Here is a 57,671-nt window from a genome sequence, read left to right as displayed (position 1 = left end):
ATCGACGTTCTCCTTCGTCCGACAGAAAATCATACAGCTGTCCGGGTTCTCGACGACCGTGATGTCTTGAAGCACAGCCAGTTTCTCATTCCGGTGAACCGGGAGGAGGCGGTGCTCGATTGTCGAAGCGGTCATGCCAGTCGATTCGATCGCGACACGTGCCGGAGCATTCATATGCTTCTGGCAGAGACGTTCGATATCTTGTGGGAATGTCGCTGAGAAGACCATCGTGACGCGGTCTTTCGGCAACTGTTGAAGAATCTTCTCGACGTCAGCGAGGAAGCCGCGGTTGAGCATCTCGTCCGCTTCATCAATGATCAAGTATTCGACGCGGTCGAGTGAGAGGGTCTCACGCTCGATATGGTCCATGACGCGACCTGGCGTACCGACGACGATATGTGTCTTTTGCTTCAACTCTTCACGCTGTTTCGAGAACGGTTCTTTCCCGTAGACGGCAGTCGCTTTGATTCGTTTGAAACGTCCGATGTTCGTCATGTCTTCCCGTACTTGAACGGCGAGTTCGCGTGTCGGCGTCAAGACGAGCACTTGTGGTTTGTTTTCGGCCCAGTCGATGAGCTCGATGACCGGAATTCCGAAAGCAGCTGTCTTTCCGCTTCCGGTCTGTGCTTTGACGATTAAGTCTTCACGCTCGAGCGCACGCGGGATGACCTGCTGCTGTACCTCAGTCGGTGATTCGTATTTCATAATGCCTAGCGCGCGCGTAATCTCGTCGCTCAGGCGATAATCAGTAAATTGTTGTTTGTTCATGGGTAACCTCATTCTTTCGTGAAAACTTCTGCTTCAGAAAATTTCAATGTCTATTTGCAATACAGTCCATTATAGACCGAAAGGCATTAGGAAAGCCAATTTCATATAAGAATAAGTACTGGTGAAAGGGGTCTACATATTGAAACACAGTTATGAAAATCTCATGGATTATTTGAATCAGCATCAGCAACTTACGAGAACAAACCACCTCGAAACCATCATCAAACTCATTCCAGGTTCAGACCGTACCGGTGACCTTGATCCACGCGTCTTTGCGACGTTGACCGCAAATCATTCTTCGCACAATGAACCGGATACAACATTTGACCTGGAGGCGGCACGCGCCAGCATGGGGTGGCCGAACCGGGATCAGACGACGACTGATATCAAAACCGAGTATCTCATGATTCCTAGTGAGGACGGTGACATCCCGGTTCGTCTGTATCGTCCGCATCATACTGAAGCCATCCCAGCCATTCTCTTCTTCCATGGTGGCGGCTTCTTCGGAGGCACGCTCGAGACGGTTGAGAATCCTTGTAAGTTGCTCGCGGAACGAGCGAACGCGGTTGTCCTCTCCGTCGATTATCGTCTCGCCCCAGAGCATCCGTTCCCGGCCGGATTGAATGACTGTTACCGCGCTTTTGAATGGGTATATGCCAACGCGACGGAGTTGAACGTCCTTCGTGATCAAATTGCTGTCGCAGGGGATAGTGCCGGAGGCAACTTGGCGACCGCTTGCTGTCTGATGGAGCAAGAACGGGGGGAAGGACGCATTTGTTATCAAGCGCTCGTCTATCCCGTCGTCAATCTGGGTTCGATTCCGACAGATGATTTTAAATGGGCGCTCGATGCTTATGATATCTCGCATCATCACGACCTAATTCGAGGTGTCGTGCTCGCCCTCGCCGACTCGGATTCGCTCTTAAATGACCTCTATCTTCAAGGGGAGGTGGATGTCACGCATCCGCTCGTCTCACCATTATTCGCAGACGATGTCTCAGGCCTACCACCGACTTTGATTGTGACGGCGGAGTACGATTACTTACGACTCGAAGGGGAGGCGTATGCGCGGAAACTGGCACGAGCGGGTGTCCCGACACGCCTCATTCAATATCGGGGGATGGACCATGCCTTCATGGACAAGTTGGGAGACTATCCACAGGCAGACGATTGTATGAATGTAATCGCAAAAGGACTTAAGGAGCTGACGAAATGAAACAGTATACATTGGATTGGACTCGTTATGAGGAATTGGCACGTCAAGCGGTCGCGGAAGGTGTCGTGTTAGTCAAAAACGAACAGAAGACCCTCCCATTACAGTCAGGGACGAAGCTCGCCGTATTTGGTCGTAGCCAGTTCCATTACTACAAGAGCGGTACGGGCTCAGGCGGGATGGTGAACGTCGGACATGTCACGACGCCGCTCGAGGCATTGCGCGAGCGTCCAGATATTCATATCAATGAATCGCTCTATGCGACGTATGAGGAATGGGTGAAGGAGAATCCGTTCGACCAAGGTGTCGGTTGGGCCGGTGAACCGTGGTCGCAACAGGAGATGGACGTAACGGACGAACTCGTCGAACAGGCGACACAAGAATCAGATGTCGCCCTCATCATGATTGGACGTACGGCAGGAGAAGACCGTGACAACACGGCCGATCCGGGTAGTTACTTATTGACGGATATCGAACATACGATGATCGAGCGCGTCACGAAACGCTTCGACAAGACGGTCGTCGTGTTGAACGTTGGGAACATCATCGACATGAAGTGGGCGAAGGAGCCGAGTGCCATCCTCTATGCATGGCAAGGTGGGATGGAAGGTGGAAAAGGACTCGTCGACGTGCTCGTCGGAGATGTGAGTCCTTCCGGGAAACTGACGGATACGATTGCTCAATCGATTGAAGATTATCCGTCGACGAAGAACTTTGGTCATGCAGATAAAGGCATTTATCAAGAAGACATCTATGTCGGTTATCGCTACTTCGAAACGTTCGCGAAGGAGGATGTCTTATATCCATTCGGATTCGGACTGTCTTACACGACGTTCAAAACGGAGGTAAAGCATACCGCAGAAACTGATGGTGTCCTGACGGTCGAGGTGGAAGTGACGAACGCGGGTGAGTGCGATGGGAAAGAAGTCGTCCAACTCTACGTCGAGAAACCGCAAGGGAAGCTCGGGAATCCGTTCCGGTCATTGGTGGCGTTCGAGAAAACCTTGCTTCTTGAACCGGGCGAGCGCCAAATCCTTTCTTTCAACGTCCACATGACTGACTTTGCGAGCTATGACGACTCTGGCGTGACGGGTTATGAATCGAGCTTCGTTTTAGAGGCAGGAACGTATCGGTTGTACGTCGGAACGGATGTGCGTTCGGCTACACTCGCTCTCGAAGTCGAGCAACAGGAGCAACGTGTCCTCGAGACGTTAAGCGAAAATATGGCGCCTGTCCTCCCGTTCGAACGGATGAAACCAATTCAAGGCGAACAGGGATTTGAAGTGGGCTACGAGTCGACGCCGCTTCGCGCCGTTGACGTTGAGACACGTTATTTGGAAGAACGCCCTGAGACTAGAGTGTTCACGGGTGACCAAGGTATCAAATTAAGCGATGTGTATCATGGAAAGGCGTCACTTGAAACATTCTTAGATCAATTGACAGATGAGGATTTGGCGACAATCGTTCGCGGACAAGGGATGAACTCACCGCGTGTCACGCCGGGGACGGCAGCGGCGTTCGGTGGTGTGTCCGATCGATTGAACGAGCTTGAGATTCCAGCGGCATGTTGTGCCGATGGTCCATCAGGCATTCGCATGGATATCGGAACGAAGGCGTTCGCGCTTCCGAACGGCACACTCTTGGCTTCTACGTTCAACGTTGACCTCGTTGAAGACTTGTTCGAGATGACAGGGCTCGAGATGCGGAAAAACCGCATCGATACGTTGCTCGGACCAGGAATGAACATTCACCGTAACCCGTTGAATGGTCGAAACTTCGAGTATTTCTCGGAAGATCCGCATTTGACTGGGAAGATGGCGGTCGCTCAATTGAACGGCATGCATCGTGTCGGGGTGACGGGAACGCTCAAACACTTCAGCGCCAATAACCAAGAAGCGCATCGTCACGATATCGACTCGGTCGTCTCGGAGCGGGCGTTACGCGAGATTTATTTGAAAGGGTTCGAGATGGCGGTGAAAGAAGGACGCGCATCGTCCATCATGACGACATACGGCGCGGTCAACGGGATCTGGACGGCTGGTCTATACGATCAAAATACGCGTATCTTACGTGATGAGTGGGGCTTTGAAGGCATCGTCATGACAGACTGGTGGGCAAAAGTGAACTTCCGTGAGGATGAGTCGGCCAATCGTCAAAATACGGCAGCGATGGTTCGCTCACAAAACGACTTGTACATGGTCGTCGACCGACCGGACCTAAACTCGTTCGAGGATAACACGATGGCATCACTCGAAGAAGGGATTGTCACACGGGGCGAGTTGTTGCGGAGCGCGCGCAATATTTGTACGTTCATCTTGAAATCACCGGCGATGGAGCGTCTTCTCGGGATTCATGACGGTTCAGTCGAGGTGCTCGGCTTTGAGGATGAGATGAATCAACAGGATACATTTGAGTTGGACTACCAACATCTCGAAAACGGGGAACATGTGGATTTGTCAGGAATCGATACCTCGACCGGAAACACACACGTCTTCGCTATTTCGGTCGACCAAACGGGGACGTATGACATCACGTTGACTGCCCGTTCGAACGCGGGAGAGTTGGCACAGATGCCGGTGACATTATTTGCGAACAATATCCCGGGTGCGACGTTCACGTTTAATGGGACGAACGGAGAATGGGTGACGCAGACGAAGCAGGTCTTCTTCTTGAACCAGCATAATTATCTCCAGCTCTATTTCGCGTTAAGCGGATTAGAAGTGAAGGACGTGTCCTTCAAGCTCGCAGATGAATTCAGTATGAAGAACGGCTGAGCCGCCCTTTTGCCGATTCATTGAATCCGGTATAATCGAAAGAACGACACATCGTAAAGGAGGCGCATACCCGTGGAAAATCGGCTTCGATTTTCTAGGTCTTCACGCACTCATGCAAAGCCATTTGGACGAAAGGCGATCACTTGCATGGGGCGAAACGAATACCTTGATCGCTTGATTTTAACGTAAACCACTTGGCTTTGCTCCCTTATCGGATTGGATTCATTCAATAAGGAGCGAGGTATGATGAAGTACGTCAATGCGCAACACATCCTGCCAGAACGATTGTTGCAAGAGGTGCAACAATACGTACAAGGTGAGACGCTATATGTGCCGACCCCGACCGACACGAAACGGAAATGGGGGACGGTCAACGGTGGGAAACAATTACTTGAGGAACGAAACGAAGCCATACGCGCAGCGTTTCGAAATGGAGAGCGAATCGAAAATCTGGCCAAGTCCTATCATTTGGCGACGCACACGATTCGAAAGATTGTATACCGCTCGACATGAAGGAGGTACGACTAGTTCGCTAGTCGTACCTTTTTAGGTCGACTATGTTTCTTAATCAAAGTGTACACAGTAAGGAAGCATCGTTTCCTGTAAACTGAAGATGGAGGAAGGGGGCGACAAAATGTCAGATCCATTTATTCAAAACGAACAGTATAATCTCATCAAAGAACAAGTGACGCTCGTCAAAGAGAGTCGAACGCAAAGCCTGCCGCCTTCTGTCTTGCGAGCAGTCATCGACTTGGCACAATCGAAAGTGATGTATGCATTTCCTGAAGCGACGACTGAACAACTGAAGCTGTTACAGTTCGCGGCGCTACAGACGAACGAAGCGTTCGACGAATACATGCAACAATTACGAGAATGGGTTCAACCGTTTCCCGTTATTTCTGCCGAGCAGCTGAAGGAATTGTTCCCGAAACAGAAGAAGCTTCGCTTACCGGAGTTATCCGATGTTGATTTTGGACGACTCACGTATCTAGGTTGGAACGATGGACGTTCCAATCAAAAGTTGATGATTTGCCAATACGAAGGTCAATTGATTGGCATCGCATGTAAACCGAGCACGAATACGAAGAAAAACATATGTGCCTTTTGTAATCAGTTCACGGATGTGACGTACTGCGTTACGATCACCAAAGCGAAACAAGCGAAAAATCCGGACTATTACAAAGCCATCGGCACATATATATGTGTCGACAGTAAGACGTGCAACGAACACATCACGAGCCAAGAGGCGTTGCATACTTTTGTTCATACAGCGTTACAGGCCTGACGAGAGAGTCAGGCTTTTTATGTTGTTGAAATGGCGGCATTTACAAAAACCATACAGGGCTGTATTCAATCTGAAAATGTATCTTTACAAATGTCCGTTAGGCTACAGGAGTAGTACATATTCGGGAGGGTTTACTAGATGAAAAAGACAATGAAGAAGTTCGTTCCACTCGCAGTGGTGTCGACGCTCGCGCTCGGAGGCATCGTCGGGGTGCAACAACATAACGAAGCAGAAGCAGCAAAGGATTCAAAGAATCATAAGGCGAAAAACGTCATCTTTATGATCGGGGACGGGATGGGCGTGCCGTATACGACAGCACTTCGTTACATGAACGATAATGAAGAGACGGTGGAGATGGAGCCGACTGCCTTCGATCCACATTTGGTGGGCATGCAGTCGACGTATCCTGAAGACGATGCGGAGAACGTGACCGACTCGGCGGCGGCCGCAACGGCGATGAGTTCGGGTGTGAAGACATATAACAACGCGATTGCCGTTGATAACGACAAGACAGACGTGAAAACGGTACTCGAACAAGCGAAAGAGAACGGTATGTCGACAGGACTTGTCGCGACATCAGAAATCACGCATGCGACACCGGCATCTTACGGCGCGCACGAGGAGCAACGGAAGAGTGAGAATGCGATCGCCAATGATTATTATGATGACTTGATTGATGGGGAGCATAAAGTGGATGTCATGCTCGGAGGCGGAACGAAATTCTTCGAACGCTCGGACCGTAATATCGCCAAGCAGTTCCAAGAAGACGGCTACAGTTACGTCACGTCAGCAGAAGAGATGAAACAGGACGATAACAAGCAGGTACTCGGTCTATTCGCGGAAGTCGGATTGGACAAGATGATCGACCGTGACGAGAAACAACCGAGCCTCGCGGACATGACGACATCCGCTCTCGATCGACTGAAAGGGGACAAAGATGGATTCTTCCTCATGGTAGAAGGAAGTCAAATCGACTGGGCCGGACATGACAACGATGTTGTCGGCGCGATGAGCGAGATGAAGGATTTTGAGCAAGCGTTTGAGGTCGTTCGTGACTTCGCCAAAGAGAATGGTGAGACGTTAGTTGTCGTGACGGCGGATCACTCGACAGGCGGCATTTCAATCGGGGCGGACGGGAACTATAACTGGGATCCGACTCCGATTCAAGCAGCGAAACGCACTCCAGACTTCATGGCGAAAGAAATCGAAGCTGGAGCGGACGTAGAAGCTGTCTTACGTGAAAACATTGATTTGGAATTGACGTCTGAAGAGATTGCTTCTGTGAAGAAAGCGGCTGAGACGAATGACGTCACGAAAATCGACAACGCCATCGAGAAAATCTTCGATCAGCGTTCGGGAACGGGCTGGACGACGGACGGTCATACGGGTGACGACGTGCCGGTATATGCGTTCGGACCACAACAAGAGAAGTTCCTCGGCATGAGTGATAACACCGATCAAGCAAAACGGATCTTCAACTTGTTGAAGAATAAAGGGAAAATCAAATAAGTAAGTAGATATGCTAAGACTACGCGGAATTCCTGCGTAGTCTTTTTATTGTTAATACATTTCTAGTGATTTGATTGTATGTCTGAGTACATCCACGTCTTCATTTTCCCAGCCCAATCGATTTACTGCATTAATAAACTGTCGTGTTGCTTTAATAAGAGTAACCTTCAGTTCTTTAATTAAAACGATACCGATTTCCGTCTTCATTTGACCATCTTTAATAAATGATAATTCGAGTTCAGACAAAGATATCTTTTTGGCGGATATAGAAAGGGGACCATCCATAAATGGAAACGAATGAACGGATGTCACTGGAGCGAACAAAAGTGCTCGACAGCTGTCACTCCACCATTTTAAAAGGACAGCAACGAAATCAGACCATCCTACTCCCGGGAAATAATCGTATGTATCAATGACAAAGTTGATTTCGCCAATAATTTGACCAGAGTATGTTAACGAATCAAGATTAATCTCGATGGAAATTTGATGACACATCATTGCTCACCTCATCCGTTTTTGAAAGATTACTACTAAGACCATCTTACTCGAGCTATACGAAGTACGAAACGATGAGTTGAATTGACAGAAGTTGTCGTATGATAGACAGACAACCATGATTCGATTAACGAGGGGGAAGCGGATGAAACACGCAGTGATTTTTGACATGGACGGAACATTGTTTCGGACAGATTTGATTTTGGAACGGGCGCTAGATGAAACGTTTGATCATTTACGAAGTGAAGAAAAATGGAAAGGTCCGACACCGATTGATCAATATCGGAACATCATGGGGGTACCGTTGCCAGTTGTTTGGAACACATTGCTCCCACAATACGATGAGCAAACTAGAGAAGAGGTCGATACCTATTTCTTAACACGACTCATCAAAAACATTGAAAACGGGAATGGAGCATTATATGCAGGGGTACTCGAACTGTTTGAACAATTGTATCAAATGGGGCATTCCATCTTCGTCGCAAGCAATGGTTTGGTGGACTATTTACAAGCCATCGTCACGCACTATGAATTAGATCGTTGGATCACAGAAACTTATAGCATTCAACAAATCGACACGTTGGATAAGGGCGATTTGGTGGCTGAAATCGTGAAGAAGTATGAACTGCAGGAGGGCTTCGTGGTAGGTGACCGATTATCGGATATCTCGGCTGCACGAGCGAACGGACTCATTTCAATCGGCTGTCGTTTTGACTTCGCACAAGAAGTAGAGTTACAAGAAGCGAATTACGTTGTGAATCACTTGGCAGAAGTTCTCGATATCGTTTCAAAGGAGACGGCTTCGCTATAAGTGAATCGATTTCTGGATTGGACTCGTAAGTAAAGGACTACAACAAATCGGAGGGATCATCATGCACACGCTCTACATGAAACAAAAAGTGTTAAGCTTACGCGGACGTTTCACCATCAAGGATGCGGACGGACATGACAAATATTTCATCGAAGGTAGCTTTATGAAGTTTCCAAAATCATTCGAAATCAAAGATACGAACGATCAGACGGTCACGACAATCACGAAAAAGACGTTCAGTTTTTTACCGAAATTTTTTGTGGAAGTGGACGGCACAGATATGATGACCATCTCGAAAGAGTTCTCGTTTTTCAAACCGAAATATTCAATCGATGCAGCCGGGATCGATGTCCAAGGAGATTGGTGGGACATGGATTTTGATGTGACGAAGAACGGACATTCGATCGGAAGTGTACAAAAGAAATGGTTCTCATGGGGCGATAGTTACGAGATTCGTGTCGAAGAACCGGAGATGGAGCACCTTCTTATCTCTATCGTCGTAGCAATCGATTGCGCGAAAGCAGATCAAGCAGCGGCATCTAGCGCAGCAACATAAAGGGGAGTATCTAATGGAATTTTGGGACGTCTATACGGTCGACCGAGAAAAGACCGGTCGCAAGTGGCAACGCGGAAGTCGATTGCCGAAAGGGGAATACCATCTTGTCATCCACGTATGTATCTTTAACGAGAAGGGTGAGATGTTGATTCAACAGCGCCAACCGTTCAAGGATGGTTGGGCAAACATGTGGGATATCACAGTCGGTGGAAGTGCCACGGTAGGAGATACAAGCCAGCAAGCCGCGATGCGGGAACTCGAAGAGGAGATTGGGCTCAAGCTTGATCTATCTCAGACACGACCGCACCTGACAGTCAATTTTGACGAAGGGTTTGACGATATTTATTTGGTGGAAATAGAAGTGGATTTGAACGAGCTGACGCTTCAAGAATCTGAAGTGCAGGCCGTGAAGTGGGCGGATGAGGCGACGATTCTACAGATGATTCAACAGCATGAATTCATACCGTATCATACGCCGATGATACCGTTACTGTTTGCCATGCGAGGACAATGGGGAGGGATAAATCATCATGCATACGTACAAGTGGATAAATGAACCAAAAAGCGTGAACGGATTTGAACCGCTCACTTTCCGCACTTTGCCAGATACGGACTTTTGGCGAAACACACATTACGGATTCAATCGGATGACGGCACATGCGTTATTGACAGACGTCAAAGCCAAACGATTTACATGTCGGGCGACAATCCAGATGGAACCGAGCCATACATATGATCAGGCCGGAATCGTCTTATATGTGAACGATGACCATTGGATCAAGACGTCTGTCGAGTACATTCCGGATGGACCGTCCCATCTTGGCGCAGTCGTCACTTCGTTTGGCTATTCAGATTGGTCGACACGTGATTTTTCAAATGACATGGTTCGCAATCCGTTGACGTTTGAAATCGTGTATACAGATGGAGATGTGGAGATTTTCTTTGAATATAGTGACGGTATGCGTGAACAGCTTCGCATTGCCCATCTCCATGACGTATCGACATTACGCATCGGTCCATATGCCTGTAGTCCAGATGTGAATGCGACAGGTTTTGACGTGACAATTTCGAATTGGGAACTACGGGAAGCATCGACGTGAGTCGGTGCTTTTTTATGTGTCAGTTTGATTTCACTTCCGAAAAGTGGTTGAAGTTTTAGCAAAGAAAAATCTATAATGGATTTATCGAAAGCGCTTTCGGAAATCGCTTTCAAAAGTACAGGCTGACATATGACAATCATTTATCCTAAAGGAGGACGCACGATGAAGAAATGGGTTGCACTCGCACTCGGGACAGGCCTTGCCCTATCCTTGCCACAAGAGGTGCCGGCTGAAAAGAGTTCAAAAGCCGATGACGCTAAGTGGAAACTTGTCTGGTCAGATGAGTTTAGCAAGTCTGAAATCGATCACTCGAAATGGAATTTTGAAACGGGGAACTGGATTGTCGACAAAGACGGAAATCCAGTCGCTGCCGGTTGGGGAAACAATGAGAAGCAATTTTACACGGACAAAAACGAAAACGCTTTCGTGAAAGACGGGAAGCTCGTCATCCGTGCAAAGAAAGAACAAGCATCGGATCAATTCGGTACCTATGATTACACATCGGCGAAGTTGACGACGAAGGGGACGTTCAGTAAGACATATGGTCGTTATGAAATGCGAGCCAAACTTCCAACCGGTAAAGGACTGTGGCCGGCGTTTTGGATGCTGCCAGAAGAAGACCGCTACGGTGGTTGGGCCGCATCAGGTGAAATCGACATCATGGAATCGTGGGGCAGTCAGCCAGATAAAGTCGCTGGCACGATTCACTACGGAGAAACGTGGCCGAACAACAAATATACGGGGAAAGATTATCACTTCGCAGAAGATGACGGCATCGACAAGTGGCATACATATGCGGTCGAGTGGGAACCAGGTGAGATTCGTTGGTATGTAGACGGTCAGCTCTATCAAACGCAAAATGACTGGTATGCGAAAGAAGCGAACAAGGCATCGAAATATAGTTACCCTGCACCATTTGACCAAGATTTTTACTTGATTATGAACTTGGCGGTCGGTGGATGGTTCGATGGGGACGTGGACGAGACGACACCATTCCCGGCAGAGATGGAAGTCGATTACGTCCGTGTGTTTGACTTGAAGAACGGGAAGTATCGTGATGCTGTCGAACCGACGTACTCGGATGAAGAAATCGTGTTACCGGAAGGTGCGAAACAACCTCTAGATGATGGAAACCTTGTCTATGACGAAGACTACACTGAACCAATTACGACGGTAACGAACGGTGCGCAGGCGCTCAACCCGACGTATTGGAACTACGTGGCGCTTCCTGACTTTGGTGGTGTCGGCTCTATCGATGTGATCGACTTGGCGGGGGCACGATTCGCCGACATTTCGATTGATCAGGCAGGAAGCCAACCATACTCGCATCAATTGATTCAAAACGTATCGCTCGGAAAAGGTGGACACTATAAAGTGACGTTTGATGCTAAAGCGGATGCGGCGCGTTCAATCGCCGTTAAAGTCGGTGGTGGTCCGGAACGAGGCTATGCGAAATATTCAGATGAAGGGTCATTCGATTTGACGACAGACGTCCAAACGTACTCGATGACATTCGATATGACCGAAGAGACTGACCTTGCGGCACGTCTCGAGTTCAACGTTGGACTCAGCACGTCGGGTGTCCAAATCGGGAACGTCCGTGTCGAGCAGACGCCTCGTGAGGCATTCGATCCGAATGCGACGAAGCCGATGCTCGGAGACGGGAACCATGTATATAACGGTACGTTCGACCAAGGTGCGATGGATCGTATGACGTATTGGACGTTCGACCCAGGTGTCACGAAAGGGACAGGAACGGTCGATTCAGTAGAGCGTCTCTTCCGTTTTGAAACGAACAAGAAAAAAGGAGCACCGGCAACGTTGGTGCAACAAGGCATTCAATTGCAAGAGGGACATGAATATGTTCTTCGCTTCAAAGCCCGTGCAGAGCGTGTAGACGGTCTTCAAGTCGGATTGAACGGATCGGATGGGGATGCCTACCTTCCGCTAGAGCGTATCGCGCTATCTAAAGCATTCGATACGTATGAAGTTCCGTTCACGATGGAAGCCGGAACGGACCTCATGAGTCAGCTTCAGTTCATTCTCGGTTCTGAAAAAGGTGTGATTGAAATCGATGACGTCGAGTTGCGCGATGTCACACCGGTTTATATCGACCCGTCTCCACTTAAAAACGGTGCATTCACAGAAGGTCTCACCAACTGGGGCTCCTATGTCCACTTTGACGCACAGGCTGCTGTCGAAGCGGTGAATGAGGCGGCACGTATCTCAATTACGCAAGAAGGGAACGAAGCGTGGAGTGTCCTCATAGAACAAGGCGGTCTCGAGTTACAACAAGATCAAACGTACGTCGTCCAATTCGATGCATCTTCTACAGTCGCTCGTTCATTCGAAGTGACGTTAGAGAATGTCGGGTACTATCGCTATTTGAGCGAAGTCGTAGCGGTCACACCAGAAACGAACACGTACACGTTTGAAGTGACGATGCCGGTGACAGATGTCACAGGATTGAAGTTCTTGATGGGACGCACAGAAGGTTCGCCACTCGGGGCTCATGACATCACGATTGACAATGTGAGTGTGACGTTGAAATAAGAGGATACACAAAACAGGAATTTCTCATCGTGAGAAATTCCTGTTTTTTAGCGTTTCCGACTAATCAATCGCGCTGTTCGTAAAATTGATGGCAACAATTTACGACGCTGGCGGAACGCGAGATAGCGTCCTTCCCACGACGGTTTGAACTTCTGTTTGAACTGTCGTAAGCCACTGAACGGATAAATGTAACTGATGTTTTCAAAAATGTCGGCGGCGACGCGCTCCGGCCAATGGGAGAATGTCTGCTCTCCGACGGCGGCAAGTGGTGCCACGCCGAGTCCGACATGATCATAACCTTCTGCGCGAGCCCATTCGATGATGTGAAGGATCAACACTTCAATCGATCCGGTCGGCGCATCATTTTTCGAACGCATCAAATCGATGGAGATGGCCTCGTCTCCTCGGAGTAGCGAAATGAAAGCCACGACGACACCGTCCGCATCTCGCAACAAGGCAATCGGATAACGTGTCAACGTTTCATAATCGAAGAATCCGAGAGAGAAGCCTTTCTCATTTCGATTCCCAATCCACTCGTCTGAGATGTCTTTTAACTCTTGTAACAGCAAGAGGCTGGGTTCAGAGACGATGTCGAACGTGATCCCTTTCTTCTCAAACTGATTGTAGAGAGAGCGCATGTTTGCACGCTTCTTCCCGGATAAGGAGAAGGCCGAGACGTCAATCGTCGCCTCTTCCCCTAATTTGAAGAACGTGAATCCGGCATCATGAAGGCGAGGCATCCAATTCGGTGTAATTTGATAAAATAAAGGAATATACCCGATTCGATCCGCATCTTCAATGAATTGCGTCAAAAGAGAAGTCGCAGCCTGTTTCTCTCCTTGGATATCACTAAGGACGATGGCATGGTTCCGAGTCGTCGCAAACAACAGACACGCATCTCCTGCCTCGTTCATGTAAAAACGCTTATCTGCCATATGGACCAAATCAAAACTGCTCGATGTGGGCTGTGTTGCCTGAAACTGTCGGATGCGATGTTCATCATAGGCCTCTCCAAGCGCTGGACGTTTCCAACGATCGAACAAGAGCAGGAGTACACTTGCTACGATTGAAGTTAACAATAAGACGAACGTCGTCAACCAACCAGCTTGATGCGATGTGAAGAATAAGTTGTCTGTACCTGCGAATGACTGCAATAAGAGGGCGTGGGTGCCGACATAGAGCAGGACGTAAATCAAGCTTCGGATGAGACGTCCTGTCGTTAAAATCGAACGGTATCGGACGTGTCGTTTACGTGTCAACCAGACGAACATCGCAAACCCGATGACGACGAAGGTCTCAAACAGGTTTAACCCACGAGCGATGACTCCGATGGTCGCCAAGATGAAGGCAGTGTTGAGTAACCAGAGTGTTCGTTTTGTCCGAACATACATGCCATAGACGGATAAAAACATGAGAAGTCCGGCACTCAATAAGAAAAGGGTCCCAATCCATTCAAACCAGCGATTCACTTCATAGAGCGGCGTCACGCTCGGAAGAAGCGTCTGGAACCAAATCAACAGACTGCTCATGAGTGCGATGAGACTCCCGGTCAGGCGTCCAATCCTCGCAAGCGTCCGCGAAACGATGCGCCAGACGACAGTCCCGATCTCATAAGAGGACCCGATGATTGGTCGATACTCGATTTGTTTGACGACCTGGTCTCCGAACGCGATGGCTGCGAGAAAGAGTCCAATTAAAAAGGGAACGACAAAATAAACGAATCGATAGATGATTAGTGAAGACAGGACGATGTCTTGATGAATCCCAAGTTGAGTCATCCCGACGAGATACAGTAAGTCAAATGTTCCGGCACCCCCAGGGACGAGGGAAACGACACCGACGACCGTCGCGACGATGAATACCCCGAAGAGTTGCACGAACGAAGCCGAACCGTCTAGTAACGTCAAAGCATAAATGGCGACGAACCCAGCGGTGACCCATTCTGCGAGTGAAGTCATCGTATACCCGAGCAGAGTAGACCATCCGACGTTTGATCGGCGTGATGTGACGAATAAATAAAATGGGAGCATCGAACTCACGGCGAGTAACACCGGCCAAATCCACGGTTTCGTACCGACGAGCCCACCAGCCGGAAAGATTCCGAGGAGCACACCGATGGAAAGAATGGACAGACCACTGATCAGTGTCGGGGTCATCCATCCGATGGCACGGAGCAATCGTTTCGTATCCGTATAGGGACGATAAAGGGAGGTGCGAAGCGCGATCCCGATTACGCCGCCGAAACCGAGCATCCCGTTCATCGAATTCGTGATCCATGCCGTTTGAACGATTTTTCGTTTCGGTAGCTCGATATGTAAAGAGCGTAGCAGGAAATAGTCATAGCCCGTCATCGTCAAGACAGCGAATCCACCGAGCAGGATGAGTGTGAACTGTTCCCAACCGGTCAATTGTTTCAATGTCGTGAAGGCGGTCGCGAGCGAGAGATCTTTCAACTCTTGTCCGCTCTGAATCAAAATCAAACCGATTAACGCTATAGGAATTAGCCATTTTAATTGTTTCCATGAAAAACGAGTACGCATTGCGATCTTCTCCTTATCTGCCATAGGACTGACAGCAGCTTCTGTCTAAATCGTACTATAGGATACGATTGAAATCTGTAAAACGTTTCAAAAAGAGGGGATTGTAAGCGCAAGAAAGAGGACGAAATGTTGATTTTAGATTTGCTACAGTGAGAGAAGAAAGGGGTGTGGAGATGTTGACGTTTGACGAAAAGTGGGCGAAAGTGCTCGCCTGCGATGCAACTTATGACGGATTGTTCTATACAGCCGTAAAAACGACAGGGATCTATTGTCGACCATCGTGCCGATCCCGCAAACCGAAGAAAGAGAACGTTGATTTTTACGTAACGAGAGAAGAAGCGGAGACAAATGGATTTCGACCGTGCAAGCGATGTCAGCCAGAAGTCGAACACGCCCCACACCGTGCGCTCGTTCAACAAGTGACGGCGTATCTCGTGAACCATTATAAACAACCCATTCGCCTTGAACAGATTGCCGAACACGCCCAACTGAGTCCCTTTCATTTGGAGCGGACATTCACCCAGGCGACAGGAGAGACTCCGAGGCAACTACTTGAACGGATTCGAATCGACAAGGCGGCTTATTTATTGCGAACGACCGACATGAGTAATCTGACGGTCTGCTATGAGGTTGGGTTTCAAACACCATCGAACTTTTACCGCGTGTTCCGGCAAGTAAAAGGCTGTACACCGAACACGTATCGAAAAGGAGAGGACCTATGACAGAGATGCTACTTGCTGTACAGCAGCCGTTTGATTTTCAAGAGTGTCTCGTCTTTTTGAGTCGGTCAGAACAAGAAGTGCTCCATGTGACAACGCCTGACACGGTTCGAAAGCTGATGCGAATCGGGGAAAGGCTCATTCTGATCGAGCTTCAAGAAGCGGAGAATCACATTTGTGTACGGTTCCCAGTCGATGAAGTTTCAAACACAGAAAAGGAACGTGTCGCACGTGAGGTACGAGACTGGTTAGACCTTGAGCGCGATTTGAAGCCGTTTGAAACGATGGGGGCGAAAGATGAATTGCTGGTTTCTTTGATTGAAGCGCATCGCGGGTTACGGATGATTGGTTTCCCAGATTTGTTCGAGGCCCTCACATGGGCCATCATCGGACAACAAATCACGTTATCCTTCGCCTATACGATCAAGCGGCGATTCGTCGAACGATATGGAGACCATCGAGTCATCGAAGGAAGAGCATACTGGACGTTCCCGCGGGCGGAACGAATCGCCTTGCTCGAACCGGAAGAATTACGTGAGCTTCAATTCAGTCGCAGGAAAGCGGAGTATGTCATTGATATTGCACGGGAAATAACGAATGGAGACCTGTCAAAAACGGCTTTACAATCACACTCTTCAGCTGATATCCGTCAACGGTTACTCGCGATAAGAGGTGTCGGAGCATGGACGGCAGACTATGTGTTGATGAAGTGTTTTCAGGACGCATCAGCCTTTCCGATTGCGGATGTCGGATTGCATCAAGCGATTCAGCATCAGTTAGGGACAGCGAAGAAACCAACGATTGAAGAAGTGAAGCGTTACGGTGAATCGTGGCAAGGTTGGGAAGGATACGCGACATTCTATCTGTGGAGGTCATTATATGGGAACGTATAGATTAGACGTGGAGACACCGATTGGCGTCCTAGAAATCATCGGGACGGAGCAGGTCGTTCAATCGATCTTATTCGTCGAACGTGAAGGGACGCAATCACCTGAATCAGATATTCCAAATGTATTGCGACAGTGCCGGGAGGAACTAGACTCCTATTTTCGCGGTGAGCGTATGACGTTTACGTTTCCGACTGAGCAAATCGGGACAACGTTTCAGCATGACGTGTGGGATGCGTTACAAACCATCCCGTATGCGGAGACGGCTTCTTACCGCGAACTTGCCGAACGCGTGAAGCGACCTACGGCTGTTCGCGCAGTCGGAGCAACGAACGGACGCAACAAACTGAGCATCGTCGTGCCTTGTCATCGCGTCATCGGATCGACTGGGAAATTGACGGGCTATGCCGGTGGACTTTGGCGAAAAGAATGGCTCTTGCAACATGAAAAACAAGTCGCACATCAACCCCAGTAAAAAAACATTTCCCCCTCCAAATCTGCTACACTAGAAGAGGTCCTATCGTGACGTCGGAATCGACGAAGTTATAGGATGATTCCCGTCACTTATGGAGAAAGTTTTGGAGGAATGCATGATTAAATTATTAGCAGATTCGACGTGTGACTTATCAGATGCAGTGCTTGAACAGTACAACATCGGGGTCGCGCCGTTGATCATCACCATGAATAATATGTCTTACCAGGACCGGGTGGATATCCAGCCGGATGATTTTTACGGAATGTTGGAAGCGCTCCCGGAATTCCCAACGACGGCGATGCCGAGCCCAGCGACGTTCTTACGATTGATGGAAGATGCGGTCGCTGCCGGCCATGAGGAGATTTTATGTATCTGCATGTCGAGTGGGACGAGCGGATCGTATCAATCGGCGGTCATTGGAAAAGAATACTTTGAAGAGGCGCATCCTGACTCACCTGTCAAAATCCATGTCGTCGACTCTCGTTCGATGAGTCATGGTAGCGGCTGGCTGTTGTTGAAGAGCGCACAGATGCGTGAAGCCGGTGCGACGTTCGAAGAGCTCGTTGACTTCAATGAGACGTACAAGACGAAAGTGAAGCACTTCTTATCCGTAGATGACCTCGACCACTTGATCAAGAGCGGACGAATCTCAAACGCGAGTGCTATCATCGGGAAACTACTGATGGTAAAGCCCATCATGAGTATGAAGAACGGGAAAGGTGCCATTGTTGCCAAGGAACGAGGCACCCGTAAAGTGCTGAAGCATTATACGGACGAGTTCGTGAAACGCGTCAACCCGGACATCACGAATTTCGTGATCATCGGGTACACATCGGACCAACGGATTGCGGAGAACTTAAAAGTGAAGCTCGAAACCGAAACCGATTTTGCCGGCGAGATTTACCTCATGCAGATGGGTGTCTCGGTCGGGACACATGTCGGGCTTGGTGCCATCTCGATGTTTTTCGTAGAGAAGTGACAAAAGCCGTCTCATCGCGAGACGGCTTATTTGTTTGGCCAAATATGCTCGATGACCGGTGTGCTGTCGTGATAATCGAGACGATAGACATCTGGGTTACGCATCTTACGCCATGTCTCAAAGTCATATTGCGGGTCGAGATGTTGCAATAAGAGTGCGAGCAGATTGCCGTGTGTCACTAAGAATGTTGAGGCATGCGGAGCTTTGGCGTGCTCGACGACTTGTAGGATGCGCTGCGTCGCCTCCTCAGCCGATTCGGCACCAGGCAACTTGAACGTCGGGTCGCTGAACGACTGACGTAATGGGGTCAGCCAGTCTTCGAGCGGTTCGTGAGATAGGATGCGTTCTCTCAGTAACGGTTCACGTTCAATCGAGAGGTGATGAGCATCGGCGAGTGGCGTGACCGAAGCGACTGCACGGGTATAATCGCTTGAGATGATCCGGTCGATTGTGAGTTCAGAAAAGAAATCGCGAAGCCATAAAGACTGGGCGGAACCGTCTTCTGTGAGCGGTGCGTCAGGTTCTTGGCCCGCGGCTGAGCAGTGGCGAATCAAATAGAGTGTGGGCATATGGATTCTCCTCTTCAAAATGTATGGTTACCAGCAGGATAAGCGTGTCCTCGAGTCATTATGACTTGTGATGTATGTGACGTCTTCAAATCCATGCCAAGAAGCATTTTCGTAAAGGGAATTGAGCATCTCTTGGTCTTTACAGTAGATTGGTGACGTCTTGACTGTCCGTCACCAATAGAGCGAATTCACACGTACTATGTAAAAAGTCTTCATACGTTGCGATTTCCGAGGACATATTCGGTTGGAACGCCTTGATATCAACGAAAATCAAATAGTGTTCATGATACGTGAGCAGTTCAGCGAATTGATGACCATCGATTACGGTCGATTCCGGAAACAACAGGCGATCCAGTTGCCCTTCGTTCACAATGTACGATTCCTCATCAACCACGTTCCATTGGTATGAATCAAGAGGGATTGGACTTAAGATTGCTTTTAGAAATTGCCCATATTGATTGGGAATTGTAAAACGTAAACCACGCCTCAAAAGAACACCTCCTTCATTTGATGGGATCATCCCATTTTCATAAAAAGTTTCAGCACAAAAAATCATACATAACCCTTATCATTCATCACAAAAGAGTTATAATCGGTATAACGATTATAAAATATATGATTGAAGAATGGGGATTCTTCAATCGTATGACAAAAAATTCAGGGGATAAGGATGGGGTTTTCATGAGCAGTACGCAAACGAGAACAGACGTCATTTTGATTGGGGCAGGGATTATGAGCGCAACGCTCGGTTCACTCTTTAAAGAGCTCGTACCGGAGTGGAACATCAAAGTGTTCGAAAAGCTCGATGCAGCAGGGGAAGAAAGTTCAAACGAGTGGAATAACGCAGGTACGGGACATGCCGCACTTTGCGAATTAAACTATACAACAGAGAACGCAGACGGGACGATTGACATCTCCAAAGCGGTCAACGTCAACGAGCAGTTCCAAATCTCGCGTCAGTTTTGGGCGCACCTCGTCAAGCAAGGACTGATTGAAAATCCAGGAGCCTTTATTCGTTCAATCCCACATATGAGCATGGTCCAAGGGGAGAAGAACGTCGATTTCTTGAAACGCCGTTTGGAAGCGCTCACAACGAATCCGCTGTTTGAAGGCATGGTCTTATCGGACGATCCGAATGAATTACGGGAATGGTTCCCGCTCATCATGGACGGACGGACACCGGATGAACCGATTGCCGCGACGAAAATCGATTCAGGGACGGATGTGAACTTTGGCGCATTGACACGTATGTTGTTTGACCATCTCACATCGAACGGGGTCGAAGTCAACTATGGCCATAGCGTCGAGGACGTGAAGCGCCTCGAGAACGGTCATTGGGAAGTGAAAATAAAAGACATGTCTCAGAACACGATTGAGACGCATACGGCACCGTTTCTCTTTATCGGAGGCGGTGGTGGCAGTTTGCCGCTCTTACAAAAGACAGGGATTCCGGAATCGAAACAAATCGGTGGATTCCCGGTCAGCGGCCTCTTCCTCGTTTGCAAAAATCGTGAGGTCATCGAGCAACATCATGCGAAGGTCTACGGAAAGGCGAAAGTCGGGGCACCACCGATGTCGGTCCCTCACCTCGACACCCGCTTTATCGATGGACGCAAAGAGTTGCTGTTTGGACCGTTCGCCGGCTTCACACCGAAATTCTTAAAAACAGGATCGAACTTGGATTTGATTCGTTCGGTCAAGCCGAACAACGTCATCACGATGCTTGCCGCAGGGGCGAAAGAGATGCCACTTACGAAGTATTTGATCGAGCAGGTACTCTTGTCTCACGACAAACGGATGGATGAACTCCGTGAATTCATCCCGAATGCCAAGAATGAAGATTGGGAAATCGTCGTGGCGGGGCAACGTGTGCAGGTCATCAAAGATACACCGCAAGGAAAAGGAACACTTCAATTCGGAACGGAAGTCGTCAGTTCTGAAGATGGGTCGGTCGCGGCACTTCTCGGTGCTTCTCCAGGCGCATCGACGGCCGTGCACGTCATGTTGAAAGTGCTCGAGCAGTGCTTCCCGCAATACTTACCGGAGTGGGAACCGAAAATCAAAGAGATGGTCCCGTCGTATGGCTTGAAGCTGTCGGAACATCCGGATTTATTCAAGACGATTCACGAATCGACGGCGGTCACGCTCGGTTTAGAGGAAAAGGACATGGTCCACAATTAATAGATTCAAGACGAGTATACAATCGTATGCTCGTTTTTTGTATAGAAAAAAGCGACCTCCTATAGGGTCGCTCATACCATTTTGAGAAACGTCTTTGCCTGCTGTTCGAGTGTAGCGGCTGAATCTGCTAATTTTTCGAACTCTCGGACCGTATGCTCGAGTTGTCCCGAGCTATCTTTGACTTTATGAGAAATTCGACCGATGCTCATCGACACGTCATCGATGCGTTTCACAATGCCTTCAATGTTGTTGTTCACTTCTGTAATGGAGAGTGAGACCTTGTTTGAAAGATTGCGCACCTCTGTCGCGACGACATTGAAGCCGCGTCCATGTTCACCTGCGCGTGCCGCCTCGATTGCGGCATTGAGTGCGAGAAGGTTGGTTTGGGCAGCGATTTCACGAATCGTTCGGACAATATCCGTAATCGTTTTCGCCTCTTGTTGGAGAGCATGTAAATGCTCTAGGTTTTGAGTCGACTCTTGTTCAATCAGTTTGACGTTTTCGAGTACGTGTTCTCCGTCTTGTTTCCCGATTTGGGACTGGGCAGATAAGTATTCAGACGTCTCTTGAAGATTATTCGCCATGTGGAGTACGTCTTGTTGCCGTGACGTGATATTGGCTGCAATCTTTGAGACGCCGATGACGTTCTGGTGGGCATCATCGAAGATCGGCATGTAGGTCGCCTCTAGCCAGACACTATGACCATCTGCGGCACGTCGTTCAATCTTGTCGTGATAACTCAACCCTTGCATGAGCTTACGCCAAAACAGGTCGTATTGGGGACTGTTCGCGAACTCGGGCAAGCAAAGATCACGATGGGGGCGTCCCATCAGTTCCTTGACTTCGTACCCCATCGTTTTGGCAAAAATCTCATTGACGTAGGCGACACGGCGATTTTCATCAAAGCGAATGATGGCCAGATTGTTTTCGATTGCCCGAACGACGTGCGTGTCGGTGACATGGGTCGTACTAGAGTGCAGTTGCATCCTAACATCCTCCCTATATCAGTTGATTTGTTTGTATTAGGATACCCGATAACTGTCAAAATAAGTATATGATTGTAGCAAAAATAAAAAGACCACTTCCAAATGGAAGGGTCAAGGTGTGAGTGTCGCCATGCTTTCATGTAAGTACTCGCCAATCGTGCGCTCGATGTCGCTCTCTGAACGCTCGAGGGCAAGGGAGAGCTCTTTCACCAAAATCGTTTTGGCGTTCTCTAAAATCTTACGATCTTGCTCGTATAGTTTTTTGTTCGCTTGAAGTGCCTCGATTTGTCTACGGCTCAATGTATTCACCACTTGGGCAATCTCATGACGATTTCCTGAATGCACGACATTCAAGAATTCACGATTGCGGTTGTTGGAATGCGGATTCCATTCCACGCCAGGTGAGCGGAACGACTCTAAAATCTCTGATGCCTCATCTGCTTCGAGTAACGTCAACATCATCACGTTGTCATTGTCGACGGGAATGCTGATCTGCAACTTTTGTGAGTTGTTGATGGGGTGAAGCGTATAGTACGATTTCGTCTCTCCTGCGACCGTTTTGTCCGAAATGTCGTCGATGCGACATACGCCATGGGTCGAGTAGATGATTAAGTCTCCAGTTTTAAACAAGTCGATCACCTCTTCCTTACCTATAAGCATAGTCATTCAGAAGATGAAATGTCAACTCGGTTGACGTTTTTGTCCATGTATGCATATGAAAAACCGTGTCGCCTTCAAGCCGACACGGTCATAGTTTCCAATCCACGCGCAGAATGGTTTTCAGTTGTTCGAATGCTTCTTGACCGATACTTTCTTGTATCCGTTGCTCAAGCTGCGCTTTGAGCGTCTCGTTTTGCTCATAACAAGTATGACCGAGGGAGGTCAACTCGATACATTTGTCTTTTCGATTTTGCGGATGGTCTGTCACAAGAACGAGCGATTTACTCTCTAGGTTCTTGATCAGTTTATGAGTCGCTTGTCGAGAAATATGGACACTGTGCGTGACTTCGGCAATTGTTGTTTTCGACTGATAAAGTGTCGCGAGAATATACCACTCCGAGTTCGAGAGTTGGATATCACTTTGTTCATTCCAAGATTGTTCACTCATGCGTCGAACTTGATCATTTCGCTCTGACAATAAATCAAGTAGACGGGTTGACGTTGATGGAGTCAAATCAAGTCACTCCTCTTTCATTTCCGGCTTTTAGACGTTCCTAACTATACAAAAGCAACTATACCCCGTCAACGTCAATCTAGATCAAAACGAGGCACGAGGCCCCGTTTCGATTAGCAGTCTTTATTTTTGAAGTCGATGACCATGCGTCCTTGAATTTTCCCTTGCTCCATCTCTTCGAACACGTCTTGCACCTCGTGTAGACAGCGTTTATGAACGACCGGCACGACGAGTCCTTCTGCCCCGAACTGGAAGGCTTCTTCTAAGTCTTTCCGTGTCCCAACAAGTGAACCGACGACTTCGATTCCATCGAGGACGAGACGAGGGATGTTCAAGTCCATCGTTTCAGAAGGCAGACCGACTGCGACCACTTTCCCACAAGCTCGGACTGCATTGACTGCCGAATTGAAGGCGACTTTTGAGACGGCTGTTACGACAGCAGCGTGGGCCCCACCGAACTTCTCTTGTACGATGTCAGCTGCATCTCCATCAGTCGATGGGTTGATCGTCAAATCAGCTCCACTCTCTTTTGCGAGTTCGAGCTTCTCATCGTTCAAATCCACGGCGATGACGTGTGCGTTGAAGACGTGTTTCGCATATTGGATGGCCAGGTTGCCGAGTCCACCGCAACCGTAGATGACGACCGTCTCCCCAGGTTTCACGTCGGCAACTTTGATGGCTTTATACGTCGTGACGCCGGCACATTTGATGCTCGAAGCTTGCGCAGGGTCCAATCCGTCAGGTACTTTGACGGCATAGTCGGCCACGACGATACTTTGTTCAGCCATCCCGCCGTCCACGCTATATCCGGCATTTTGAACGTTTCGACAGAAAGTCTCTCGGCCTGTCGTACAATATTCACAGCGACCACATGCATGATACATCTAAGCGATACTGACGCGATCGCCAACTTTCAAACTCGTGACATCGTCGGCGATTTCAGATACGATCCCAATCCCTTCATGACCGAGCACGCGTCCTTGAACATCTCCGAAATCACCAGCTGCGACGTGAAGGTCCGTGTGACACACGCCACAGTACTCGACATCGACGAGTGCTTCGCCTGCTTGTAATGGACGTAATTCCTTTTCAACGACTTCGATGTTGGCTTTGCTTGCTGAATTGACAACGACTGCTTTCATGTTTGAACACACTCCTTGTGAGAATTTAGCGAACCTGATGGAAAACCCTTCTCAATCACATCGTCAGAATAGCACAAAAAATGGAATGAAAGCGCTTTATTTTTTGGATAGCATTTGTCTGAAAGATGAACTTTTCTCACACAAAGATTTAGGGAAATAGAGATAGAGAAAGTAGACGAAAGGAGTGTTGTTTATATGACACGAACAACGTTATTTCACACATATAAATCAAAGATTTTGCAGCTATCAAATTTAGAAGAAGAAACGTTGAAAAATGAAGACTTTTTGTTAGACCGTGATGAAAAGAAACAACTTGAGATCTATTACGCACCGTTTGAATACATCAATCCAAACGCGAATGTCGTCATCGCGGGAATCACGCCAGGCTTGTATCAAATGCGTCAGTCGTTCGAGGCAATCCGTGACTTGAAGGATGCAACAGACGAAGAGGCGCTTCGAGCCGTCAAACAACGTGGCAGTTTTTCCGGTCCGATTCGAAAGAACTTAGTGACGATGCTAGACGATTTGGAGTTACATCATCATTTAGGAATCGAATCATCCCTCGATTTGTTTGGATCAGCGAACCATCTCGTTCAAAACACGGCGGTCCTCCCTTATCCCGTCTTCTATAAAGGCAAGAACTATAACGGATCGAGCCCGGATATGATTCGAACAGAGCTGTTTCGACCATACGTAGAAGGAATCTTCGCAGAAGAGATGGCCCATCTTCAAGATGCACTCATCTTACCGATGGGCGTGAACGTAAGGCGAGCCGTGGAGTTATTGGTTGAGCGAGGTCTTTTGGATCAAGATCGCGTAGTGAGTGGGTTTCCACATCCGTCTGGTGGGAACGGTCATCGCCATCGCATCTTCGCCGAAAATCGAGACGCCATGAAGCGACACATAGCCGAACACTTCAAACGACATCCACTTTGAACCGCAGTGCGGTTCTTTTCATGTGAGCACATGAACTGACATCAACTCTTTACTTCGCTAAAATGATAAACGGTTGACTCACTCACGAGATGTAGAAAGGATGTCTGCCATGATCACATTGTCGTCCGTCCATAAGCGTTATGGACAAGAGATGGCCGTTCGTGATGTATCGCTTCACATTCGAAAAGGGGAGATTTACGGCATTATCGGCGCAAGCGGTGCTGGGAAGTCGACGCTCCTTCGATTGATGAATTTGTTGGAGAAACCGGATGCCGGGAGCGTCACGGTCGATGGCGACCAGTTGACCGAGCTCTCCAATCGCGAACTTCGCAAGAAGCGACATCGGATCGGAATGATTTTTCAACAATTTAATCTAGTCGCGAATAAGACCGTCTTTGATAACGTTCTCGATTCACTGAAACTTGCCAAACGCCCGAGAGCGTCATGGGAAGCGCGTGTGTTGGAATGTCTCCGGTTCGTTGGACTCGAAGCGTATCGCGATAAATATCCTTCCCAGTTGAGTGGGGGACAGAAGCAACGTGTCGCCATCGCTCGGGCACTCGCAAGTGAACCGAGTGTACTCCTGTGCGATGAGCCGACCTCTTCACTCGACCCGAATACGACGGCGGAAGTGCTGCGTGTCCTTCAGTCGGTCAATGAAAAACTCGGCGTCACCGTCGTTCTCGTCACGCATGAGATGGATGTCATCCGTCAAATCTGTCATCGCGTCACCGTCATGGCAGACGGATCCGTTCATGAGACGATTGAGAGGGAGCCAACAGGGGTGGTCGCCATCGATCAGAATCCAAGTTGGTTCGTCGAACAGTTGCGAGAGGAAGGTGAAGTGAATGCCTGACATCTTGGTGCGCTATCAATCAGAGATTTGGCAATCCATCGCCGAGACGTTCATTATGGTCGGGGTATCGATTCTCGCCGCGATTCTAGTCGGATTGCCGTTAGGCACGTGGCTTTATCTTTCGCGTAAAAGACAATTGTTAGAGAACCAAATCGTCTTCTCCGTCCTCAACCTGGTCGTGAACATCGTCCGGTCTTTCCCCTTCTTGTTACTCGTCGTGTTTTTGATTCCATTTACACGGCTCATTATCGGAACCGCCATCGGAACGGCAGCAGCGACGGTGCCGCTCTCCATCATCGCCATCGCGCATTATGCGCGCCTCGTCGAGCAGTCGTTGATTGATGTCCCACGCGGGGTCATTGAAGCGGCACTCTCGATGGGAGCGTCGGTTAAAGACATCATCTTTAAGTTTCTATATGTGGAAGCCCGGTCCGGTCTCGTCCTCGGATTGACCACATCCATCATCAGTTTTATCTCATACTCGACGATTATGGGAGTCGTCGGGGGTGGTGGCATCGGTGACTTTGCCATCCGTTATGGGTATCAGCAGTTCCAGACCGAACTCATGCTCTATATGATTCTCATCATGCTTGTCTTCGTACAGTTGATCCAATTCACGGGCACGACCGTGGCACGCATCATCGATAAACGTTAAACAGAAAGTAGGAAATGAATATGAAAAAATTGATGGCACTTCTTGCCTCACTCACACTCGTCCTCGCGGCATGTGGGAACGACACAGAAACACAAACAGAACAAGCGAACGAACCACAGACATTGAAAGTCGCATCACTCATCCCACCTATGACAGATATGCTTGAAATTGCGAAAGAACAGCTCGCAGAAGAGAACATCGAACTCGAAATCGTCGTCCTCGGAGACAACGTCCAGCCGAACTCGGCACTTGCGGCAAAAGAAGTTGATGCGAACTTCTTCCAACACGTTCCGTATATGGAAGAGTTCAACCGCAGCAACGATGCGAATCTCGTTCCCATCGAACCGATTTATTTCGCAAACTACGGTGTATACGCAAAAAACTATGACAACATGGAAGACCTTCCGGAAGGCGCAACGATTGCGATCGCCAACGACGTATCGAACATCGACCGTTCGCTCTCCCTTCTCGCACAACATGATGTGATCGAACTCGGAGAGAAGGAAGGCACGTATTATACACAAGCTGATATCACATCTAACCCGAAAAACTTCAAGTTTGAAGAAGTCGACTTATTGATGCTCGCGCGCGCGTACGATGATGTCGATGCGGTCTTGATGACACCGGCTTACGCTGCACCGCTCGGTTTGACACCGAAGAGTGACGCACTCTTAACAGAAGGCGTCGAGAATGATTTCGCCATCACGCTTGTCGCACGTGAAGACAACCAGGATGACGAAGCGATCCAAAAACTCGGAGAAGCGCTCACAAGCGACGAAGTCCGTGCGTTCTTGCAAGAAAACTATGATGAAACGGCCATTCCGGCGTTTTAAACAAAAAAGATTGAGCCATCTAGGCTCAATCTTTTTTAGTACTCTTCGTATTCTCGCGGGTCTTGGTCATCGATGCGACCGTCCGGTTTCGTCAACGCATTGAGCGTCTCCATCTCTTCCTCGGTCAATTCGAAGTTGAAGACGTCGAGATTCTCTTTTTGGTGCAACTCGCTAGACGAGCGGGCGAGCGGGATGACACCAAGCTGCATATGCCAACGCAAGATGACTTGAGACACGCTCTTTCCTTTTTGTTTGGCGAGCTCGGTGATCTTCTCGTCATGGATGACCGTGCGGGCGCGACTGAGCGGGCTCCACGCTTCTGTGATGATGCCGCGTTCTTTATCGGCTTTCCGCTGTTCGACTTGCGAGAAGTACGGGTGTAACTCGATTTGGTTAATGACCGGTGTTTCTCCCGTTTTTTCAATCAAGCGGTCAAGGTGCTCCGGCATGAAGTTCGATACCCCAATGGAGCGGATCCATCCGTTTTCCTTCGCTTGAATCAAGGCACGCCATGCCTCGACGTACTTGTCTTGTTTCGGGTTTGGCCAATGCAAGAGGAACAAATCCCAATAGTCGAGGTTCGCTCGATATAGGGACTCTCGAATCATCTCGAGCGCCTGGTCGTAGTCATAATATTGCGCGCGCAGTTTCGATGTTAAGAAAAGTTGTTCACGCGGGATGCCGGATTGGCGAACCGCTTCACCGACCGCGCCTTCATTATCGTAGCGAATCGCCGAATCGATGAGTCGATATCCGTTCCGGATGGCGCATGTGATGGCGTCGACCCCTGCTTCACCTTTCAAATAAACCGTCCCGAGTCCGATGGCCGGAATCTCATAACCGTCATGTAACTTGATTGTTGGAATACCCATCAAATGCCTCCCCATTCAAAATCCGTTCTCTTCTCCGCTATTCCACTTTCATCGGAAATGAAACGTTTGAATGTGAGATCAACGTCGAAACGCTTTGATTAAACCTTCTGCCAAATCGAGGATACACACGATGATGATGGTGAGTAAAACACTCCAGACGCCCCAACGACTGATTGTTTCGAGGTCGACGTTGATTTGCTCAGCAATCAACGAGAGGGCATTAGAAGAAATTAAATCAGGTTGCAGTAAAATGAGCGCTGTGACGACAATCCATACGATATTGAAGAGCGCGTTCCACAAGGCGAGCGGCTTTGTCCAATGTCGAACCATCCATTTGTAAATGGCGATGGCGATCCCAAAGGCGGCCAGGGCGATGACAAACGGGAAGAATTGATCCAAGACCGACGTATTGAGTAGCGGATAGGATTCACTATCTGTGACAACACGAATCAACTGCTCGGCGTTGACATACAATACGACCATCAGAACGGTGGCGATAAAGTCAAACAAAATCGAACCAAAAGAAATCGAGGTCGAACGTGGTTTTACCTTCTTGAGTTGCTCAGGTTTCCAACTAGAGAAAGGAACTTCGCCCTCAGGTACAGCACGTTCAATGATGAAGAACGTGAGGGTGATCCAGAATAGCGTCTGAACGACGACATTGAAGATAGCCGCCCCAGTTTGAAGGAATGCTTGAATCAAGAATTGACTCCAAGACGTGTCGTCGATGGGATTGGTCAAATAACCGATGATGGAGAGAATGGTGACAACCGTGACGGCAATCGGTAAGACGATTTTGATGATGTTCACGTACTGTGTGAAGAGAGCAGGACCGATGAGATAAAGTGGTCGGTTCGCGTAGCGAGCAGCGAGGATTTGAGGGTCGCCGAGTTGGCGCAATGCTTCAAATAAAGCCGCTTCAGACGGGTCATTTCCAGTCATGTCATCAATGGTCGATTCCAATTCGAGTGCGACGTCTTGCCGCATCGACTCTGGGATTCGAGAGGTGACTTCATCGATATACACATCACGAAGATTCATGATCATTTCCTCCTTCAATTAGACGGGTCAACGTTTTCGACATGTTCATCCATTCCACGTACAACTCATTCAAAATGTCCATCCCATCCGAGCTGAGCACGTAGTACTTGCGTGGTCGACTCTCTGTCGTATCCCAGGAACTCGTGACGAGTCCTTGTTTTTCAAGTCGACGCAAGAGCGGGTAGAGCGTACTTTGATCAATGTTGATATCGGCATCTAGCAGTGCTTGAACGAGAGAATAGCCGTATTGGGGTGTCTTCAACTGACTGAGCACCGCAATCGTCAATGTGCCGCGCCGCAACTCCGTCACCAACGAGGCTTTTACATCAGACATTTTTTCGCCTCCTTCATTCGTTTATCTTTATACTGTATATCATACACTATAAGTTATCATACATCAATGTGAATAAAAGATGTTGAGTCATTTCCTGATTTTGGGATAATAAAGAGGAGGTGATGTTCATGAAGTGATGGTGGATTCTTGGAGGTGTGGTGATCGCCAGTTTATTGACGATCAATGAGCAATGGTATGGGCATGCGGCGACGTTTGGAGTGCCGATTGGCTGGATCATCATGCTGCTAGTCTTGGCACAGTTTCGAAAGCCGACATCGACTCTTTGGGCGGCGTCGGTCGGAGTGATGAGTGTAGGGGCGGCGATTTTGCTTTCGATTCCGAGCTACTCGTTAGCTGAGGCAGAAGAGATGTTGAGCAAAACGTACAATGACGTGACGTACGTGGAAAGCGTTCCGACGACCGGAGGAGAATGGAATCCATTCTCTCCTCGAGTGGGCTATCGATTTGAAACGGAGAGCGGAGACTCGATTTTATTCATCCCGGACTCGGGAAAGACGTTTGAACTGTAAAAAAAGACTCGCTCTCATGATAGAGGGCGAGTCTTTGTGTTAGTTGCGAATCATGTAGTCGAAGGCGCCGAGTGCGGCTGTCGCACCAGAACCCATCGAGATGATGATTTGTTTGTAGGCGCTGTTCGTGCAGTCTCCTGCCGCGAACACACCTGGGACGTTCGTCGCGCCGTGACGGTCGACGACGATTTCCCCGAAGTTGTTGCGTTCGACCGAGTCGAGCCAGTCCGTGTTCGGGACGAGGCCGATTTGGACGAAGACGCCTTCAAGTTCGACATGATGTGACTCGTTCGTCTCACGAGACACATACGAGATGCCGTTCACTTTGTCCGTACCCGTGATTTCTGTCGTCTGAGCGTTCGTGATGACAGTCACGTTCGGGAGGCTGTGAAGACGATCTTGTAGCACTTGGTCAGCCTTGAGTTCAGGAGCGAACTCGAGGACCGTTACGTGCTTGACGATTCCTGCGAGGTCGATGGCCGCTTCGATCCCAGAGTTACCGCCACCGATGACCGCGACACGTTTCCCTTCGAAGAGAGGACCGTCACAGTGCGGGCAGTAAGCGACCCCTTTGTTTTTGAACTCCGCCTCACCTGGGACGTTGACGTTACGCCAGCGTGCACCGGTCGAGAGGATGACACTCTTACTCTTCAAGACAGCACCGTTCTCGAGTTCGATCTCGACGAGGTCCTTTTTCTCAAGACGCTTCGCGCGTTGAAGGTTCATGACATCGATGCCGTACTCTTTGACGTGCTCTTCTAGACTGGCGACAAGCTTTGGACCTTCTGTATAAGCAGTACCGATGAAGTTCTCAATCCCCATCGTGTCCATCACTTGGCCACCGAAGCGCTCCGCGATGATTCCGGTACGGATTCCTTTACGAGCCGCGTATACGGCTGCACTTGCACCCGCTGGACCGCCACCTACGACGAGGACGTCATACGGGTCTTTGTCCGAAAACGCAGACGCGTCAGGACCTGTACCGAGTTTCGCCAAGATCTCTTCGAGTGACATCCGACCGTTACCGAACGATTCTCCGTTCAAGAAGACCGTCGGGACAGCCATGATTTCTTTTGCTTCCACTTCATCCTTGAACGCGGCTCCATCGATCATCGTGTGCGTGATGTTCGAATTGAGAACGCTCATGACGTTTAGCGCTTGCACGACGTCAGGACAGTTGTGGCAGCTGAGACTGATGTACGACTCGAAGTGATACGTGCCTTCGATGTTTTGGATCTGTTTGATTGTGTCCGCATCGACTTTCGGTGCGCGCCCGCTCACTTGGAGGAGGGCGAGGACGAGTGATGTGAACTCATGTCCGAGTGGAATCCCCGCGAAGACGATTCCTGTCTCTTCGGATGGACGATTCACGCTGAAGCTCGGTGTACGCTCGAGTGTCGCGCGTTCGACCGAGATGCGTGATGACATGCTGGCGAGTTCGTTGACGAGCTCGAGCATCTCGTTTGAGACTTTGTCTTCCCCAGCGCTCACACGGAGGACGACATCGCCCTCCATGAGCTGGAGATATTGGTCGAGCTGTTGTTTAATCGCTGCTTCTAACATGCAATCGCTCCTTACAATTTACCGACGAGGTCAAGGCTTGGGCGGAGTGTTTCAGAACCCTCTTCCCATTTCGCTGGGCAGACTTCGCCTGGATTGTTGCGTACGTATTGTGCTGCTTTGACTTTGTTGACGAGTGTGCTCGCGTCACGGCCGATGCCGCCAGCGTTGATTTCGACAGTTTGGATGACACCGTCTGGGTCGATGATGAATGTACCACGGTCTGCGAGGCCGTCTTCTTCGTTCAAGACGTCGAAGTTGCGTGAGATGACGTGTGATGGGTCACCAATCATGATGTACTCGATCTTTCCGATTTTCTCAGATGTTTCGTGCCAAGCTTTATGTGTGAAGTGTGTGTCTGTAGAGACAGAGTAAACTTCTACACCGAGGTTTTTAAGTGTAGCGTACTCGTTTTGAAGGTCTTCAAGTTCAGTTGGGCAGACGAATGTGAAGTCAGCTGGGTAGAAGCAGACAACGCTCCATTTACCTTTAAGGTCGTTCTCTGTAACTTCGAGGAATTCACCTGTTTGGAATGCTTGTGCTTTGAATGGTAGTACTTCTTTGCCGATTAATGACATGGGTTATGTCCTCCTTGTTTTTTTACTCTAGCGTTTCTATCTCGACTAGAATAATTATAATGTAATACTAACTTCATATAACGAGCTGAAATTGTCAAGGCGTTTGCATGCTTTGAAATGTGTTGAAATAACTCATAATTATTTATGATTAGCTTAATATCAATGAAGAAAACGATTACAATGAGGGTGTATTTTCTTTCGATAAGTAGTATCTTTACAAAATATTAAATGAGTCACAAACTTGTTTGAAAGATGGAGAGCAGATTGTTATTCTCGTCTTTCTGTTCGTGATTATCATTTACAGACAGGGGATTTATGATGAAATATAGAGTCCATTCTCATCGATTCGGTGAGACGATATTGAAGAACGATGAAGAGTTCAAGGAGATTTGGACAGAGATTCATGACATCATTCAGTCAATCAGCGACGACGACATCATCAAAACATTTAATGAAAAATATGCTAAAAAGAACAAGAGTCTATCAAAGGCTTTGAATGAACTATTCAGACTGGAGTTTTTGAGAAGAGGATGGATGAGCGAAAGTCCGATTTTTCAGGATCGTGACTATTCGGAGAATGTGTGGCGTCTTGATTTCGCTAAAGACAATATCTCACTAGAAGTCGGATTCAACCATGCAGGTACAATCGCTTGGAACTTATTGAAACCGGTCATCGCAAGCGAACTGAACCATGTCGAAAAGGCAATTCAAACACGGATTGGGGTCATCATCTGTGCGACTCAGCGTTTGCAGAGAGCCGGCAACTTCGATGGAGCCATTGGGACGTATGAGAAATATGTGCACCATTTGAAGCCGTTAAACACGCAACTCACCGTACCGATCGTCATTATCGGACTTGAAGCACCTGATACATTCAAAATCGTTGAATATTTAAATGAAAAAGGCGAAAAAAGAGGTCGCGTAGAGGAATTCTACGCGAACCTGCTTGTCGATGAAACGACTGAGACCTATCATGAACCGATGTTCGATGAAGATTTAGACTGATGTACTTTTAATCTCAGCCACTTCGTATGTGTCGGTTTTGCTTGGCCATATCAACAAAATGAGTGATGGTATAGATGACATGATCAAAATCATCATTGACCTGGTGTTCCCAAAATCGAAGAATGACCCAACCTTCTTCTACATAATGTTGTGTGACGTCGGCATCGCGTTCGATGTTACGTCCGATCTTTTGACGCCAAAAATCGGCATTCGTCTTCGGCAATTTGAAGTGGAGGGGACAGCCGTGCCAATAGCAAGAATCCAGAAATACGACGACGCGTAATCCCGGGAACGAGATGTCGGGGGTCCCGTAAAGTTTGCGATTGTTCTTGCGGTACCGGTATCCGGCCGCCCACAGCGCTTTTCTGACTTTGACTTCCATCTTCGTATCTTTTCCACGGTTGCCGCTCATCGTCTTGAACACGGCTGGACTCGATGCTTTCGGTACGTTTTTGGCCATATCCCTCACCTCCCTCTACTAGGAAGATTCCACTGTAGGGAGAGAAGTACTCATGTTAAGCGTCTAAAATCTGCTGAATGTAGTTTCGGTCTAACCAAAACGCCTGCTTTGTGATCCATTGTCCATCGGGGAGGCGGATTTTGTCATCTCCATCCGCACCTTTTGAACGTACATGTGCGACTTGGTTAAATTTTGATCCGGGCAGGTTGTTCTTTATTCTATTTTTCATGGGAATCAGCTCAACCCCTTCTATTACGACCTTTCGAGCTTCGGACCACATCTCATATAGTTCGCCATCGATTGTCTCGAGTGGCATGTTCCAGAGTCGAATGCCTACAAAGCGAGGGATTCGCTTTTTCTTCGGGACGTATTCTTCGTCATATTGAAATTCTAAGAAAAGATATTTCTGTTCTGCGAATGTGTCATATAGGTCTGAATCTTCCCAGTCGCTTTGGCATAGGTTTTCAAAATTGACCTTGCCGAACGACATATGTTCGCGAATCTTTCCGTCAGGTTCGCGTGCGATCGTTTTGAACTTGATGTTTGCCTTCGCAAATTCTTCGATACCGGAAAGGTCTGTCTTTTGCACTCCTAACAGTTTGGCCATGACATGAGGAATCATCGCCTTGTTTCTAGGGTTGTATGGAACTTTCGTTTCTTCACATAAATCAATCAGTGTCTTGCCATAGTGTGCTGAGAGTCGGGTTTCGAGAAGTTCCTCGATAGACATTTCGTTTAACTCACCTTGGTTCGCGATAGATTCCATTAGTTCCGGTGTTAAATATTTTCGAACCAATCCGGACATATAGGATGCTTTCAAAGAGAAGGCGCGCGGCTTGGCAGGTTCATCTGAGAAGGGTTGAGTACGTACAATCGAACCGTTCGCCCCTTTTGTACAGGCGGACAGATACATCGTATCTGCCTCCGAAATGAGATGAGCCTCTCCACTCTTGATTTTGGTAACGATTGTTTCCCAATCTTGTCGCATCACGGCTAAATCTTCCTCCGAGAACTCGTTTAAGAAGGCTTTATAGATACGGTAGTCATCCATTGGAATCTCAGGCTCATATTGATAGAGCATGATGAGCATACTTGTGGCTTTCGATAAAAAGCTTGAAGTTTCAAACGAGTATCTATGCTCGCTATGGTAATCAATCATATTCAAGACGAGTCGTTCTTTTGAAGAATATGTACCATTTTTGTTTTTTTTGAAAGGAGTGACCTTTAACTCGATACCAAGTTCCTCAAAGTCTGGTCGGGCATCTGAATTGATTGGGTATCCGAAATGGCTCTCTTCAATAATGTGACCGAGTGACCCCTTGGAGCGAACATTTTTAATCCGTCCGGTCGTGTCAATCTCGCCGAATGTCTTTCCCTCGGCCTCTCTTGCCTTATCCATTAGTTCTTGAATCGTTTCGTAACGCAATCGAATACCTCCTATAAATTTACATATATAAGATGAGTATAACGTAGTTGTTGATCCCATTCACCTTTTCTGTTAAACTAATTTCATCGAGCTAGTTCGGTTGTGATAGGACCTAAAATAGCGTAAATTTAAGATAGAAAATACGAAAGGGTGTTCCCATTGATTAAAGTAGTTGAGTTATTTGCCGGTGTAGGAGGTTTCCGCATCGCGCTTGAAGGAATCAAAGATGTGAATGCCGAGCCTACATCTGACAAATTCGATGTGGTTTGGGGCAATCAGTGGGAGCCGGCGACGAAGGTACAACCGGCCTTTGATTGCTATGCTGAACGTTTTAAAGGGCGTGGCCAACACGTAAATGAGGATATCGCGCTGTCATGGATGGAAGCAGGACCACACCATTTACTTGTGGGGGGCTTCCCGTGCCAAGACTATAGCGTGTCACGTAGCTTGAAGAATGAGCAAGGGATTCAAGGGAAGAAGGGTGTCTTGTTCTGGGAAATCATGAATATCATCGAACAGGAAAAGCCGCCTTACGTCTTACTCGAGAATGTCGATCGCCTAATGAAGTCACCTGCGAAGCAAAGAGGGCGTGACTTCAGTGTCATGCTTCGTGCGTTTGCCGATCAAGGATATACGGTCGAGTGGCGGGTTATCAATGCAGCAGACTATGGGTTTGCGCAACGCCGCCGCCGCATCTTCATCTTTGCGACGCGAGCAGATTTGAAGCATTCAACCCGAGCGGGGAAAGCGAACCCTGAGCAGTGGTTGTTGAAAGACGGATTCTTTGCACCGACTTTCCCGGTCATGGAGATGACGAGCGAGAAGCATCCAGGTTCGACGTTCGAGTTGCCGAAAGACATCGTTGAAATCTCGGACACATTCTCTGCGACTTATCGAAATGCGGGTGTCATGACGGGGGATCAAGTGACGACGCTTGAGACGCTCCCGGTTCGCGAAACACCTAAGACGCTCGGTCAAGTCGTTCGAGAGGTCTATGAGCAGTTTGGTCCTGCTCCGGAACACTATTATCTGGATACAGAGAAGGTTAAAAAATCTGGACGTACGGAAAAAGAGGAATTGGCTTACATGAAGGGGCCGAAAAAAATCGAACGTACTTCTGCGAGCGGTCACGTCTATGTCTATGCTGAAGGAGGCATGTCCTATCCAGATTCGCTAGACCTTCCAGGTAGAACGATGTTGACGAGCGAAGGAACGTGCAACCGTTCAAGCCATGTCATCGAAGATCCACATACGAAAAAATTGCGCTATTTGCGTCCGGAAGAATGCGAGGGATTGAATGGCTTCCCATACGGATGGACCGCGACTATGACAGACCGCAAGCGATATTTCACAATGGGGAATGCCCTCGTCGTCGGATTGATTGAGCGGATGGGCCATCGAATTGCGGAGATTCATGAGCAAGAGGATGAAAAGAGCCTGTTGCATGAAGTGAAGCAGATGCAATTGTTAGGGACGTACAATAACTTTAAATAATTTAAATGCCCTCATCTGAATGACATTTTCATTCAGATGAGGGCATTTGCTATTTAGAGTTACTCCGCCATCAACGCACACACCGCATTCGAATACGCTACCGGATCTTCAATCGGTAACCCTTCAATGAGGAGGGCTTGTTGATACAAGAGGTCTGTATATTGTTTCGCTTTCGCTTCATCTTCTTTATACACACGTTGGAGCGTCTGGAAGATGGCGTGGTCGGCATTCACCTCGAGCACTTTCTCCGCTTTCATGCCGCCGCCGTTTGGCATTGCGTTCAAAATCTTTTCCATCTCGATTGAGACGTCACCCGCAACCGTCAAGCAAACCGGATGCGACTTGAGACGTGTCGAGGCACGCACTTCTTTGACGCGGTCTCCGAGCTCTTCTTTCATGAATGCGAACAAGTCTTGGTTGTCTTCGTTGAGCGATTTCGCTTCCGCGTCATCGAGACCGAGATCGCCGCTCGCGATCGATTTGAATTCTTTGTCTTCATACGACTGAAGCATCTTGATGGCGAACTCGTCGATCTCTTCTGTAAAGTAGAGGATTTCGTATCCTTCTTCTTTCAAGCGCTCTGCTTGTGGCAAGAGGTCGATGCGATGAATCGATTCGCCTGTCGCATAGTAAATATACTTCTGATCTTCTTTCATCCGCTCGACGTACTCTTTGAGCGAAACGAGTTTCTTCTCGTGAGAAGAATGGAAAAGAATCAAGTCTTTCAATTCGTCTTTGGCTGCGCCGAACTGGTCATACACGCCGAACTTCAATTGGCGACCGAACGACTCATAGAACTTCTCATAGTCCTCACGCTCGTTTTGGAGCATCTTCTCGAGCATGCCTTTGATTTTCGACTTCACGTTCTTCGCGATCACGCGAAGCTGGCGGTCCTGCTGCAACATTTCACGGGAAATGTTGAGGGAGAGGTCTTCTGAGTCGACCATCCCTTTAACGAAGCCGAAGTAGTCCGGCAAGAGGTCTGGTGACTTCTCCATGATCAACACGCCGTTCGAGTAGAGCTCGAGCCCTTTCTCGAATTCTTTCGTGTAATAGTCGAACGGAACCGTTGACGGGATATACAGGATTGATTGATAACGAATCGTCCCGTCGACGTTCAAGTGAAGATGCTTGAGTGGCTCATCAAAGCCGTAGCGCTTCTCGTGATAGAACGCCTTATAATCCTCGTCTTTGAGTTCGCTCTTCCGCTTCAGCCAAATCGGAACCATGCTGTTGACGGTCTCTTCTTCCTTGTAGTCCTCATACTCTTCTGAGTCCTCTTTTTGACGATGTTTCGTCACATCCAGTTTGATTGGGTAACGGATGAAGTCCGAATGCTTCTTGATGAGTGAACGGATCTCATATTCTTCGAGGAATGACGAATACGCATCATCTTCTGTGTCTGCCTTCAAGTGGAGCGTGATTTCTGTACCGATGTCCGCTTTGTCTGTCGGCTCGATCGAATAGCCGTCTGTGCCTTCTGACTCCCATACGTATCCTTGATCACTGTCAATCGAGCGAGTCCGCACGGTCACACGGTCAGCGACCATGAACGCGGAATAGAACCCGACCCCGAATTGACCGATGAGGCTATGGTCTTCTTCCATCTTCGTCGCCTGTTTCATGGCGAGTGAACCGCTCTTGGCGATGATTCCGAGGTTTGTTTCGAGTTCTTCTTCTGTCATCCCAATCCCTGTATCGCGAATCGTGATCGTCCGTGCTTCTTTGTCGAGTTCAATTTTGATGAAGTAATCGTCTTTGTTGAACTCGATGCTTTCGTCTGAGAGGGCACGATAATACATCTTGTCGATGGCATCACTCGCGTTCGAGATGAGCTCACGCAGGAAGATGTCCTTATGTGTATAAATTGAGTGGACCATCAACTCTAAAATTCGTTTCGATTCCGTTTGAAACTGTTTCTTTGTCATGATCGTTCTCCTTTTGATGTCTATATTTTGGCACTCTGTATATAGGAGTGCTAACACTATTGATTATCCTAATTTTTAGGAAGATGTCAACCGAGATTGAAGAAAAGATTGACGAGGACGTAGGTTTCGCATATAGTTGAGTACATGCGATGAGCTGGTCTATGTAAGACGGCGGACATTCCCTTGAGGAGCACGTTGTGGAGCGTGGTCCGTCGCGGTAGACTTTCGAGAGCACCTCTAGTGAGAGGTGCTCATTTTTTATGTATACAACTAGCCTCCTTTCAAACGAAGGGAGGCTTTTCTTATGCTCGAATGGATGCGAGGAACATCTCTTTTAAAGCACGCAATTGTACGGCCGGTTCAATATCGTCCTCTAAATAACTGATGTGCGACTTCAACATGATGTTGTTGCCGAACGTCCCGAACGTATTGATGATTGTGACGACGGTCACCTTCACATCGATATCCGAGCGGAATGAACCGTCTCGTTTCCCATCTTCGATCAAGGGTTCGAGTGTCTGCATGATCTGTCGTTGAACGTCGATGTATGTCTCGATCCCAGGAAGCGGTGAGGCGACGAACGATGCATAGCTCTCGAACGCCTCTCGGAAACGGGCGTGGTTCGTCCGCTCCAACTGCATCTCGAAAAAGTGATTCAAGATGGCCTCGAGCCGCTCATATGCGCTGCCTTCCCCATGCATGAACTGTTCAAATCTCTCGAGTGTGGGCTGTAGATTCTTGACGGCTGCCGCAACAATCAATTGATCTTTCTTCGGGAAGTAGCGAAACAGTGTCGCCACCCCAATCCCTGCCGCATCCGCGATGTCCTGCATCTGAACCTTCTCAAAGCCATTCTCTATAAATAAGCGTTCTGCCTCTTGGATAATCAGTTGAACTCGTTCTTCTTTGTTTTGTTGTCGTTTACTCAATTCCATCACCTCATTGTCTGTCCTTAGTATATCGTCTTCAAGCAGTTTCGTTGAGATTAATGTCATATCCAATTATGATTATGATAGTTAGACTATCATAATTTAATGAATGGAGCTGGGACAATGCGTTTACAGGGGAAAGTAGCGGTCATCACAGGGGCAGGAAGCGGTATGGGAGAGTCAACGGCACGTCTATTCGCCAAAGAAGGGGCAACAGTCGTCGCGACAGACATCAATGAACAAGGAGTAAACAATGTAGTCGAGTCGATTCGGGCGCAAGGTGGGGAAGCCATCGCGGTGAAACATGACGTGACATCGCGCTCGAGCTGGGAGGACGTGTTTGCAGAAGTGGAAGCGACATGTGGCAAATTAGATATTCTCGTCAATAACGCTGGAATCGCACTTGCAAAACCTTTCTTGGAACAGACAGAAGAGGACTGGGCACGCACATATCGCATCAACATCGATGGGGTCATGTTAGGGACACAGTACGCGATTCCGCTCATGACGGAGAATGGGGGAGGATCAATCGTCAACATCTCCTCCATCTCTGCATTGACAGGTATGGCGGGTGCCGGTGCCTATACGGCCTCGAAAGGTGCGGTCCGTTCTCTCACGAAAGCAGCGGCAGTCGATTACGGGAAGCAAAACATTCGGGTCAACTCGGTGCATCCAGGGTACATCGTGACACCGATGAGTGCGCCACATATGGAGCATCCAGACTATAAACAACATTTCTTGAATCAAATCGCTTTGCCGAATCTCGGACAAGCGGATGAGGTGGCGGCAGCCGTCCTGTTCCTTGCGTCAGATGAGGCGAATCATATCAGCGGGATCGAACTTCCGGTAGATGGTGGCGTGACGGCGAAGTGAAAGTAGGGTCTCTATGGAGGCCCTACTTTTTTAATTACTCTAAGATTCCGATTAACTCCATCACGAGTAGTATGACTAGACCTGAACTAAGCACAGCTGCAAAAAAGACGAGCACAGCATACTCTTTCTGCTTCAAAATTGCCCACCATCCGGTCACAAACGCTCCTAGCCCGAGGATAGAGAATGTGGTCATATAGCTGAGTCGAAGCATGTTTGCAGTATTGTCGCTCCAAAGCGTCGAGTGGAAGATTGTATCAAATTGATTGAGCAGAAGAAACGGTACATACATGGCAAGGAACAAGGCAATCAAGAGAATAGACCATTTTCCGATTGAAGTATGTGGAAAGATTGCACCATTCATGAGGATTCACCTCTTTTCATTTTAAAATCATCTGTATTATTTATATTCCCGTTTTGTGTAAAGAGTTTAAGTGATTCATCAAATTGACATGATATAGTCGACATGAAAGAGTGAGATGACAAGTGTAGAACAGTGCCAAATGAGCCGAAAAAGGAAATTGATATTATTTAGTTAACTATGAAAGTTGGTATAGTGAGATGGACACTCAGTTTGAGATAGAACGGATTTGGATGGATGAAACGGAGCTGTTTTATCAAGTTCAGCTTCAACTTCGGTCTTCTACTTGCGCCAGCAATCAGTTGATTTATTTAGATGATGCGAGTCTTGGGGATCTTTATCAAAAGATCGATCAATTCAATCAAGCGTGGGGCAAAGAACCGATCACATGGAGACTAGTCGATGAAGAAGAGGGTTCGGATGATTTGCAAGTCAATCTAACTTTCACGTTGATTGACCGGATTGGGACCATCCAAATCGATATTTTCATTCATGATGAATGGCGGTTTGACTCATTTGACCATGTTCATATGAAATTTAGAATGAGGACGACGATGGGACAGCTCGACGACTTGAGCGCTCAACTCAAACGTTTCATTCGTCGTGAGACCGACCATGTCTCATCACTTCGACCAGAATAAAGCAGCCTGAGACGACTCAGGCTGCTTTTTAGTACCATTCTTTCGGTTCGTAATTCAATTCGCGGAACAGTTGCTCACGCTCTTTTTTCGAAAGATCGCGCCATTGTCCAGGCGGCAGTTTCCCGAGCGTGATGTTCATGACACGAACACGTTGGAGGCGGAATACTTCGTATCCGAGCGCCTCACACATACGACGGATTTGGCGGTTGAGTCCTTGCGTGAGGGTAATGTTGAAATCGAACTTTGAAAGCGGACGGACTTTACACGGAAGTGTCTTCTGGCCAAGGATTTTGACACCGGCTTCCATCTGCTCGACGAACTCTGGTGTGATTGGCTTATCAACCGAGACGATGTATTCTTTCTCGTGCTCGCCTTCTGCACGGAGAATCTCGTTGACGATATCGCCGTCATTCGTCATGAGGATGAGACCTTCCGAGTCTTTATCAAGACGACCGATGTTGAAGATGCGGAGCGGGTGGTTGACCATGTCGACCAAGTTCCCTTTTACTTTTTTTTCTGTCGTACTCGTGATCCCGACCGGCTTATGGACGGCGATGTAGACGTTGTTTCGGGCAACCCGTGCGACAGAACCGTTGACGAGGACTTCATCGCCCGGTTTGACTTGGTCGCCGATTTTTGCTTTTTTCCCATTGATGGTGACGCGTCCCTCTTCGACGAGACGGTCGGCTTGGCGACGGGACGCCTTGCCTGATTCACTGATGAATTTATTGATGCGCATGTGTACACGTCCTTTGTTTGGCTTCGTCCTCTCACTATAACGCATTTTATAAACTCTCGAAAGCGGGAAACGAACGGGAGAGGAGGGATGACATGGAGGCAGTACGACTGTTACAAGACGCAATCCGATTTCAACAAGCACTGTGCGACACAACGTTCGGGAAAGAATTGATTCAAGAGGCATCACCTGTCCTTTGGTACGGTCGACCTGGTCCGGATCAATGGCTGACCATCGGGACGAATCCGTCTCGCGGCGAGTTTTTACATCGTGACGGGACACCGAGAACGGGGCAACACCAAAAGTTCTATTGGCGGAACATACTCTCGTTTGACGATTACCTCGGAAATGAAGAGGCGCTGCAACAAACGCTCGAACGGGCATCGGTCTATTTCGAGTCGGGTCGCGCGACGACGAACTGGTTCGGGAAACCGCATGGCGCCAAACTCGAGGCACTCCTCAACGGGATGGGGCGTTCGTTCTATGATCATCCTGCAGCTGTCATCCACGTTGATTTTTTCAAGTTTGCGACATATGAACAGATGGGGAAGATGAGGACCGGGCGCCACTGGATGGAACATCCGACCTCAATCGAACTGTTGGAACGGACGATTGCGTACATCAAACCAATCCGTATCATCGTGCTCGGACGGGATAACTGTCGTGCCTTGAACGGTTTTTCAACAATCGGAAGACTGTCTGCATATCCCGCCGTCACCTATGAAATCGGACGCCATGATTCAGGTATCCCGATGATTGGCCTCCATATGAAGCCTTCAGAAGTGTTCGTTGGGCTCGGGAATGGCCGTGATTCAAACGGGCTACATTACGGGTCATACGCGAAGCGCGAGCACCTTTTAAAAATCGGAGAAGCGATTGACACGATTATGGACGAGTGGCTGGCGGATGGACGCGTGTGATGCTTCCCCAAAAGTTGAATTCGTTGAAGTCGATGTAGCGCACGTCCTTCGAACGATTATCGAGCACGGCTAACAAGATGACGTCCGGGAACCCCCGTTTTTCAAACTGTAAGTAGCCGACTCCCGTGACGGAATGATTTTTATAAAAGCCGTTCGCCATATTCAGCACAAACGGGCGTCCTGCTTTCAGCTCACGCTCAAACGTCGACCATTTCCAAAGATAGCGGGAACTGCCTCGACCGTCGTACCCGTATCGCTTCCACAGTTTCGTGATGATGGTGGCGATTTGTGTCGGCGGTGTCCCTTTCTCGTCTTTGAAATGGTGCCTGAAGGCGATCTCGCGCACATCTTCTTGGATCTGTGTCACATCATCTGGGATGTTCGCATACCCATGATCACGATAGAAACGGAAGATGGCGGTGATCGACGTCAACGTACAGTTGTTCTTGCCGTTCTCGAACTGACGTTGGAGCAAGACGGGCACGCCTTCAATCTGTACAGAGCGCTTTAATGTCCAGCGTCCGTGATAACGATCGTTCACATAAGCTTCTGGGTCGATGATCCCGGCATAGCCGTTGTTCGCAACCTCGAGTTGTCCTGCAAATGGGTGCTCCATCTCGGTCTCCCTCCTTTTCTTTTAGTATACAAAGGACGCCCCATCTCATAAAAGAGAAAGGGCGTCGTTTTCGTTAAAACACAAGATGTGCGATGCCGACGATGATCGGAAGGGTGATGAAGGTACGTAACAAGAAAATCAAGACGAGGTCGAGGAATGAGATCGGTAGTTTTGAACCGAGCAACAAGCCCCCGACTTCTGACATATAGATGAGCTGGGTAACCGACAACGTAGCGATGACAAACCGTGTCAACTCACTCTCGATGCCGCTTCCGAGAACGGCCGGCAAGAACATGTCGGCGAAACCGACGACCATTGTTTGAGCGGCTTCCGATGCCTCAGGCACTTGAAGGAGCATCAAAATCGGTTCGAACGGCTTTCCGAGGATAGTGAAGAACGGCGTATATTCTGCGATGATGACCGCAATCGTCCCGACTGCCATGACGACAGGGAGGACGCCGATCCACATATCGAGCACGTTCTTGAAGCCGTCTTTGAGCGTCTCTAGGAAACTTTTACTCGAACGTGACTTTTGTAACGCCTGAATTAACGCCCACTTACCGAGTGACACGTTCGCGGGTACTTCTTCTTCCGGTTTGAGCTCCGTCTTCTCATAAGCCGTGTCTGCCTTTTTAGACAACGGATAAATCCGTGGCATGATGAGAGCGGCGACTAGTCCGGATAAGACGATGGCCCCGTAGTAAGGCAAGAAGTATTGGTCGAGTTCGACATACTGTAAGACGACGATGGTGAAGGTGATGGAGACGACGGAGAATGTCGTCGCAATGATCGACGCTTCCCGTTTCGTGTAATAGCCTTCCTCGTACTGTTTTGTCGTCAGTAGAATCCCGATCGTCGCATCCCCGACCCATGAGGCGAGCGAGTCAAGTGAGGCGCGCCCTGGCAAGCGGAAGAGCGGACGCATGATCTTCATCAAGAACGTCCCGACGAACTCGAGAAGTCCAAAGTTCAATAAGAGCGGTAACAACATACCGGCAAAGAAGAATGTCGCAAATAAGATTGGAATCAAATCAAAGAGCAATAAGCCCCCTGTAAATTCTGACGTGATCATCTCTGGTCCGAGTGTGAGTAGCGTCATGACCCCGGCGATGAAGCCGATCACGCGCATGACGAACCAAAACGGTGTCACGCTAAACAGTGCGTTGATGGATGATCGCTCCATCATAAAAGCAGGACGTGCCGTAAAGAGTAATAATGAGCCGACAATCGAAATCCCCATCATGATGACGGCGAGTGTCGGGACGAAATCCCCAATCCAGTCAATCAGCAGATTGGATAAGAAGGCGACTGGAATCGTGAAGCCTTCCTCTGATGAGATTGGTACGATGAAAAACATGATCCCGATGAGTGATGGAATCAAGAACTTAAAGAAGTCTCGACTCGAAAAAGAAGGTTTCTTTCCGTCTGGTGTTGATGAACCATTCATGATGCATTCCCCATTTCCCCGAAGTGTTTGTGCTGTCTATGTATCCCCATTACACATCCAGCCGTTATTGAAACGTATTTCTTTCTTAGTATAAAAAATATGACCAGGTGCTATCAACAACATGCGGAAATTTTCTGAAAAATACAAGGTTAAATACTAGGCAAAACATTCGTATTCAATCAAACCATTTAGTATGATGACGGCGAGTCCAACAAATTCAAGATATTTAGAAACTTCATTATAGAGATAGGAGAATGCATGATGAGATTGAGTGTATTAGACCAGGCGCCGGTCACGTCGGGTCATACAGGAGAACATGCGCTGAACAGCGCGGTCGAGCTCGCACAAGTCGCAGAAGAGTTAGGATATTACCGTATGTGGATGGCGGAGCATCATGGTGGCATGTCGTTCGCCAGCTCGGCTCCAGAGGTCATCACGGCTTATCTGGCAGCTAAGACGAACAAGATTCGTCTCGGGTCCGGCGGCATCATGATGATGCACTACTCGCCACTCAAGATGGCAGAGGTATTCAAGACGCTCAGCGCGCTCGCTCCAGGACGGATTGACTTTGGTGTCGGACGTGCGCCAGGCGGTGATGCGAACGCGATCTATGCGATGTCACAAGGGCAGAAACCGATGATGGATGGACTTTACGAGAAACTCGATACGACGCTTCAATTGATTAAAGATGAGGCACCGGAGGAAAGATGGTATAAAAATACACCGGCTGCTCCGACTGGTGTCAGCCTTCCAGAAGCCTGGTTACTCGGTTCGAGTGGGAACAGCGCCGTGCAGGCCGGACGGATGGGGCTCGGCTATTCGTTTGCCCAGTTCTTTAACGGACAATTGAGTGCCGATACGCTCGACACATACCGTCACCATTTCACGCCGTCTGATTTCATGGAGAAACCGGACATCAGCGTCACGTATTTGGTCACGACGGCAGAGACGGAAGAAGAGGCCGAATATTTGGCCCGACCTTCTGATCTGTCGCGTCTCTTCTTGATGCGTGGTCAATTGAGACAGTTGTTGAGTCCAGAAGCGGCTCATGATTATCCGCTCACGGAGGTCGATAAAATTCATATCGCCAACAACCGAGCCATCCACCTCGTAGGGACGCCGAAACAAATTGCGGAACAGTTACGGGATGAATCGGAACGTTACGGTTTCGATGAGGCGATGATATGTAGCATCCAGCATAAGCAGGAAGATCGCCTGAACGTCTATCGTCTCTTGGCGAATGAATTGCTTTAACCTGAAGAGCACCTTCTCAAGTATGAGAGGGTGTTTTTTTATAAGAGAAAAACGTTTCCCCATTTTTTCAAAGGTTTTCTCCATAGTTTGAGCGAAACCAACTACACTATAAGAAAAAGGAACGGGTGGAGGGATACGATGCAACGGATGAAAGGCGACCCATATTATCTATTCGAGCTGTTCACACGCTTGTATCGAATGGTATTTCTAATGGAAGTGACAGAGGCAGGCTATCGTTACGTAAGTGTGAGCGAACAGGGGAAGGTGGCCTCTTCGCTTCCAAGTGATGTAGAAGGGCGGTATTTACATGAGATGTATCGCTCGGAAGTGGTCGAGGAATTGATTGAACATTATGATGCGGTCGTTGAGACAGGGGAGCCGGTCTACTTCATGTCGCAAATGAACATCGACTCCAATACGGCCCGATTCGCTTCTTCTATGCTTGTACCGATTGAAGATGAGGATGGACTCGTTCGTTATGTACTCGGTTTGACAACTGATTTATCCGAGGAGGCGGAGATCAAGTTGTTAAAGAGTATCGAGCATATGGACTATTTGACCGGTATGCCAAATCTGATGAAAGTCAAATTGGAGCTCGACCAATTGTTCGAGCAACATGATATGGAAGAGACGAGCGTCATGCGCCTTCACATCAACCGTTTCAAGATGATGATGTCGCTTCAAGGTGTGGAGCGCTCGAATCAGTTGATTAAAGACATCACACGTCAATTAGCGAATACGCTTCCGAAAGGTTCAATTATCGGTCGAGTAGACGGTGAAGACTTTATCGCGGTGTTACCTCATACTCCAATCCGGTTGGCATACATGTACGCCGAGCATTTGCTTGACGTGATTGCAGATCATTCGTATCAAGTGGCGGAGGCCGAATTCCCGTTATCGAGTTGTATCGGGATTGGTGCCGGTACAGCGGATGCCGACCGTGTCATCATGAACGCCTCCACGGCTCTGTTGGAAGCGCGTCAGACGGGAAATCAAACGATTCGTTTATATGAACACGATGAGTACGTGCAGCGTTACATCGATGAGATGATGATCGAAACGGAACTGGTCAAAGCGTTGAAGCTAGATGAGTTATACATGGTGTATCAACCGAAAGTGTCGATGGACGGTGCGATTCATTTTGAGGCACTCATTCGCTGGGAGAGTCCTGTTCTCGGATTCATTTCACCTGAAACGTTCATTCGTGTGGCTGAACAGTCACTCTTGATCGAAGACGTGACACGATTCGTCATGAATCGGGTATGTCAGGATGTGTCGTCACAACCTGAGCAGTTTGAAGGGCGCCGCGTGGCTGTGAATGTCTCACCGAATTTATTTCATGAACACCATATGAATGAACTGGTTGCGATCATTGCATCGTATGGTCTTGTGCCAGAACAATTTGAGTTTGAGGTGACCGAGCACACGTTGATGCATGAACCGGTAGCGGCGATCAAAACGGTCGAATCGCTCAAACAACAAGGATTTCGACTGTTGATTGATGACTTTGGGGTCAGTTATTCCTCGTTGAATTATTTGAAGTTGTTCGAGATTGATGGAATCAAGATCGACCGGTCGTTCGTCGCGCAACTCGATCAGGAGAGCGGCATGAAAGAGTATGAAATCGTCAAACTGATTGTCTCGTTGGCCAAAAAGCTAGAGTTAGAGGTGACGGCTGAAGGTGTGGAGACGGAAGAACAATATCGGATCTTACGTCAGCTCGGCTGCGATGAGATTCAAGGGTATTTCTTCAGTCGTCCGATGCCGCTCGCGGAGTTAGAAGAGGCGCTCGGAATCTTGTATTCCCATCAGATGATGTTATCGAAGATCGAGCAGCCTGCGCAGTTGTTGCATCCTTCTCTAGATGAGCGTGAATTGCAACGACTCAAAGCGATATTACGATTGGAAATTTTAAATACGCCACAAGAGGAACGATTTGACCGGATCTCCCGATTGGTCGCACAAACCTTTCAGATGCCAATCGCATTCATTTCGATCATGACGACAGACCAACAGTGGTTCAAATCGTGTGTCGGTATCGAGCTCGAATCCGCTCACCTCAAACGGGAATGGACGTTATGTAATCGGGTTGTCACATCAGAGTCTCCGCTGGTGATTGAAGATGTTGCGGCAGCAGCGATTGAAAGTGACAGTCCTTGGATTGACCGAATCGGATTTTATGCAGGTGTACCGTTGCGGACGAAGCAAGGTCACGTCATCGGCACACTTTGCGTAGTGGATGGGCAGGCGAGAACGTTCTCAGAAGAAAACTTGAAGGCGCTCGAATCGTTTACGCATTGGGTCATGACAGAGATCGAGCACACGGAAGTCTCGAGAAGACAAATCACTCGACAACAATCAATCGAGGCATTGTACGAAGCGACGGCATTGCGTGTACCGTTCCAAGATCAATTGGCCCGGGTTCAAGAAATTTTATTGGAATGGGTCGGTTACTCCCACGGGGTCATCTTCTCGATTGAGCCTTCGCATCGTCTTCTAGTAGAGCATGGGGTCTCTCGTTTGACTTGGGGGGAAGAAGAACTGCATTCCCTACATCAACTGACAACGGTCGGCGCGCAAACGCTTCAGGAAGGTGATCTGATTGTAGACGGTATCGAATTCACGAGGCTAGTCAGTTTTCCTTTGACGCATGCGCATCAAGTGTTTGGCTGGGTCGTTCTTCTCTCGGAGCAAGGCAATTTGAATGATCATCTTGATGAGGAAACGTTGCAAGAGTTGACTGGGACGGTACGATTGCTTGCACGATGGATGGAGAACGGGATTCGAAAGGAACGGAAACAACGCGAGATGATTCGAATCGCAAAACAAGATCAGCTGACCAAACTGTATAATCGTCATACGCTCACGACCGATTTATACAAAAACATGAACCGGACGCCAGCGATTACAGTGACACTGGTCAATCTAGACGATTTTAAAAGAATCAACGATCAGTACGGGCACATGATAGGGGATGAAGTGTTAATTGAAATCGCACAACGATTAAATGAATTCGTCCAGCATGTTGGTGGTCAAGTGTACCGTTTTTCAGACGATGAATTCATGTTGGTGCAAACGGGTCCACTGAGTGGGATTGAACAGCTCAATGAAGTTATTTCCCAGGGAATAGACGCGTCGAATGGTGAAGTCATTCATCTTACGGCAAGTGTTGGCGTCACCCTAGTCAAGTCGACCGACACCGTCGATTCGCTTCTTCAACAAGCAGATGCAGCGATGTATATTGCAAAGAACAATGGAGGAGACCAGTGGTTCCAATATGGTGGATACTCAGATGACAAGGGGATTTAAGTATGGGGAGATTATGGCTGATTGAAGGATTGCCAGGAAGCGGAAAGTCTACATTTGCCGAGAGGCTGCGAGATAAAAGGAATGGCAAGTTCTATTCGGAAGTAGATGCGTCACACCCCGTGGATATGCATGATGTCTATTGGGTCGAGGACAAACCATCAACCGGTCGCATTCTCGATGAAATCGAAAAAGGGTGGCTCGTCCGTTATGATGGTGATGAAGAACGGATCGGAACAGACGTCTACGAGTTACCTTTCGCCCTTCACACACGAATCATGTGCGAACGCTGGCGGCGTTATGTTCAAAAGTTAGATAGGGAGGAAGAGGACGTCATCTTTGAATGTGCGTTGCTCCAAAATCCTTTCACCATTGGAATGGTTGCCCAAGATGTTCCGTTAGCGGACGTGGAAGCATACGTTCAAGAGGTCGCAGACATTCTGAAACCGATTGATCCGATGGTCGTTTATTTGGCATTGGATGACGTTGCACGCATCTTTCCGATTGTATATGATGAACGACCGATGGGATGGCAAAGCGGTTTTGTCGAGTATTATACGAGCGGCACCTATGGTGTGAACCATGCGCATAAGGGTATGGCCGGAACGATTGAGATTTTAGTGGAACGCCAACGACGTGAGCTTGAACTGTTGAAACAATTACCTCTTCGCCACGCTCGGATTCAAAATGATAATCGGCATTCATTCGAAGAATTAACGAATTTATTAGAGGAGGAGTCGATTCGTACATGCAAACCTTAATCAAACATTCGGAACGTTTTTGGTATATGACACCCGTTGACCGTACCGATCGACCAATTCTCGGTGCCGTTATCGGCGATACGCATACGCTGCTCATCGATGCGGGCAATTCCGTTTCGCACGCCTCGTTGTTTTTAGAACAGCTAGAAAAACAAGGCCTACGTGCGCCGTCGATGGTCGCATTGACGCATTGGCATTGGGATCACATCTTCGGTTTACCTGCACTTGAAGGAATAGTCTCCATTGCGAGTGAAGCGACCAAACAGGGAATGGAAAAACTTGTCCCATATGCTTGGGATGATGTCTCTCTCGATGAGCGGGTGGCGGAAGGGATTGAAATCGCATTTTGCGCGGAAGCAATCCGTGAAGAATATGGAGACGCGCGCGACATCAAAATCGTATTACCTACGCTGACGTTTCAAGAATCGCTGACACTCGACCTCGGTGGCGTTCACGTCGTGTTACGACATGTCGGAGGAGACCACGCAAAAGATGCGGTTGTCCTTTACGTCGTAGAAGAACGGGTATTATTTTTAGGAGACGCGTTATACGCAGACATCTATTCTCCGACATGGCGAATGACTCCGGAAGAAACCCTGCGGTTGTTGAATGTATTGGAATCGTTTGATGCTAAACAGATTGTCTGGTCACACGGTGAGATGGTGAGTCGTGAATCCTTCGCAGAAGATTGCCTTGCATTAAGACGAATCGCCACCATTTCGAATAATTTCCCAGGAAATATTGATGAAATCACGCAGTCGTATGCTTCACTCGTCAATCGGGAGATCACCGAGGAAGAGAACGAGTTGATTACGTTTTTTGTGAACGGGACGGTGGGAAGATGACTTACACTATCACGCGGATTCACGAGGAAGACGAGACGTTCCAACAGTTTTTGACCACTCAATTACGTGAGTATAACAACGTTCGTTCGATTTACCATCGTGACATTCGCGAGGCGCACGTGCCGACCATTCAGTTGAAAGTGGAGCAAGAAGGACGGGTGATCGCCGGCTTATATGGGAGTGTGTATTGGGGATGGTTCGATTTGGATCGCCTTTGGGTCGATGCAGACTTTCATGGTCAGGGCATCGGTAGCCAATTGCTTGGAGAAGGGGAGGCGTTAGCGAAGTCGCTCGGTGCGACGCGTGTGAAATTGACGACGTTCTCGTTTCAAGCGAAACCGTTTTATGAGCGATTCGGTTACACGGTAATAGGTGTGCTACCGGACTATCCGCCGGGATCGGATTACTATATGATGATGAAGCAATTATAAAAGGCGACACGAGGTCGCCTTTTTAATACACTTTATCCCCATTGAAGATTGAATTTTTCACCATGACGTAGTCTACGGTGCGCAATGCCTCGAGACTGTCACCACCCGCGTAAGAAATCGCCGATTGGAGGTCTTGCTCCATCTCGGTCAATGTATCTTGTAGTGCCCCTTTGTGTTCGACAAACATCTTTTTCCCCTCGACGTTCTTTCGCTCACCCTTTTGGAACTCAGAAGCAGAACCGAAATACTCTTTCAATTGTTTCCCGTCTTGCTCGAACGTTTCCCCCGGTGATTCATCGTGTCCTGCGAACAATGAACCAATCATGACCATCGAAGCGCCGAAGCGAATCGATTTGGCGATGTCACCGTGAGTACGGATGCCCCCATCCGCGATAATCGGTTTCGTCGCTGCTTTGGCACACCAGCGAAGTGCAGCCAATTGCCAGCCCCCGGTACCAAAACCTGTTTTGATTTTCGTGATACACACTTTACCAGGACCGATTCCAACCTTCGTCGCATCCGCTCCGGCATGCTCTAATTCGCGAACGGCCTCTGGTGTCCCGACGTTCCCCGCGATGACGAATGATCCAGGAAGATGGTGTTTGATATGCTGAATCATTCGGATGACCGCATTCGAATGACCGTGAGCGATATCGATTGTAATAAATTCTGGCGTATGACCGGTGGATTTGAGCATTTCGATAAACCCATACTCTTCTTCCTTCACGCCGACACTGATGGATGCATACAAACCACGCTCATGCATGTCTTGGATAAACGCCAGGCGCGTCTCTGGATTGAAGCGATGCATGATGTAAAAATATCCGTTCTTGGCCAGCATCAATGCGACCTTTTCATCGATAATCGTCTGCATGTTAGCCGGAACGACCGGTAATCGGAACGTGAAGCCACCAAGCTCGACGGTCGGGTTACATTCCGAACGACTGTCGACAATACATTTTGCAGGAATTAATTGAATATCTTCGTAATCAAATACTTTATCCATATATCGCACCCCTATTCACGAACATTAACGTATTGAACAATAAAAAAACTTCGTCCATTCGGTAATATAACGTGAATAGAGTTTAAAGTCAAAGGATAACTCAATCAATTTATCTTAAAAATGAATAAAATTGAATGTATTGATGTTTAATGTTCGGATTTATGATTTATTTTCAATGTTTCACGTGAAAAAAGGACCATTTATTGGTGGTCCTTTGCGAGTGCATATTGATTTCGTCCACCTGCTTTGGCTTCATAGAGAGCGAGGTCGGCACGTTTTAGTAACTGTTTGGTCGACAACCCTTTTACAAATCGAGCACCCCCGACACTTGAAGTCGTAATGAACGTATGTTGGTCGATTTCCCATGGGCGCTGTAGTGCTTGAATGATTTTCTCTGCAACCCGATGTAGGGCACAGGAATCGTTGAAGCGAATGAGAACGGCAAACTCATCACCGCCAAGTCTGGCAATCATATCTTGTTTGCGAAGCACGGATGTCAATCGACGAGCGAGTTGTCGCAAGAGCTCATCGCCCACATCATGACCGAACGTGTCGTTGATTTGTTTGAATCGGTCAACGTCAAGAGCGAGGACGGCCAATTCACCTTGCTCGAATTCGGTTCGATCGATCGCTTCCTCGAGGTAAGCGAGGAAGAAACGACGGTTCGGTAAATCGGTCAGCGTGTCGTGATACGCCAAATGCTTCAGTTGCTTCTCTAGTGCTTTTCGCTGCATGATTTCTCGGCTGACCGTCAAATAGTGTAGGAGAAGTCCGGATTCATCATAGATGGCCTGAATTTTCGTTTCGAGCCAAATCCAGCGCTGGTCAGCATGGAAATGACGAAACTCAAGGGTCAAGGAGATGTCTTCTTCCTTCATTTCTTTCAACTGCTCCCGGACGATCTGGATGTCGTCCGGATGGATATAGTCGAGCGTATTCTTCCCTTCGTAATATCCGGCCGCAAAACCGAGTACGGTACGGTGAGAAGGGGACGCATAACGAACAGTACCATCCCGTTCTAGTATGCAGACGAGGTCACTCATGTTTTCTGTGATCAATCGATATTGTAACTCACTCTGTCTTAACGCTTGTTCCATTTCACGTTTCTCCGTGACATCACGCAAAATCGTTAAGACGGCCGTTTCGCCCTCATAATCGATGAGAAGGCTACTGATATCCATCTGGAGCTTGTCTCCACTCGGAGTCATGATGACCATTTCCGTGTCTTGGACGGGGCCTCCGAGCTCGAGAGAGGCAAGTCGTTGACGGGTGGACTGATGATACTCTTCTGCGATGAATGAAAAAATCGATTCACTCTCTAGATAGGTTTCTCCGATTGTGGCGAGTGCCATCGCGTTCGCATATATAATCTGTCCTTCCTGATGCACAATGATGCCTTCCGGAATGGTTTCAATCAACTGACGGTAACGACGTTCGCTTTCGACCGTGGCACGCTCGGCATTTTTCTCTGGTGTCAAATCGATGATGATCGCAAACAGGCCGGTAATGTTACCGCCGACCTCGATTGGAATGTTGAGGACGGTTAAGTCGAGTCGTTCCCCGGATTGATGTTCAGCATAAATGGAATACTTGTGTGGAATCCCAGACAGCGTGAATTGTAACCCTTTCCTGACTCGAGACCGCTCACTCTCGGGAAGCCAATGCAGGAACGGATGATGAAGCATATCTTGTTCCGTATGACCGGTGATGACCGTGACGGCCGGGTTGACAGATTTGATGTTCAAATGATGGTCGAGTACAAAGATGCCATGTGGAGAATAACGTCGTAGCGACTCGTGATGATCTTTTAAGATCGACAATTCGAGTTCGCGACGCTTCCGTTCCGTCACTTCACGAACGACGGAGACGATATGGGTACAGCGCCCCTCATCATTGAAAATCGGCGTCACTTCTGACTCGAAATAATGAAGGGGGAGCGTCAATACATCATCCGCCTCGACCGTATCCGTATAAAAGGAGTCAGCAAGACGGTAGTCTTCATAGACGACACTCTTTTTTGTACGAATCGCTTCATCGTAATACTGCGTAATAAGTTTAGCGGTCTCGATCGGGACCAACTCATCGATGGTCTTCCCGACATCCGCATCTGACCAATTGATGGCCCGTTTCCCAGGCTCATTTACGAAGACGTAGCGATATGCTGAACCATCGACTTCCATAAAGAACACATAGTCTGAAATTTTATCGAACGTCCGTAGTAAAATCGATGCGTTGGATTGAAGTGTTTGGTCAGCTTTCATCTCGTCTCCCTCATTTCGTTCATTCTATTTTTTACACGTCATTTTTATCTTACCGCATCATTCGATCAAATGTGTGAACTTTCAAAAAAAGACGGGATGTACGTACACCCCGTCAAGCAGCTTCGTTCAGTTGTTTTTGTTCGTTCCGTCCATTCATGACGTAATACAAGAAAATGGTAAAGAGAACGACGCCTGAAAGAATCAAATAAAGTGTCGAGAAGCCCGTCAATGGAATCAACAACCCGATGAAATAAGGACCAAACCCTAGACCGGCATCAAGTGCGATGAAGAAGGTCGATGTCGCCATCCCCATTCGGTGGGGTGGAGAGGCCTTGACGGCGATTGCTTGAGTCCCGGATTGGATATTCCCGAAGCCTAATCCGATTAACGCACCGGCAAGTAGAAGCATCCAACCGCTGTTCGCCTGGCTGAGCACGAGCAGTCCAATCGCGAAGATGGCGATTGCCGGATACATGACGACGTTCGCTCCACGCGCGTCCATCAACTTTCCTGTGATCGGTCGTGATAATAGGACTGCGACCGAATAGACGAGGAAGAAGATGCTCGCCGCCTCGATCAAGTCGAGTTCACTCGCATAGAAGTTGATATAGGACAAGACACTCGAGTAGCTTAGTGCGGCCATCCCGATAATCAAGGCGATCGGTAGCGCTTTTGGTTCGACGAACGATTTTAAAGAGAATCCACGTACGACTTCAGGTGCGTCGACCTCAGGCACATTCACAAAGAACGTGCTCGCCAAACTGATGACCCCGATCACAAAGCAAAGAGCGAAGATGACGGTGAAGCTCGTGTGTTGGCTGAGAAGTAATCCGACGAAGGGCCCGATGGCTGTCGCCAGAGTAGAACTCATGCTGTAGTAACCGATCCCTTCACCTTTTCGTGTTGCAGGAATGACTTGCGCGACGATAGTTCCAGTTGCCGTACTCGACAATCCCATCCCGAGCCCGTGTACGAACCGTGTCAGCAATAAGAAACCGACACCCCAATGGACGAAGTACAATAAAATCGTGGCGGTGAAAAAGACGAGCCCGATATATAGTGTCTTCTTCCGACCAATCGAATCGATCAGTCGACCGATGAACAAGCGCCCGGTCAGCGTCCCGATGATGAAGATGCCGGTGACGAGTCCCGCTTGACTCGTGGTCGCCCCGTACGACTCGACGGCATGCACCCCGATGGTGACCATCAATAAGAAAAAGATGAGCGTCAGGAAAAAGTTGATGAGCGAGATGATTAAAAAGTCTCTCGTCCAAAGTTTTTGAATAGGTTGTTGCATCATACGTGACGTCTCCTTTTCTTCAAATTCGAATAGTTAATAAACATAACTAAAAGAGTATACCAAATCAAATTAAGATTGTCTGAGATGATGCATTACATGCAGTGAATGGCAGACATGAAAAAACTCGACTCGGAAATCGAGTCGAGTCAAGTAATATCGTTAGGCACGGTCCCAGAAGCGGGCAGTCGCAATCCCATCGATGAACGCATTGAATCCATCGAGGTTATGCTCGTCAAACGTGAAGACACCAGGTTGATCTTGCTTCACGCGGCATGTGGCGAGTGCCTCTTTATGGTGTACGTGTAGAGCGAGCGGTTTATAGTGCTTGTACGTGTTCTCGATAAATTCGAGCACATCATCCTCGACAGTCGTCGCGGCACTCACCAAGAAGGCGGCATCGAAGAGGCTCGAGTCGACCGTATCGTACGTCTCCTTCACTTTCAAGTCACCAAGCATATACGCCTTCTTGCCGACAAGGCTGTAGTTGACGTTGTGATCGGCGAGCGTCTGCACCCACTGTTTCACCTGATTCGCATCCACGTCACCGGCAAGGAGAAGGGCGACGCTCTTCGTATCGGGCTTTTTGATTGTGTTCGCCATCGAGAGGGCAGGGGACGTCTTATCTGACTTGACCTCGTTGTTCTCTTCTGGCACATGTACTCCTAAGTTGTCGGCGACGACTTCAGCGAGATGACGATCGATGCGGTTCAATAAATCGACGGCATTCTCTTTCACCATGTCCGACTCACATTTTCCGAGCTCA

Annotated in this window: 56 protein-coding genes and 1 pseudogene (2 of these 57 running past the window's edge); 30 read left to right on the top strand and 27 right to left on the bottom strand. The window is 48.4% G+C overall.

Annotation, left to right across the window (positions count from 1 at the left end):
• Positions 1 to 768, bottom strand: partial view of a DEAD/DEAH box helicase gene (locus BBB58_RS02140; protein ID WP_074035205.1) — the 5' portion only. The gene continues 678 nt to the left of window position 1, outside the view; the window shows 768 of its 1,446 coding nt (coding positions 1-768); the start codon lies at positions 766 to 768; its stop codon lies off the left edge, out of view.
• 139 nt (positions 769 to 907) lie between these two features.
• Between BBB58_RS02140 and BBB58_RS02135 the strand changes: the two genes are divergently transcribed.
• From BBB58_RS02135 to BBB58_RS02115, 5 genes are all read left to right on the top strand, one after another.
• Positions 908 to 1,984 (top strand): alpha/beta hydrolase, encoded by a 1,077-nt coding sequence (locus BBB58_RS02135; RefSeq protein WP_074035204.1) that lies wholly within the window; start codon positions 908 to 910, stop codon positions 1,982 to 1,984.
• Complete coding sequence (locus tag BBB58_RS02130; RefSeq protein WP_074035202.1) at positions 1,981 to 4,755, top strand: glycoside hydrolase family 3 protein; 2,775 nt, start codon at positions 1,981 to 1,983, stop codon at positions 4,753 to 4,755. Before BBB58_RS02135 ends, BBB58_RS02130 begins: the two co-directional genes overlap by 4 nt.
• A gap of 246 nt (positions 4,756 to 5,001) precedes the next feature.
• Positions 5,002 to 5,268, top strand: a complete 267-nt coding sequence (locus tag BBB58_RS02125) for a CD3324 family protein (RefSeq protein ID WP_074035200.1) — start codon at positions 5,002 to 5,004, stop codon at positions 5,266 to 5,268.
• 121 nt (positions 5,269 to 5,389) lie between these two features.
• On the top strand, positions 5,390 to 6,040 hold the full coding sequence (locus BBB58_RS02120; protein WP_074035199.1) for a FusB/FusC family EF-G-binding protein: 651 nt from the start codon (positions 5,390 to 5,392) through the stop codon (positions 6,038 to 6,040).
• A gap of 138 nt (positions 6,041 to 6,178) precedes the next feature.
• On the top strand, positions 6,179 to 7,549 hold the full coding sequence (locus tag BBB58_RS02115) for an alkaline phosphatase (RefSeq protein ID WP_074035197.1): 1,371 nt from the start codon (positions 6,179 to 6,181) through the stop codon (positions 7,547 to 7,549).
• Positions 7,550 to 7,600: 51 nt separating this feature from the next.
• On the opposite strand, the gene BBB58_RS02110 is transcribed toward BBB58_RS02115, so the two are convergent.
• Positions 7,601 to 8,047 carry a hypothetical protein gene (locus tag BBB58_RS02110; protein ID WP_074035196.1) on the bottom strand — a complete coding sequence of 149 codons (447 nt, stop codon included), beginning with the start codon at positions 8,045 to 8,047 and terminating at the stop codon, positions 7,601 to 7,603.
• Between the two features lie 142 nt (positions 8,048 to 8,189).
• On the opposite strand from BBB58_RS02110, the gene BBB58_RS02105 reads away from it, so the two are divergent.
• From BBB58_RS02105 to BBB58_RS02085, 5 genes are all read left to right on the top strand, one after another.
• On the top strand, positions 8,190 to 8,855 hold the full coding sequence (locus BBB58_RS02105; RefSeq protein ID WP_074035195.1) for an HAD hydrolase-like protein: 666 nt from the start codon (positions 8,190 to 8,192) through the stop codon (positions 8,853 to 8,855).
• A 61-nt stretch (positions 8,856 to 8,916) separates the two neighbouring features.
• Entirely contained in the window at positions 8,917 to 9,411 is a 495-nt protein-coding gene (locus tag BBB58_RS02100) for an LURP-one-related/scramblase family protein (protein WP_074035194.1), read from the top strand.
• Positions 9,412 to 9,424: 13 nt separating this feature from the next.
• Complete coding sequence (locus tag BBB58_RS02095) at positions 9,425 to 9,967, top strand: NUDIX hydrolase (protein WP_074035192.1); 543 nt, start codon at positions 9,425 to 9,427, stop codon at positions 9,965 to 9,967.
• Positions 9,942 to 10,511 (top strand): DUF1349 domain-containing protein, encoded by a 570-nt coding sequence (locus tag BBB58_RS02090; RefSeq protein WP_015880268.1) that lies wholly within the window; start codon positions 9,942 to 9,944, stop codon positions 10,509 to 10,511. The genes BBB58_RS02095 and BBB58_RS02090 overlap by 26 nt, the downstream gene beginning before the upstream one ends.
• Before the next feature lie 162 nt (positions 10,512 to 10,673).
• Positions 10,674 to 13,064 carry a carbohydrate binding domain-containing protein gene (locus BBB58_RS02085; protein WP_074035190.1) on the top strand — a complete coding sequence of 797 codons (2,391 nt, stop codon included), beginning with the start codon at positions 10,674 to 10,676 and terminating at the stop codon, positions 13,062 to 13,064.
• Between the two features lie 47 nt (positions 13,065 to 13,111).
• Here the strand turns inward: BBB58_RS02085 and mprF are convergent, their stop codons facing one another.
• The gene (gene mprF / locus BBB58_RS02080; protein WP_074035188.1) at positions 13,112 to 15,604 is read right to left on the bottom strand and encodes a bifunctional lysylphosphatidylglycerol flippase/synthetase MprF; all 2,493 of its coding nucleotides are present in this window, start codon (positions 15,602 to 15,604) and stop codon (positions 13,112 to 13,114) included.
• Positions 15,605 to 15,777: 173 nt separating this feature from the next.
• Between mprF and BBB58_RS02075 the strand changes: the two genes are divergently transcribed.
• The 4 genes from BBB58_RS02075 (at position 15,778) to BBB58_RS02060 (ending at position 18,664) form a co-directional block, all read left to right on the top strand.
• Positions 15,778 to 16,326, top strand: a complete 549-nt coding sequence (locus BBB58_RS02075; RefSeq protein WP_047795743.1) for a bifunctional transcriptional activator/DNA repair enzyme AdaA — start codon at positions 15,778 to 15,780, stop codon at positions 16,324 to 16,326.
• Positions 16,323 to 17,216 (top strand): DNA-3-methyladenine glycosylase family protein, encoded by an 894-nt coding sequence (locus BBB58_RS02070; RefSeq protein ID WP_074035186.1) that lies wholly within the window; start codon positions 16,323 to 16,325, stop codon positions 17,214 to 17,216. Before BBB58_RS02075 ends, BBB58_RS02070 begins: the two co-directional genes overlap by 4 nt.
• The gene (locus BBB58_RS02065; protein ID WP_074035184.1) at positions 17,203 to 17,685 is read left to right on the top strand and encodes a methylated-DNA--[protein]-cysteine S-methyltransferase; all 483 of its coding nucleotides are present in this window, start codon (positions 17,203 to 17,205) and stop codon (positions 17,683 to 17,685) included. The genes BBB58_RS02070 and BBB58_RS02065 overlap by 14 nt, the downstream gene beginning before the upstream one ends.
• A gap of 115 nt (positions 17,686 to 17,800) precedes the next feature.
• A complete protein-coding gene (locus BBB58_RS02060) occupies positions 17,801 to 18,664 on the top strand; it encodes a DegV family protein (RefSeq protein WP_074035182.1) in 864 nt (287 codons plus the stop codon).
• Positions 18,665 to 18,690: 26 nt separating this feature from the next.
• Here BBB58_RS02060 and BBB58_RS02055 read toward each other — a convergent pair whose 3' ends face one another.
• Genes BBB58_RS02055 through BBB58_RS02050 form a run of 3 tightly spaced genes read right to left on the bottom strand, consistent with a single transcriptional unit; the run spans position 18,691 to position 19,723 of the window.
• Positions 18,691 to 19,233, bottom strand: coding sequence for a histidine phosphatase family protein (locus BBB58_RS02055; protein WP_074035180.1), 543 nt, complete (start codon positions 19,231 to 19,233; stop codon positions 18,691 to 18,693).
• Between the two features lie 27 nt (positions 19,234 to 19,260).
• Complete coding sequence (locus BBB58_RS15625; protein WP_369126280.1) at positions 19,261 to 19,362, bottom strand: DUF2691 family protein; 102 nt, start codon at positions 19,360 to 19,362, stop codon at positions 19,261 to 19,263.
• A 10-nt stretch (positions 19,363 to 19,372) separates the two neighbouring features.
• Positions 19,373 to 19,723, bottom strand: coding sequence for a DUF2691 family protein (locus BBB58_RS02050; RefSeq protein WP_276327286.1), 351 nt, complete (start codon positions 19,721 to 19,723; stop codon positions 19,373 to 19,375).
• Between the two features lie 191 nt (positions 19,724 to 19,914).
• Here BBB58_RS02050 and BBB58_RS02045 point away from each other — a divergent pair, with 191 nt between their 5' ends.
• Entirely contained in the window at positions 19,915 to 21,414 is a 1,500-nt protein-coding gene (locus BBB58_RS02045; RefSeq protein WP_074037858.1) for a malate:quinone oxidoreductase, read from the top strand.
• Between the two features lie 71 nt (positions 21,415 to 21,485).
• On the opposite strand, the gene BBB58_RS15545 is transcribed toward BBB58_RS02045, so the two are convergent.
• The 4 genes and pseudogenes from BBB58_RS15545 to adhP all read right to left on the bottom strand — a co-directional run bounded on the left by BBB58_RS15545 (position 21,486) and on the right by adhP (position 24,716).
• Complete coding sequence (locus BBB58_RS15545; protein ID WP_084543018.1) at positions 21,486 to 22,400, bottom strand: methyl-accepting chemotaxis protein; 915 nt, start codon at positions 22,398 to 22,400, stop codon at positions 21,486 to 21,488.
• A 111-nt stretch (positions 22,401 to 22,511) separates the two neighbouring features.
• A complete protein-coding gene (locus BBB58_RS02035) occupies positions 22,512 to 23,039 on the bottom strand; it encodes a CarD family transcriptional regulator (RefSeq protein WP_143180210.1) in 528 nt (175 codons plus the stop codon).
• A 109-nt stretch (positions 23,040 to 23,148) separates the two neighbouring features.
• Positions 23,149 to 23,574 (bottom strand): MarR family winged helix-turn-helix transcriptional regulator, encoded by a 426-nt coding sequence (locus tag BBB58_RS02030; RefSeq protein ID WP_074035178.1) that lies wholly within the window; start codon positions 23,572 to 23,574, stop codon positions 23,149 to 23,151.
• Between the two features lie 113 nt (positions 23,575 to 23,687).
• Positions 23,688 to 24,716, bottom strand: a pseudogene (gene adhP / locus BBB58_RS02025) (alcohol dehydrogenase AdhP).
• 195 nt (positions 24,717 to 24,911) lie between these two features.
• Between adhP and BBB58_RS02020 the strand changes: the two are divergent.
• The 4 genes from BBB58_RS02020 (at position 24,912) to BBB58_RS02005 (ending at position 27,996) form a co-directional block, all read left to right on the top strand.
• Complete coding sequence (locus BBB58_RS02020; protein WP_074035176.1) at positions 24,912 to 25,652, top strand: hypothetical protein; 741 nt, start codon at positions 24,912 to 24,914, stop codon at positions 25,650 to 25,652.
• Between the two features lie 109 nt (positions 25,653 to 25,761).
• Positions 25,762 to 26,508 (top strand): methionine ABC transporter ATP-binding protein, encoded by a 747-nt coding sequence (locus BBB58_RS02015; protein ID WP_074035174.1) that lies wholly within the window; start codon positions 25,762 to 25,764, stop codon positions 26,506 to 26,508.
• A complete protein-coding gene (locus BBB58_RS02010; protein ID WP_074035172.1) occupies positions 26,501 to 27,163 on the top strand; it encodes a methionine ABC transporter permease in 663 nt (220 codons plus the stop codon). The genes BBB58_RS02015 and BBB58_RS02010 overlap by 8 nt, the downstream gene beginning before the upstream one ends.
• A gap of 20 nt (positions 27,164 to 27,183) precedes the next feature.
• The gene (locus BBB58_RS02005) at positions 27,184 to 27,996 is read left to right on the top strand and encodes a MetQ/NlpA family ABC transporter substrate-binding protein (RefSeq protein WP_074035170.1); all 813 of its coding nucleotides are present in this window, start codon (positions 27,184 to 27,186) and stop codon (positions 27,994 to 27,996) included.
• A gap of 35 nt (positions 27,997 to 28,031) precedes the next feature.
• Here BBB58_RS02005 and BBB58_RS02000 read toward each other — a convergent pair whose 3' ends face one another.
• The 3 genes from BBB58_RS02000 to BBB58_RS01990 form a co-directional block, all read right to left on the bottom strand.
• Complete coding sequence (locus BBB58_RS02000; RefSeq protein ID WP_084543017.1) at positions 28,032 to 28,868, bottom strand: aldo/keto reductase; 837 nt, start codon at positions 28,866 to 28,868, stop codon at positions 28,032 to 28,034.
• Between the two features lie 78 nt (positions 28,869 to 28,946).
• On the bottom strand, positions 28,947 to 29,909 hold the full coding sequence (locus BBB58_RS01995; protein WP_074035168.1) for an HAAS signaling domain-containing protein: 963 nt from the start codon (positions 29,907 to 29,909) through the stop codon (positions 28,947 to 28,949).
• Positions 29,896 to 30,243: a PadR family transcriptional regulator gene (locus tag BBB58_RS01990; RefSeq protein WP_074035166.1), complete on the bottom strand. Its 348-nt coding sequence runs from the start codon at positions 30,241 to 30,243 to the stop codon at positions 29,896 to 29,898. Before BBB58_RS01990 ends, BBB58_RS01995 begins: the two co-directional genes overlap by 14 nt.
• A 155-nt stretch (positions 30,244 to 30,398) precedes the next feature.
• On the opposite strand from BBB58_RS01990, the gene BBB58_RS01985 reads away from it, so the two are divergent.
• Positions 30,399 to 30,773, top strand: a complete 375-nt coding sequence (locus BBB58_RS01985) for a hypothetical protein (protein WP_143180209.1) — start codon at positions 30,399 to 30,401, stop codon at positions 30,771 to 30,773.
• A gap of 39 nt (positions 30,774 to 30,812) precedes the next feature.
• On the opposite strand, the gene ahpF is transcribed toward BBB58_RS01985, so the two are convergent.
• Both ahpF and ahpC read right to left on the bottom strand, forming a co-directional pair.
• The gene (ahpF, locus tag BBB58_RS01980) at positions 30,813 to 32,336 is read right to left on the bottom strand and encodes an alkyl hydroperoxide reductase subunit F (RefSeq protein ID WP_074035162.1); all 1,524 of its coding nucleotides are present in this window, start codon (positions 32,334 to 32,336) and stop codon (positions 30,813 to 30,815) included.
• An 11-nt stretch (positions 32,337 to 32,347) separates the two neighbouring features.
• Entirely contained in the window at positions 32,348 to 32,911 is a 564-nt protein-coding gene (ahpC, locus tag BBB58_RS01975; RefSeq protein WP_015880295.1) for an alkyl hydroperoxide reductase subunit C, read from the bottom strand.
• A gap of 318 nt (positions 32,912 to 33,229) precedes the next feature.
• On the opposite strand from ahpC, the gene BBB58_RS01970 reads away from it, so the two are divergent.
• The gene (locus BBB58_RS01970) at positions 33,230 to 33,916 is read left to right on the top strand and encodes a BglII/BstYI family type II restriction endonuclease (RefSeq protein ID WP_074035160.1); all 687 of its coding nucleotides are present in this window, start codon (positions 33,230 to 33,232) and stop codon (positions 33,914 to 33,916) included.
• Between the two features lie 13 nt (positions 33,917 to 33,929).
• On the opposite strand, the gene BBB58_RS01965 is transcribed toward BBB58_RS01970, so the two are convergent.
• Both BBB58_RS01965 and BBB58_RS01960 read right to left on the bottom strand, forming a co-directional pair.
• A complete protein-coding gene (locus BBB58_RS01965) occupies positions 33,930 to 34,376 on the bottom strand; it encodes a very short patch repair endonuclease (RefSeq protein ID WP_074035159.1) in 447 nt (148 codons plus the stop codon).
• Positions 34,377 to 34,431: 55 nt separating this feature from the next.
• Positions 34,432 to 35,802: a Sau3AI family type II restriction endonuclease gene (locus BBB58_RS01960; RefSeq protein WP_074035158.1), complete on the bottom strand. Its 1,371-nt coding sequence runs from the start codon at positions 35,800 to 35,802 to the stop codon at positions 34,432 to 34,434.
• 159 nt (positions 35,803 to 35,961) lie between these two features.
• Between BBB58_RS01960 and dcm the strand changes: the two genes are divergently transcribed.
• The gene (gene dcm / locus BBB58_RS01955) at positions 35,962 to 37,296 is read left to right on the top strand and encodes a DNA (cytosine-5-)-methyltransferase (protein WP_074035157.1); all 1,335 of its coding nucleotides are present in this window, start codon (positions 35,962 to 35,964) and stop codon (positions 37,294 to 37,296) included.
• Between the two features lie 59 nt (positions 37,297 to 37,355).
• Here dcm and htpG read toward each other — a convergent pair whose 3' ends face one another.
• Positions 37,356 to 39,224 (bottom strand): molecular chaperone HtpG, encoded by a 1,869-nt coding sequence (gene htpG / locus BBB58_RS01950; protein ID WP_074035156.1) that lies wholly within the window; start codon positions 39,222 to 39,224, stop codon positions 37,356 to 37,358.
• A gap of 302 nt (positions 39,225 to 39,526) precedes the next feature.
• Positions 39,527 to 40,159, bottom strand: coding sequence for a TetR/AcrR family transcriptional regulator (locus BBB58_RS01945; RefSeq protein WP_244150654.1), 633 nt, complete (start codon positions 40,157 to 40,159; stop codon positions 39,527 to 39,529).
• A 117-nt stretch (positions 40,160 to 40,276) separates the two neighbouring features.
• Between BBB58_RS01945 and BBB58_RS01940 the strand changes: the two genes are divergently transcribed.
• Positions 40,277 to 41,026 carry an SDR family NAD(P)-dependent oxidoreductase gene (locus BBB58_RS01940; RefSeq protein WP_047795764.1) on the top strand — a complete coding sequence of 250 codons (750 nt, stop codon included), beginning with the start codon at positions 40,277 to 40,279 and terminating at the stop codon, positions 41,024 to 41,026.
• Positions 41,027 to 41,060: 34 nt separating this feature from the next.
• Here BBB58_RS01940 and BBB58_RS01935 read toward each other — a convergent pair whose 3' ends face one another.
• Positions 41,061 to 41,387, bottom strand: coding sequence for a hypothetical protein (locus tag BBB58_RS01935; protein WP_047795765.1), 327 nt, complete (start codon positions 41,385 to 41,387; stop codon positions 41,061 to 41,063).
• Between the two features lie 197 nt (positions 41,388 to 41,584).
• Here BBB58_RS01935 and BBB58_RS01930 point away from each other — a divergent pair, with 197 nt between their 5' ends.
• Positions 41,585 to 42,025: a hypothetical protein gene (locus BBB58_RS01930; protein ID WP_074035154.1), complete on the top strand. Its 441-nt coding sequence runs from the start codon at positions 41,585 to 41,587 to the stop codon at positions 42,023 to 42,025.
• Between the two features lie 28 nt (positions 42,026 to 42,053).
• Here the strand turns inward: BBB58_RS01930 and rluF are convergent, their stop codons facing one another.
• Positions 42,054 to 42,764 carry a 23S rRNA pseudouridine(2604) synthase RluF gene (gene rluF, locus BBB58_RS01925; RefSeq protein WP_015880301.1) on the bottom strand — a complete coding sequence of 237 codons (711 nt, stop codon included), beginning with the start codon at positions 42,762 to 42,764 and terminating at the stop codon, positions 42,054 to 42,056.
• A gap of 92 nt (positions 42,765 to 42,856) precedes the next feature.
• Here rluF and BBB58_RS01920 point away from each other — a divergent pair, with 92 nt between their 5' ends.
• Positions 42,857 to 43,681, top strand: a complete 825-nt coding sequence (locus tag BBB58_RS01920; protein WP_074035152.1) for a hypothetical protein — start codon at positions 42,857 to 42,859, stop codon at positions 43,679 to 43,681.
• On the opposite strand, the gene BBB58_RS01915 is transcribed toward BBB58_RS01920, so the two are convergent.
• Together BBB58_RS01915 and BBB58_RS01910 are read right to left on the bottom strand one after the other, a co-directional pair.
• Positions 43,647 to 44,297 carry a C39 family peptidase gene (locus tag BBB58_RS01915; RefSeq protein ID WP_015880303.1) on the bottom strand — a complete coding sequence of 217 codons (651 nt, stop codon included), beginning with the start codon at positions 44,295 to 44,297 and terminating at the stop codon, positions 43,647 to 43,649. The two genes, BBB58_RS01920 and BBB58_RS01915, sit on opposite strands and share 35 nt — an antisense overlap.
• 73 nt (positions 44,298 to 44,370) lie before the next feature.
• Positions 44,371 to 45,744 (bottom strand): YjiH family protein, encoded by a 1,374-nt coding sequence (locus BBB58_RS01910; RefSeq protein WP_074035151.1) that lies wholly within the window; start codon positions 45,742 to 45,744, stop codon positions 44,371 to 44,373.
• 261 nt (positions 45,745 to 46,005) lie between these two features.
• Between BBB58_RS01910 and BBB58_RS01905 the strand changes: the two genes are divergently transcribed.
• From BBB58_RS01905 to BBB58_RS01885, 5 genes are all read left to right on the top strand, one after another.
• Complete coding sequence (locus BBB58_RS01905) at positions 46,006 to 46,998, top strand: LLM class flavin-dependent oxidoreductase (protein WP_074035150.1); 993 nt, start codon at positions 46,006 to 46,008, stop codon at positions 46,996 to 46,998.
• A gap of 138 nt (positions 46,999 to 47,136) precedes the next feature.
• Positions 47,137 to 50,307, top strand: a complete 3,171-nt coding sequence (locus tag BBB58_RS01900; protein ID WP_074035149.1) for an EAL domain-containing protein — start codon at positions 47,137 to 47,139, stop codon at positions 50,305 to 50,307.
• Between the two features lie 2 nt (positions 50,308 to 50,309).
• Positions 50,310 to 51,065: a P-loop NTPase family protein gene (locus tag BBB58_RS01895; protein WP_074035148.1), complete on the top strand. Its 756-nt coding sequence runs from the start codon at positions 50,310 to 50,312 to the stop codon at positions 51,063 to 51,065.
• Positions 51,053 to 51,910, top strand: a complete 858-nt coding sequence (locus BBB58_RS01890; protein WP_074035147.1) for an MBL fold metallo-hydrolase — start codon at positions 51,053 to 51,055, stop codon at positions 51,908 to 51,910. The genes BBB58_RS01895 and BBB58_RS01890 overlap by 13 nt, the downstream gene beginning before the upstream one ends.
• Positions 51,907 to 52,341, top strand: a complete 435-nt coding sequence (locus BBB58_RS01885; protein WP_074035146.1) for a GNAT family N-acetyltransferase — start codon at positions 51,907 to 51,909, stop codon at positions 52,339 to 52,341. Before BBB58_RS01890 ends, BBB58_RS01885 begins: the two co-directional genes overlap by 4 nt.
• Before the next feature lie 22 nt (positions 52,342 to 52,363).
• On the opposite strand, the gene guaC is transcribed toward BBB58_RS01885, so the two are convergent.
• From guaC to BBB58_RS01865, 4 genes are all read right to left on the bottom strand, one after another.
• Positions 52,364 to 53,347, bottom strand: coding sequence for a GMP reductase (gene guaC / locus BBB58_RS01880; RefSeq protein ID WP_074035145.1), 984 nt, complete (start codon positions 53,345 to 53,347; stop codon positions 52,364 to 52,366).
• A gap of 200 nt (positions 53,348 to 53,547) precedes the next feature.
• Positions 53,548 to 55,608 carry a PAS domain S-box protein gene (locus tag BBB58_RS01875; protein WP_074035144.1) on the bottom strand — a complete coding sequence of 687 codons (2,061 nt, stop codon included), beginning with the start codon at positions 55,606 to 55,608 and terminating at the stop codon, positions 53,548 to 53,550.
• Positions 55,609 to 55,720: 112 nt separating this feature from the next.
• Positions 55,721 to 56,905: an MFS transporter gene (locus BBB58_RS01870; RefSeq protein WP_074037854.1), complete on the bottom strand. Its 1,185-nt coding sequence runs from the start codon at positions 56,903 to 56,905 to the stop codon at positions 55,721 to 55,723.
• Positions 56,906 to 57,067: 162 nt separating this feature from the next.
• A protein-coding gene (locus BBB58_RS01865) for a catalase (RefSeq protein WP_074035142.1) crosses the window boundary here: on the bottom strand, positions 57,068 to 57,671 show its end. It continues 1,406 nt past the right edge of the window; only the last 604 of its 2,010 coding nucleotides appear in the window; the start codon falls outside the window, past its right edge; the stop codon is at positions 57,068 to 57,070.

This window comes from Exiguobacterium profundum, assembly GCF_001909285.1.
Lineage (GTDB): Bacteria > Bacillota > Bacilli > Exiguobacteriales > Exiguobacteriaceae > Exiguobacterium > Exiguobacterium profundum.
The sequence above is the reverse complement of the archived record's forward strand: the minus strand, read 5'-3'. Positions and strand labels throughout refer to the sequence as shown.

Coding starts and splice junctions, on each gene's coding strand:
- BBB58_RS02090 (WP_015880268.1), top strand. CDS start 9,942: ATGCATACGTACAAGTGGATAAATGAACCAAAAAGCGTGAACGGATTT.
- BBB58_RS02060 (WP_074035182.1), top strand. CDS start 17,801: ATGATTAAATTATTAGCAGATTCGACGTGTGACTTATCAGATGCAGTG.
- BBB58_RS02075 (WP_047795743.1), top strand. CDS start 15,778: ATGTTGACGTTTGACGAAAAGTGGGCGAAAGTGCTCGCCTGCGATGCA.
- BBB58_RS02015 (WP_074035174.1), top strand. CDS start 25,762: ATGATCACATTGTCGTCCGTCCATAAGCGTTATGGACAAGAGATGGCC.
- BBB58_RS02010 (WP_074035172.1), top strand. CDS start 26,501: ATGCCTGACATCTTGGTGCGCTATCAATCAGAGATTTGGCAATCCATC.
- BBB58_RS01890 (WP_074035147.1), top strand. CDS start 51,053: ATGCAAACCTTAATCAAACATTCGGAACGTTTTTGGTATATGACACCC.
- BBB58_RS02100 (WP_074035194.1), top strand. CDS start 8,917: ATGCACACGCTCTACATGAAACAAAAAGTGTTAAGCTTACGCGGACGT.
- BBB58_RS02045 (WP_074037858.1), top strand. CDS start 19,915: ATGAGCAGTACGCAAACGAGAACAGACGTCATTTTGATTGGGGCAGGG.
- BBB58_RS01910 (WP_074035151.1), bottom strand. CDS start 45,744: ATGAATGGTTCATCAACACCAGACGGAAAGAAACCTTCTTTTTCGAGT.
- BBB58_RS02085 (WP_074035190.1), top strand. CDS start 10,674: ATGAAGAAATGGGTTGCACTCGCACTCGGGACAGGCCTTGCCCTATCC.
- BBB58_RS02105 (WP_074035195.1), top strand. CDS start 8,190: ATGAAACACGCAGTGATTTTTGACATGGACGGAACATTGTTTCGGACA.
- BBB58_RS01940 (WP_047795764.1), top strand. CDS start 40,277: ATGCGTTTACAGGGGAAAGTAGCGGTCATCACAGGGGCAGGAAGCGGT.
- BBB58_RS02020 (WP_074035176.1), top strand. CDS start 24,912: ATGACACGAACAACGTTATTTCACACATATAAATCAAAGATTTTGCAG.
- BBB58_RS01875 (WP_074035144.1), bottom strand. CDS start 55,608: ATGAAAGCTGACCAAACACTTCAATCCAACGCATCGATTTTACTACGG.
- BBB58_RS02065 (WP_074035184.1), top strand. CDS start 17,203: ATGGGAACGTATAGATTAGACGTGGAGACACCGATTGGCGTCCTAGAA.
- rluF (WP_015880301.1), bottom strand. CDS start 42,764: ATGCGCATCAATAAATTCATCAGTGAATCAGGCAAGGCGTCCCGTCGC.
- BBB58_RS02115 (WP_074035197.1), top strand. CDS start 6,179: ATGAAAAAGACAATGAAGAAGTTCGTTCCACTCGCAGTGGTGTCGACG.
- BBB58_RS02005 (WP_074035170.1), top strand. CDS start 27,184: ATGAAAAAATTGATGGCACTTCTTGCCTCACTCACACTCGTCCTCGCG.
- BBB58_RS01965 (WP_074035159.1), bottom strand. CDS start 34,376: ATGGCCAAAAACGTACCGAAAGCATCGAGTCCAGCCGTGTTCAAGACG.
- BBB58_RS01920 (WP_074035152.1), top strand. CDS start 42,857: ATGGAGGCAGTACGACTGTTACAAGACGCAATCCGATTTCAACAAGCA.
- BBB58_RS01900 (WP_074035149.1), top strand. CDS start 47,137: ATGCAACGGATGAAAGGCGACCCATATTATCTATTCGAGCTGTTCACA.
- BBB58_RS15625 (WP_369126280.1), bottom strand. CDS start 19,362: ATGCTCAATTCCCTTTACGAAAATGCTTCTTGGCATGGATTTGAAGAC.
- guaC (WP_074035145.1), bottom strand. CDS start 53,347: ATGGATAAAGTATTTGATTACGAAGATATTCAATTAATTCCTGCAAAA.
- BBB58_RS01995 (WP_074035168.1), bottom strand. CDS start 29,909: ATGAATCTTCGTGATGTGTATATCGATGAAGTCACCTCTCGAATCCCA.
- BBB58_RS02000 (WP_084543017.1), bottom strand. CDS start 28,868: ATGGGTATTCCAACAATCAAGTTACATGACGGTTATGAGATTCCGGCC.
- BBB58_RS01885 (WP_074035146.1), top strand. CDS start 51,907: ATGACTTACACTATCACGCGGATTCACGAGGAAGACGAGACGTTCCAA.
- BBB58_RS01945 (WP_244150654.1), bottom strand. CDS start 40,159: ATGGAATTGAGTAAACGACAACAAAACAAAGAAGAACGAGTTCAACTG.
- BBB58_RS02070 (WP_074035186.1), top strand. CDS start 16,323: ATGACAGAGATGCTACTTGCTGTACAGCAGCCGTTTGATTTTCAAGAG.
- BBB58_RS01930 (WP_074035154.1), top strand. CDS start 41,585: ATGGACACTCAGTTTGAGATAGAACGGATTTGGATGGATGAAACGGAG.
- BBB58_RS01870 (WP_074037854.1), bottom strand. CDS start 56,905: ATGCAACAACCTATTCAAAAACTTTGGACGAGAGACTTTTTAATCATC.
- BBB58_RS01970 (WP_074035160.1), top strand. CDS start 33,230: ATGAAATATAGAGTCCATTCTCATCGATTCGGTGAGACGATATTGAAG.
- BBB58_RS02055 (WP_074035180.1), bottom strand. CDS start 19,233: ATGCCCACACTCTATTTGATTCGCCACTGCTCAGCCGCGGGCCAAGAA.
- htpG (WP_074035156.1), bottom strand. CDS start 39,224: ATGACAAAGAAACAGTTTCAAACGGAATCGAAACGAATTTTAGAGTTG.
- BBB58_RS01895 (WP_074035148.1), top strand. CDS start 50,310: ATGGGGAGATTATGGCTGATTGAAGGATTGCCAGGAAGCGGAAAGTCT.
- BBB58_RS02095 (WP_074035192.1), top strand. CDS start 9,425: ATGGAATTTTGGGACGTCTATACGGTCGACCGAGAAAAGACCGGTCGC.
- BBB58_RS02125 (WP_074035200.1), top strand. CDS start 5,002: ATGAAGTACGTCAATGCGCAACACATCCTGCCAGAACGATTGTTGCAA.
- ahpF (WP_074035162.1), bottom strand. CDS start 32,336: ATGTTAGAAGCAGCGATTAAACAACAGCTCGACCAATATCTCCAGCTC.
- BBB58_RS02110 (WP_074035196.1), bottom strand. CDS start 8,047: ATGATGTGTCATCAAATTTCCATCGAGATTAATCTTGATTCGTTAACA.
- BBB58_RS01990 (WP_074035166.1), bottom strand. CDS start 30,243: ATGTCTGATGTAAAAGCCTCGTTGGTGACGGAGTTGCGGCGCGGCACA.
- BBB58_RS15545 (WP_084543018.1), bottom strand. CDS start 22,400: ATGCAACTGCACTCTAGTACGACCCATGTCACCGACACGCACGTCGTT.
- BBB58_RS01905 (WP_074035150.1), top strand. CDS start 46,006: ATGAGATTGAGTGTATTAGACCAGGCGCCGGTCACGTCGGGTCATACA.
- BBB58_RS01915 (WP_015880303.1), bottom strand. CDS start 44,297: ATGGAGCACCCATTTGCAGGACAACTCGAGGTTGCGAACAACGGCTAT.
- ahpC (WP_015880295.1), bottom strand. CDS start 32,911: ATGTCATTAATCGGCAAAGAAGTACTACCATTCAAAGCACAAGCATTC.
- BBB58_RS01935 (WP_047795765.1), bottom strand. CDS start 41,387: ATGAATGGTGCAATCTTTCCACATACTTCAATCGGAAAATGGTCTATT.
- BBB58_RS02130 (WP_074035202.1), top strand. CDS start 1,981: ATGAAACAGTATACATTGGATTGGACTCGTTATGAGGAATTGGCACGT.
- mprF (WP_074035188.1), bottom strand. CDS start 15,604: ATGCGTACTCGTTTTTCATGGAAACAATTAAAATGGCTAATTCCTATA.
- BBB58_RS02120 (WP_074035199.1), top strand. CDS start 5,390: ATGTCAGATCCATTTATTCAAAACGAACAGTATAATCTCATCAAAGAA.